General features: G+C 29.4%; 36 protein-coding genes and 1 pseudogene. 8 read left to right on the top strand and 29 right to left on the bottom strand.

Annotation, left to right across the window (positions count from 1 at the left end):
• Nucleotides 1-419: 419 nt before the first annotated feature.
• The 3 genes from ACLR9T_RS08180 to ACLR9T_RS08170 all read left to right on the top strand — a co-directional run bounded on the left by ACLR9T_RS08180 (nucleotide 420) and on the right by ACLR9T_RS08170 (nucleotide 2285).
• The gene (locus tag ACLR9T_RS08180) at nucleotides 420-791 is read left to right on the top strand and encodes a hypothetical protein (RefSeq protein ID WP_413109050.1); all 372 of its coding nucleotides are present in this window, start codon (nucleotides 420-422) and stop codon (nucleotides 789-791) included.
• A 340-nt stretch (nucleotides 792-1131) separates the two neighbouring features.
• Nucleotides 1132-1683 (top strand): DNA-3-methyladenine glycosylase I, encoded by a 552-nt coding sequence (locus ACLR9T_RS08175; RefSeq protein ID WP_413109049.1) that lies wholly within the window; start codon nucleotides 1132-1134, stop codon nucleotides 1681-1683.
• Nucleotides 1684-1712: 29 nt separating this feature from the next.
• Nucleotides 1713-2285: an SOS response-associated peptidase gene (locus tag ACLR9T_RS08170; RefSeq protein ID WP_413109048.1), complete on the top strand. Its 573-nt coding sequence runs from the start codon at nucleotides 1713-1715 to the stop codon at nucleotides 2283-2285.
• 534 nt (nucleotides 2286-2819) lie between these two features.
• On the opposite strand, the gene ACLR9T_RS08165 is transcribed toward ACLR9T_RS08170, so the two are convergent.
• Both ACLR9T_RS08165 and ACLR9T_RS08160 read right to left on the bottom strand, forming a co-directional pair.
• Nucleotides 2820-2942: a transposase gene (locus ACLR9T_RS08165; protein ID WP_413109052.1), complete on the bottom strand. Its 123-nt coding sequence runs from the start codon at nucleotides 2940-2942 to the stop codon at nucleotides 2820-2822.
• Nucleotides 2943-3066: 124 nt separating this feature from the next.
• Nucleotides 3067-3648 (bottom strand): IS110 family transposase, encoded by a 582-nt coding sequence (locus ACLR9T_RS08160; RefSeq protein ID WP_413109051.1) that lies wholly within the window; start codon nucleotides 3646-3648, stop codon nucleotides 3067-3069.
• 226 nt (nucleotides 3649-3874) lie between these two features.
• Between ACLR9T_RS08160 and ACLR9T_RS08155 the strand changes: the two genes are divergently transcribed.
• Nucleotides 3875-4843: a P1 family peptidase gene (locus ACLR9T_RS08155; RefSeq protein WP_413109047.1), complete on the top strand. Its 969-nt coding sequence runs from the start codon at nucleotides 3875-3877 to the stop codon at nucleotides 4841-4843.
• 168 nt (nucleotides 4844-5011) lie between these two features.
• Nucleotides 5012-5626, top strand: a complete 615-nt coding sequence (locus tag ACLR9T_RS08150; RefSeq protein WP_413109046.1) for an ECF transporter S component — start codon at nucleotides 5012-5014, stop codon at nucleotides 5624-5626.
• Between the two features lie 62 nt (nucleotides 5627-5688).
• Here the strand turns inward: ACLR9T_RS08150 and ACLR9T_RS08145 are convergent, their stop codons facing one another.
• From ACLR9T_RS08145 to ACLR9T_RS08065, 17 genes are all read right to left on the bottom strand, one after another.
• Nucleotides 5689-6069, bottom strand: coding sequence for a DUF956 family protein (locus ACLR9T_RS08145; protein ID WP_413109045.1), 381 nt, complete (start codon nucleotides 6067-6069; stop codon nucleotides 5689-5691).
• Nucleotides 6070-6105: 36 nt separating this feature from the next.
• Nucleotides 6106-7023: a PTS system mannose/fructose/sorbose family transporter subunit IID gene (locus ACLR9T_RS08140; protein WP_413109044.1), complete on the bottom strand. Its 918-nt coding sequence runs from the start codon at nucleotides 7021-7023 to the stop codon at nucleotides 6106-6108.
• 23 nt (nucleotides 7024-7046) lie between these two features.
• On the bottom strand, nucleotides 7047-7862 hold the full coding sequence (locus ACLR9T_RS08135) for a PTS mannose/fructose/sorbose transporter subunit IIC (RefSeq protein ID WP_413109043.1): 816 nt from the start codon (nucleotides 7860-7862) through the stop codon (nucleotides 7047-7049).
• A gap of 17 nt (nucleotides 7863-7879) precedes the next feature.
• Nucleotides 7880-8869: a mannose/fructose/sorbose PTS transporter subunit IIA gene (locus ACLR9T_RS08130; protein WP_413109042.1), complete on the bottom strand. Its 990-nt coding sequence runs from the start codon at nucleotides 8867-8869 to the stop codon at nucleotides 7880-7882.
• A gap of 228 nt (nucleotides 8870-9097) precedes the next feature.
• Nucleotides 9098-9925 carry a PRD domain-containing protein gene (locus ACLR9T_RS08125; protein ID WP_413109041.1) on the bottom strand — a complete coding sequence of 276 codons (828 nt, stop codon included), beginning with the start codon at nucleotides 9923-9925 and terminating at the stop codon, nucleotides 9098-9100.
• Between the two features lie 20 nt (nucleotides 9926-9945).
• A complete protein-coding gene (locus ACLR9T_RS08120) occupies nucleotides 9946-12033 on the bottom strand; it encodes a glucose PTS transporter subunit IIA (RefSeq protein WP_413109040.1) in 2088 nt (695 codons plus the stop codon).
• 186 nt (nucleotides 12034-12219) lie between these two features.
• A complete protein-coding gene (gene lgt / locus ACLR9T_RS08115; protein WP_413109039.1) occupies nucleotides 12220-13020 on the bottom strand; it encodes a prolipoprotein diacylglyceryl transferase in 801 nt (266 codons plus the stop codon).
• Between the two features lie 3 nt (nucleotides 13021-13023).
• The gene (gene hprK / locus ACLR9T_RS08110) at nucleotides 13024-13959 is read right to left on the bottom strand and encodes an HPr(Ser) kinase/phosphatase (protein ID WP_413109038.1); all 936 of its coding nucleotides are present in this window, start codon (nucleotides 13957-13959) and stop codon (nucleotides 13024-13026) included.
• 13 nt (nucleotides 13960-13972) lie between these two features.
• Entirely contained in the window at nucleotides 13973-16795 is a 2823-nt protein-coding gene (gene uvrA, locus ACLR9T_RS08105) for an excinuclease ABC subunit UvrA (RefSeq protein WP_413109037.1), read from the bottom strand.
• A gap of 3 nt (nucleotides 16796-16798) precedes the next feature.
• Nucleotides 16799-18154, bottom strand: a complete 1356-nt coding sequence (locus ACLR9T_RS08100; RefSeq protein WP_413109036.1) for a CCA tRNA nucleotidyltransferase — start codon at nucleotides 18152-18154, stop codon at nucleotides 16799-16801.
• On the bottom strand, nucleotides 18144-20117 hold the full coding sequence (gene uvrB / locus ACLR9T_RS08095; protein WP_413109035.1) for an excinuclease ABC subunit UvrB: 1974 nt from the start codon (nucleotides 20115-20117) through the stop codon (nucleotides 18144-18146). The genes ACLR9T_RS08100 and uvrB overlap by 11 nt, the downstream gene beginning before the upstream one ends.
• Nucleotides 20118-20223: 106 nt before the next feature.
• On the bottom strand, nucleotides 20224-21672 hold the full coding sequence (locus ACLR9T_RS08090) for a S41 family peptidase (protein WP_413109034.1): 1449 nt from the start codon (nucleotides 21670-21672) through the stop codon (nucleotides 20224-20226).
• 118 nt (nucleotides 21673-21790) lie between these two features.
• Nucleotides 21791-22105, bottom strand: coding sequence for a hypothetical protein (locus tag ACLR9T_RS08085; protein WP_413109033.1), 315 nt, complete (start codon nucleotides 22103-22105; stop codon nucleotides 21791-21793).
• Nucleotides 22106-22118: 13 nt separating this feature from the next.
• The gene (locus ACLR9T_RS08080) at nucleotides 22119-22547 is read right to left on the bottom strand and encodes a hypothetical protein (RefSeq protein ID WP_413109032.1); all 429 of its coding nucleotides are present in this window, start codon (nucleotides 22545-22547) and stop codon (nucleotides 22119-22121) included.
• A gap of 1 nt (nucleotide 22548) precedes the next feature.
• Nucleotides 22549-22980 (bottom strand): LytTR family DNA-binding domain-containing protein, encoded by a 432-nt coding sequence (locus ACLR9T_RS08075; protein WP_413109031.1) that lies wholly within the window; start codon nucleotides 22978-22980, stop codon nucleotides 22549-22551.
• A 149-nt stretch (nucleotides 22981-23129) separates the two neighbouring features.
• Entirely contained in the window at nucleotides 23130-23567 is a 438-nt protein-coding gene (locus ACLR9T_RS08070) for a MarR family winged helix-turn-helix transcriptional regulator (RefSeq protein ID WP_413109030.1), read from the bottom strand.
• A gap of 226 nt (nucleotides 23568-23793) precedes the next feature.
• The gene (locus ACLR9T_RS08065) at nucleotides 23794-23997 is read right to left on the bottom strand and encodes a hypothetical protein (protein WP_413109029.1); all 204 of its coding nucleotides are present in this window, start codon (nucleotides 23995-23997) and stop codon (nucleotides 23794-23796) included.
• Nucleotides 23998-24106: 109 nt separating this feature from the next.
• Between ACLR9T_RS08065 and ACLR9T_RS08060 the strand changes: the two genes are divergently transcribed.
• Nucleotides 24107-24703, top strand: a complete 597-nt coding sequence (locus tag ACLR9T_RS08060; RefSeq protein WP_413109028.1) for an FUSC family protein — start codon at nucleotides 24107-24109, stop codon at nucleotides 24701-24703.
• 35 nt (nucleotides 24704-24738) lie between these two features.
• On the opposite strand, the gene ACLR9T_RS08055 is transcribed toward ACLR9T_RS08060, so the two are convergent.
• The 5 genes from ACLR9T_RS08055 to ACLR9T_RS08035 all read right to left on the bottom strand — a co-directional run bounded on the left by ACLR9T_RS08055 (nucleotide 24739) and on the right by ACLR9T_RS08035 (nucleotide 34733).
• Nucleotides 24739-25560 (bottom strand): N-acetylmuramoyl-L-alanine amidase family protein, encoded by an 822-nt coding sequence (locus ACLR9T_RS08055; protein WP_413109027.1) that lies wholly within the window; start codon nucleotides 25558-25560, stop codon nucleotides 24739-24741.
• Nucleotides 25561-25591: 31 nt separating this feature from the next.
• On the bottom strand, nucleotides 25592-26557 hold the full coding sequence (locus tag ACLR9T_RS08050) for an L-lactate dehydrogenase (RefSeq protein WP_413109026.1): 966 nt from the start codon (nucleotides 26555-26557) through the stop codon (nucleotides 25592-25594).
• A gap of 122 nt (nucleotides 26558-26679) precedes the next feature.
• Nucleotides 26680-27504 (bottom strand): putative manganese transporter, encoded by an 825-nt coding sequence (locus ACLR9T_RS08045; protein WP_413109025.1) that lies wholly within the window; start codon nucleotides 27502-27504, stop codon nucleotides 26680-26682.
• A 148-nt stretch (nucleotides 27505-27652) separates the two neighbouring features.
• The gene (locus ACLR9T_RS08040) at nucleotides 27653-27889 is read right to left on the bottom strand and encodes a hypothetical protein (protein ID WP_413109024.1); all 237 of its coding nucleotides are present in this window, start codon (nucleotides 27887-27889) and stop codon (nucleotides 27653-27655) included.
• Nucleotides 27890-28007: 118 nt separating this feature from the next.
• Complete coding sequence (locus ACLR9T_RS08035; protein WP_413109023.1) at nucleotides 28008-34733, bottom strand: discoidin domain-containing protein; 6726 nt, start codon at nucleotides 34731-34733, stop codon at nucleotides 28008-28010.
• Between the two features lie 457 nt (nucleotides 34734-35190).
• Between ACLR9T_RS08035 and ACLR9T_RS08030 the strand changes: the two genes are divergently transcribed.
• Nucleotides 35191-36075: a hypothetical protein gene (locus ACLR9T_RS08030; RefSeq protein ID WP_413109022.1), complete on the top strand. Its 885-nt coding sequence runs from the start codon at nucleotides 35191-35193 to the stop codon at nucleotides 36073-36075.
• Between the two features lie 86 nt (nucleotides 36076-36161).
• On the opposite strand, the gene ACLR9T_RS08025 is transcribed toward ACLR9T_RS08030, so the two are convergent.
• The gene (locus tag ACLR9T_RS08025; RefSeq protein ID WP_413109021.1) at nucleotides 36162-36653 is read right to left on the bottom strand and encodes a hypothetical protein; all 492 of its coding nucleotides are present in this window, start codon (nucleotides 36651-36653) and stop codon (nucleotides 36162-36164) included.
• A gap of 303 nt (nucleotides 36654-36956) precedes the next feature.
• Between ACLR9T_RS08025 and ACLR9T_RS08020 the strand changes: the two genes are divergently transcribed.
• A complete protein-coding gene (locus ACLR9T_RS08020; RefSeq protein WP_413109020.1) occupies nucleotides 36957-37847 on the top strand; it encodes a hypothetical protein in 891 nt (296 codons plus the stop codon).
• A gap of 74 nt (nucleotides 37848-37921) precedes the next feature.
• On the opposite strand, the pseudogene ACLR9T_RS08015 reads toward ACLR9T_RS08020, so the two are convergent.
• The 4 genes and pseudogenes from ACLR9T_RS08015 to ACLR9T_RS08000 form a co-directional block, all read right to left on the bottom strand.
• A pseudogene (locus ACLR9T_RS08015) lies at nucleotides 37922-38047 on the bottom strand (IS3 family transposase); the annotation flags it as partial.
• Between the two features lie 813 nt (nucleotides 38048-38860).
• Complete coding sequence (locus ACLR9T_RS08010; RefSeq protein ID WP_413109019.1) at nucleotides 38861-40159, bottom strand: sensor histidine kinase; 1299 nt, start codon at nucleotides 40157-40159, stop codon at nucleotides 38861-38863.
• An 8-nt stretch (nucleotides 40160-40167) separates the two neighbouring features.
• On the bottom strand, nucleotides 40168-40890 hold the full coding sequence (locus tag ACLR9T_RS08005; RefSeq protein WP_413109018.1) for a LytR/AlgR family response regulator transcription factor: 723 nt from the start codon (nucleotides 40888-40890) through the stop codon (nucleotides 40168-40170).
• A 63-nt stretch (nucleotides 40891-40953) separates the two neighbouring features.
• On the bottom strand, nucleotides 40954-43410 hold the full coding sequence (locus ACLR9T_RS08000; protein WP_413109017.1) for an InlB B-repeat-containing protein: 2457 nt from the start codon (nucleotides 43408-43410) through the stop codon (nucleotides 40954-40956).
• Nucleotides 43411-43587: the final 177 nt, after the last annotated feature.

Below are 43587 nucleotides of genomic sequence, written 5' to 3'. Positions count from 1 at the left end.
ATATAACTATAAGTTTTAATATTTCTTTTTTTTAATATTGAGGCTGGATGGATACCATATATAAATATGTTGTTGTCAGGATTATTATTCTATTTAGGAATTAGACTTATTAAAAATATAAATAATATATTTAAATATACTTATTATTCTGCTTTTTTGTTTTTAATTATTAATATGATTGATTTAGCGTTTTATGCGCCACTTTTTATAATAACCATATTTGTTGGAATTATAAGAATATTTTTAATGGTTTATGGGTTTAAAAGACTTTTAAATGATAATTATCATGTTAATAGATTTCTTTTAATTTATTAGTATATTTAATTTTCTTTATTGCTTATACAGAAGGATTACAAACATAATTATTTTTAATTATAACTTCAGTAATATTTTTTATTTTTAAAATTAAACAATTGCTTATGATAAAAAAAGATGTTCTTAAAATTAAGAATTTAGGGTTTACAGATATTAAGATTAATGCATTGAGCTTTAGAATACTACATTTTTTAGTTAATGTTTCTTTATGTGTAGTAATAGCAACTGTATGTGCTACTATGTATTGCCAATATGATTTAGATAAAAAAGATATAATATTTAATAAAGAAAATCCATTAGATTATAAAAGTTTTATCAGTTATAATGATGATAAAGAGAAGTTAGCAAAAGTACAAATATATCTATTTAAAGAACAAAATCGATATTATAATTATATTGTTATCAGTGAGAGAGAAGATGATATTTATTATCAGGAATTGTATATCAGCAATATGATTTATAATATACAATTTTAGCGATTTTACATATGATATAGCTTATCTGAATCCTTTAAATAATAGAATATATAAATCTGAACAATTATTAAAAGCAAATGATGAATATTTTAATGGTGATGGAACTTATTTTGGAAACAATAATTCTAAAAAGTGTATTATTTCAACTCAATATAAAGTAGAATCTGAGGTTGAAAAAGGACGGGGTTATAGTATTTTTATTAGAATGGATAGTGGTATAGTATCTTCTTTTCCATTTAATAATAAAAAATTTGAAAATAGAAATTCTTTTTCAATTATGATAGTTGATGAAAAATTAGGAGTATCATTATAATGTGTAATAAAAAAGGAGAGTAGGCTAATGGTAAAAAGATGTAGCTGGGTAGATGAAAAGTCAGATATTTATAAAGATTATCATGATCATGAATGGGGAATACCAGTTTATGATGATGAAAAGTTATATGAAATGTTTTTATTAGAAACATTTCAGGCAGGACTATCCTGGATAACTATTTTAAAAAAACGTGAGGCTTTTAAAGAAGCATTTGATAATTTTGATGTTATTATGATTGCTGATTATGATCAAAGAAAGATAGAAGAATTATTAAATAATAAGAAAATAATAAGAAATAAGCTTAAAATTGGTGCAGCAATAAATAACGCTAAGATTTTTATGAAAATTCAAGATGAGTTTGGTAGTTTCTCAAAGTATTTATGGGGATTTAATAATCATCAAATTATAAGAAATACTGATAATATTTTAAAAACAACTTCTAAATTATCAGATGAAATTTCTAATGATTTGAAAAAAAGAGGAATGAGTTTTGTGGGATCAGTAACAATATATTCTTATCTACAAGCAGTTGGAATAGTTAATGATCATGAGAAAGATTGTTTTTGTTATAATAAATAATATGTAATTAATAAAAGTGGGGAATATTTATGTGTGGACGGTATTTTTTAGAATTAAAAGCACTAATAGAATTAGAAAAACGTATTGATTATGAATTCGAGCGTGAGTTATTAACTGCTAAAGACTATTATCCTGGCAATGAGGTACCTATTATAGTAAGTCAAGATAGTGGATTAAATTTAAAAAGAATAAAATGGGGTTTTAAAACATTTGATAATAAATTGGTTATTAATGCTCGAAGTGAAACGTTATTAAAAAAAGCCATGTTTAAAAATGAAGTTCTTATTAATCGTTGTATTATTCCTGCTAGTGGTTTTTATGAATGGGATCAGCATAAACATAAAATTACGTTTATTAATGAAGAAAATCAAATTATGTTATTGGCTGGAATTTACCGAATTATTGAAGGTCAGATGGAAATGGCAATTATAACTACATCAGCCAATGAAAGTATGAGATTAATACATCGGCGAATGCCACTGGTTTTAACTGATGAGCAGATGAAATCGTGGTTAAGTAAAGATAGTTTTAAAGGTGTTTTAAAAGTTAAGCCATCACAGTTGAAGATATCTGCAGGTATTTTACAAACTAGGCTATTTTAAATTTTACAAGTATTTATGCATTTTATTTGTGATTAGTTTCTATAAACGATATACTTTATTTGTAAATATTAGATGACAATATTGTAGGATATAATTTTAATTAATTTTAGGGCTATAACTATGAAGTTGTAAGACAAATAGTTATAGCCTTTTAATATAAGTTAATTAAAATTAATGGAAGAGGTGATTAACTATTGTAAATCAAGCGATTTATAAAAAATTTATATATAGATATCAAATAACGCCAAAAAGGAGTTTTTCAACTCCAAAAAAATTATTAGCGACAACTGTTGATTATTATTTTAATAATTTGAAATCAAAATCCATATCGTTTTTTTCTAGATGAAAAATGATACGGATAAGTTTTCTGGCAACATGAGTCTGTGCAACTCGCCAGTGTTTTCCTTCTTTGATTGATAGTCATATATAACAGGATTGTTTAATGCAAAAGTATCTACAACATTCGTGATAATTTGACGAAGATGAGAAGGGCTATGTTTTACTATGTGACCTTTGAAATTATCTTGTCCAAACTCATTTCTGGATGATTCCTGCATACGCAAGTATCTGGTTATGATTCATATAATTATGAACTTCACCAAATTCAGCATATATTCCCGCAGCGGATACTTCAGAAATTCCTTTGATTGTATGTATATGACGATATTCTTTGATGATTCTAGCTTCAATATCTTTTATTTTAGCATTAATATTTTTGTAAATTTAAAGCAAGGTGCTAAGTTCAAAAAGATAAATCTCATCAGTAGTACCAACAGTATTTTTAGCTAAATCCTTTAAAGACATAAAGCGTGGATAAGAGTCTTAATTTTCTTTTCATTTTATCATATGAATCTGTATTTATTCTTGAAATTTTCTCAGGAGAACCATAGTTTTCAAGTATATAAATACAGGTACTGGAAGAAAGCTTATTATTAAAGAAAGATTTATATTCAGGGAAAATAATATCCAGGACAACAGTTAGTTTGACAAGGGAATCACGCAATCTGGATAATGATTTCAAAGTCTGAATGTAATATGACAGGTTCGAAATAGGCTTGTAATCAACGGTCGTAAGATAACGAGAAATCAAAACAGAATCGATCTTATCAGTTTTAGTTTTCCTAAGAGTTGAGGCTTTGGAAAATTGTTTGATTAAAAAAGGATTAATCTTCATAAAGACAAAATTGCAGGATTTGAGGAATTGTTCAAGGTTGTTTCCGTAATGACCAGTGGCTTCACCATTATGATCATGAATGAAACAGACGTGCTTGTATTTGGCAATATGATACCAATAAAATAAGTCATAAAAAAGCCTCCAGAAAATAATTTGCACTGTCAATAAGGCCGCAAGGTTCTTCTTCATGTATTCAAGTTGGTCATAAAGCATCGAGTGCTAATTAACTTAATCAACAATTTGAAAAAGAACTGTGGCAGGTATCACCTCTAAACAGTCAAGCTGTAGAAAAATAGGAACAAATCCACAGTGCTAATAAAATTATATCATCATTGGCCCTGGATGATATAAATGTGTATAAGGCCAGAAAGGAGAATACTCAACTTAGTGACCTAAATTGAGTATACGTGATAAAATGAAAGAGATTAAAATAACTGATATTAAAGGTATTCAAATTGGTCAAGCAGAAAACCAGGAAGCTGGTACTGGATGTACTGTAATCATTTGCAAAAAAGGAGCAACTGCAGGAGTTGATGTTCGTGGGGGTGGTCCGGCTACTCGTGAAACTGATTTACTAAATCCAATCAACATGGTTCAACAAGTCAATGCTGTTATGCTTAGTGGCGGTAGTGCTTTTGGACTAGATGCTGCTAGCGGTGCTATGCAATATTTAGAAGAACATAATTGTGGTTTTGATATGGAAGTTGCTCATGTTCCTATTGTTTGTGGTGCTTCTTTATTTGATTTAACCGTTGGTGATCCTAAAATTCGGCCTAATAAAGAAATGGGTTACTTAGCATGTTTAAACAGTGAAAAAAAAGAACCAATTAAAGAAGGAAATTATGGAGCGGGATGTGGAGCTAGTGTTGGTAAGATCATGGGACCCCAATATGCAATGAAAGGAGGTATTGGTACCAGTGCAATACAAATCAACGATATCCAGGTAGGCGCTATTGTTGCGGTAAATGCCTGTGGAAATGTCATTGATTATAAAACTAATGAACAACTTGCAGGTATTTATGATCACCAACGCAAATGTATTGTTCCTGCTGATGAAGTGATTTATAAACAAATAGAAGCAATCCGGGAATTACCAAGTGGCAATACTACTATTGGTTGTGTTATTACTAATGTTAAATTAGATAAAGCTCAGTGTACAAAGATTGCTGGTATTGCTCATAATGGCTACGCTCGAGCAATTTTACCAGTTCATACAATGAGTGATGGTGATACTATTTTTGTTTTAAGCACCAATGAAGTTGAGATTATGCCTGATGCAGTTGGTATTTTAGCAACCGAAATGATTGCTAAAGCAATTAATAATGCAATCAAAGCTGCAGATAGTAGCTTTGGTCTAAAATCATATAAAGAATTGCATAAATAATAATTATTATAATTGGCATAAATTATATTTTGTACTATAATCATATCGTCAAACCATATAGACAAGATATTTTCAAGAGATCAAAAATGACTCTTAGAAAATGGGAAAATATGGCTAGACACTCAAAATAAACATCACATCTATATAGAGTGATAGTAGGAGGAAAATATGAGATCTAAAAAAACACAGCACATGGCTTTCATGGCAATGTTCCTTGCTATTGAAGTCATACTTGTTGTAACACCATTAGGATATATTCCTATTGGACCCCTTAGTGCCACAACAATGCACATACCTGTAATTATTGCAGGAATTACATTAGGTAAAAGGGCAGGAGCTCAATTAGGATTTGTATTTGGGCTCACTAGTTTAATTCGAGCAACGATTCAACCAGGAATTACATCATTTTGCTTTTCTCCATTTGTAACAGTAGGTAATATCAGTGGCAATTGGTCAAGTGTTTTAATTGCTCTTGTACCTAGAATTATACTTGGATATTTAGCTGGGGTGACATTTGTATTTTTAAAAAGTAAATTTAATAATGAAAATGTTGCTATTATTTCTAGCGCTTTAGTTGGATCAATCACTAATACTATTCTTGTTTTAGGAGGCATTTATTTTTTCTTTGGTAAAGCTTATGCTGATGCTATTAATATTGCATACAATTCACTAATAGTAATGTTGTTGGGGGTTGTTACAACTAACGGAATAATAGAAGCCATAATTGGAGCTATAGTAACGTTACTAGCATATAAAGCAATTAAACCTATGGCAACTAAATAATAATTTAATCCTGTGTTGAATACAGGATTTTTTATATAATAAAAGACTCTTTAGCAGAGTCTTTATACGATTTTTTTAGAAAAGAGTGATTTAATCCCTCTTTTTATGATATCCAAAAAACTAAGAGAACGAACAAGGTTTTCGGATGCCACATATTTATTAACTGCCCGTAGTAAAGCTTTATTGTCACGTGAAGAGAATATAAACTTACCATTTTTCTTTGTGACAACTGCAAAGCGAGGAATCCATTTACCTTTAAACATAACAGATGCCATAACATAGTCAACTTCTTCCCAAGGAATTTGAATATAATCTCTAATATTTTTATCATTATAAAATTCAAAAGCATTATCACCTACCATGACATTACCATAATTTGCTAAGCCTAGATAAGAAGTTGCCTTAATTGTTAAATCCACCTTTGTATTTAAAGATTGCACCATATGAATTCTCCTTTACATTTTAAAATTATAATTATACTACATTATCCCACCAAGACGTGCAAGAATACCTACAGCAAATAGTGCTACGATAATGACGATTGGTGAAACTTTCTTTTTTAATAACCAACAACATAATAATGTTAATAATAATGCAGATAATCCTGGAATAAGCTGATCTAAGTTTTGTTGTAGAGTTGTAACTTTTTCAGCATTTAATCCACTTGCCCCTAAAGAACTATACTGTTCTAGAGCTGATTTAATACCTTCTACCCCAGAAGGTATTTTACTCCAATCAATAAATGCACCATCAGCTTGAGTAACAGTAGAAACGATTGGTGTAAATGTAATACTTACCCAACGCTGAACTAAAGATCCAATAATAAACATCCCAAGAATTGATGCCCCTTGTGTGATTTTTCCTAGTAAACCACCTGATAAGTCTTGAGCAATAGAGGTACCAACTTTATAACCAAATTCTTGTGTATACCATAGAAATGCCATACGAATAATATTCCATGCAAAGAAAAACAATAATGGTCCAACAATATTTCCACTCAAGGCTAAAGAGGCTCCAAGAGCTCCTAATATTGGTCTAAGAGTAAACCAGAATACTGGATCACCTACACCAGCTAAAGGACCCATCATTCCGACCTTAACACCTTGAATTGCGGTATCATTAATATCGGCACCATTAGCTCTTTCTTCTTCTAATGCTAATGTAACTCCCATAACAGGGGCTGATACATAAGGATGAGTATTATAGAACTCTAAATGTCTTTTTAAAGCTGATACTCGATCCTCTTTATTTGAATATAACTTTTTAATAGCTGGAATAATCGAATAACACCAACCACCATTTTGCATACGTTCATAGTTCCAAGAACCTTGAAGGAACTGATGACGCCAAGCAACTGCAATACGATCTTTTTTTGATAATTTAATTTTTTCTGCCATTGTTTCTTTCCTCCTCCAAGATTTTAATAATCATTTAATATGTCTCCTAATGGATCACCAGTACCTGAGCCGTTTCCTCCATTAGAACCACCATTTTCTTTTAATCCTAAGTATATTAACGCTAAAGCAACACCAATTGCACCTAATGCAATTAAAGTTAATTCGCCAATTGCTGCTAAAACAAACCCTAGAGCAAAGAATGGCCAAGTTTCTCTTGTAGACATCATATTAATAACCATTGCATAACCTACTGCAGCTACCATTCCACCACCTACAGTCATACCACCAGATAACCAAGCTGGCATTTGGTTTAATGCGTTAGTAACTACTGAGGCTGGTACAACACAAAGTGCGGCTGCAGGAATAGCACTACGTACACCTTGTAATAAGATTGCTAAAATTTGCCACATTTCAATAGCACGAATATTACCCTTTTCAGCAGCACTATCCATGAAATGAACCATTGGGATCGTAATAGTACGACAAATCATTGTTAAGAATAAACCAGCAACAGATAAAGGTACTGCAACTGCAATTGCTGTTGAAATCGCTGTTTGTACATCAGTTGTTCCACCTTCTAAACCAAGAACCATAATAATGGCTGATGCTACTGATGCTAACGCTGCATCTGGTGCAACTGCTGCACCAACATTTGCCCAACCAAGAGCAATCATTTGAAGTGAACCACCTAGAATAATTCCTTCTGATAAGTGACCACTTACTAAACCAATTAAAGTACATGCCACTAGCGGCTGATGAAATTGAAATTCATCCAATATTCCTTCCATCCCAGCTAGCAAGGCAATTATAACAATTAAAATTATTGTAATTATAGACATTATAATTCCTCCCTTTTCTAACCCTTATTTAATTCGGCTTTTGCCTTTTTAAGAAGATTATCAATATTTTCATTAGAATCACTTGGTACCTTACGTACATTAAACACAATTCCTTTAGTCTTAAGTTTTTCAATTGTTTCTACATCATCTTTATCCATAGCAATTGCTTTATTAACAACTACTTTACCAATTGAATGAGCCATAGAACCGATATTTAATTCTTTAATATCAACTCCACCCTCAACTGCCCGAAGTGCATCTTGCGGTGTTTCAAATAACAACATTGCTTTTGTATTACCAAAGCGTGGGTCTTTAGCAACCTGAATCATTTTATCAATTGGGACAACGTTAGCCTTTACACCCGGTGGAGCAGCTTGTTCAATCATCTTCTTACGTAAATTATCACGTGATACTGAATCAGATACAACAATAATTCGATTAGGTTGTGTTGTTTTTGTCCAAGTTGTTGCTACTTGTCCATGTAATAGTCGTGTATCTACACGTGCCAAAACATACTTGATATGTCCATCACCAATTACAGTACCTTCTGGAATAGCACCTTGTGATTGACTTTTTTGCTCTGTAACAACTTCATTTTTCTTTGGTTCTAATGATTCTGGACGAGTCTTAACGCCCTCTCTAGAAACCTCTGTGATATGTGTTGCAATTTCATGAGCAGATTCCATAGATAAACGTGAAGCATATGCCTCAATTAACATAGGTAAATTTAAACCGGTTACGATTGCCCATTTATCTTCATGACCATCAATTAAGCCATTAGCTTGATTAAATGGTGTTCCACCCCATAAATCAACCATAAACAATACTTCATCTTGGTTTTCAAAGCTAGCAATAGCTTTTTCCATCTTTGCTCTAAGATCATCTGGTCCTTCACTTGGCTGTAATGTAACTGCTACTACATTTGCTTGGTCACCAAAAATCATTGATCCGGATTGCAAAATTCCATTTGCGAATTCACCATGACTAGCAAGAATAATTCCTACCATTATAATTTCCTCCCTTTCTTTTAAATACTTAATAATGCAAAAAAGCAGACATAACTATTTCTAAATATAAGATATTTAATCTAAAAAACATTAAAATCTTTTATTAAAATAGTTATTGCCTGCCTAACAGTTACACACTATAAAGTATTCAATTTGCACAATCATAATATCATTTATAATAAGCATCTGTCAAGAACTGATTAAAAAATTTATTGTTTCAAAATATAATTACTGAATATTAGATAATATTCTTTCTAAATGTAACGCTAGATAACCAACTTCACACTCTGGCAACTCTTTTTTCAAAACCTTAGATAATGCTTTACACATATTACATGCTTGTTCATATGCAAAAGGAAACTTATCTTTAGTAAATTCACTAATATCCATTTGTAACTTCTCATTAGAATTTACTCTCAATATTAAAAACTTGATATGATTCATTAATCTAACATAAGAAATTGATTGAACATCAATTACTATATTTAAATCCTTTTGTAATTTAATGATCCCCTCATGAATTACTCGTGTTGCTTCCATTGATTCAGCTACTTGATTAGATGAAATTGCAGAATGGATATGCAGTGTTATAAATCCCACTTCATCTTCATTAATTGTTTTAGATACAAATTTTTTTATTACATCACGCCCCATTAAAGCAACTTCATATTCATCTGGAAATAATAATCTTATATCATTAATAAATGGATTTGAAGGCATAATATTTTCTTCCATCCGTTTAATTGCAAAATATATATGATCAGCTAATGGTAATAAAATATCATTATCAACTTTTCCAAATTTTTGGATTGCAAGCTTTATTATCTCAGATGCTATCTCTAAATAGATTGGATCTATATAATTAATAATATCATTGGATTTTCTATTATCATTATATCCTTTTTGCATTAAATATTTTTTAGCATTCCTTGGTATTTCAAAACGGTCATTAGCTTTTTTTGCAAAACCAATTCCCTTATACATTATAATAACTTCTTCATTTTCGTTATTAGCTAAAATAGTGTTATTATTTAATACCTTGACAACCGTATACATATTATATTTCCCTCTCTTAATTAACTAAGTATCTTTAAAATTGTAACCCCTCTTTTCATTTCTCCATAATTTTTTTCAATCTTTAAACCATCTTCCATTTTAGTAATTACCAAAACGATTTGATCACTAGTTGCATTTTCTTGAATATACTCTAAATCAGCATTTAATATCAAATCTCCCTTATTAATTCTTTGATTGATTTTAACTAACACATCAAATCCCCTACCATTTAAATTAACTGTATTAGTTCCAAAATGTAATAATAATTCACATCCATTATCTAGCCTTATCCCTACTGCATGTTTTGTTGGATAAATCATTGTTACTACACCATTACAAGGTGACACAATTAATCCATTATATGGCTTAATTATAACCCCATCACCCATAAGTTTATGTGAAAATATCTGATCACATGATGATTCTATTGGCATTACTTCTCCATCTACAACATTTCCCAACTCTATACATGATTGATTATACACTATTTCCTCTTTATATTCATCATATTCCACAGGTACATTTAACAAATATTCATCTAATTTAGTTTTTATAGATGATGCCTTTGGTCCATAAATTATTTGTACACTATTACCTTGTGTGACTATTGCTGCAGCTCCAGATTGTTTCAATAAACCCTCGTTTAGTTTTGTATTATCATTAATTGTAGCCCGTAATCTAGTAATACAACAATCTAAATCATTAAAATTATCTCTTCCTCCTAATCCTCTGATAATAAGTTGTGATTGTTTATCAATGATATTTTTATTATCACCTAAATTAGGTTTTTTAAAAACTAATAATTTATTATTAGAATCTCTACCTGGTGTCTTTAAATCAAATTTTTTAATTAAATATTTAAAACTAAAATAATATAGGAAAAAATATATTATTCCAATTGGAATCACTAATATCCAATTTGTTTTACTATTACCCTGAAGTACTCCAAAAACAATAAAGTCAATTAATCCCCCAGAAAAAGTCAAACCTATTGCTATATTAAATATATGAGCAATCATATAAGCACTTCCCGCCAATAAAACTTGAACCCCAAATAATAAAGGAGCTGCAAATAAAAATGAAAACTCAATAGGCTCAGTAATTCCTGTTAAAATGCTAGTTAAAGCAGCTGAAAGAAAGAGACTGCCTATGGCTTTTTTCATCTCTGGTTTAGCTGTATGATACATTGCTAAAGCCGCACCAGGAAGACCAAATATCATAAAAATAAATTCACCTGTGAAATATTTAGTAGCTTCGCTACTAAAATGTAATATATTGGGATCTGCTAGTTGGGCAAAAAATATATTTTGTCCTCCATATACCATAACATCATTTACAACCATAGATCCTCCAATAGCAGTTTGCCAGAATGGTAAATAAAATACATGATGTAAGCCAAAAGGTACTAATAATCTTTTTATAACTCCATAAACAAAAGTACCAAAATATCCCGATGTAGAAACAAATTTTCCTAATACAAAAATTGCATTTTGGATAAATGGCCATATATAAAACATTAATATTCCTACAAATAAAAAAGCTATTGTAGATATAATTGGAATAAAACGTTCTCCTTCAAAAAAAGATAAAACACTAGGTAACTGAATTTGATAAAATCGATTATGTAAAAAGCTGACTCCCAAACCAACTATTATTCCACCAAATACCCCCATCTCTAACGAGAGTATCCCACAAATAGATGTAATAGTTCCATCTAATACATTTGAGCTAACTACTTGATTATCTATAATTGCACCACTTAACGTTAACATACCGTTAATAGTTGTATGCATTACAAAAAATGCAATAACAGCAGAAATAACCGCTACTTCTTTTGCTTTTTTTGCCATTCCTAAGGCTACTGCAGCAGCAAAGATAATAGGCAGGTTATTAAAAAAAGCACTTCCTACCTTAGTTAAAATAGTTAAAAAATCATTTAAAAATGTCCCCTTCCCTAAAACTGCTTCTAAATGTAATGTAGAAATTGTTGTACTACTAGTTAACGAACTCCCAATACCTAAAAATAAACCTGCAATCGGTAATACCGCGATTGGTAACATAAAGCTACGCCCAATTCTTTGTAAAACACTAAAGATTTTTGCTTTCATGCTGACCTCCATTCAATATATCTATAATTATTGATTTAAAAATACCTCTAGCTTATTACATTTATAATAGTCAGCTAGCACAGTTTATGTCAACAAAAATTATTGGTAATGTAAAAAATAGAGGCAATAAATTTTTGCCTCAATTTCACTAATATTATCTACCTTATATTAAAATCCAACCAGATTTCATATTTTAATTGCTGGCTTACCATACTTTTTACAATAAATATATCCAGCAATCCCAACAACTACAAAAGCAATCGAAACTAACTGTGCAGTTCTTAATCCCATTACATATAAGCTATCTGTTCTTAGACCCTCTATAAAAAATCTAAAAATTCCATACCAAATAAAATAACTAAAGAATTGTTCTCCCTGTTTAGTTTGAATTTTACGAATCACAAAATAAATAATTAAAAACCCCACTATATTAGCTAATGACTCATATAAAAAGGTAGGATGATAATACTGTCCATTTATATGCATTCCCTCAATTATAAAGTTTGGTAAATGTAGTGATTGTAAAAAATCTAAACTTACCGGTCCACCAAAAGCTTCTTGATTAAAAAAGTTTCCCCATCGACCTAGTGCCTGTGCAATCAATACACCTGGCATGATTGCATCAGCAGCAACCATAAAATCTATTTTATGCTTTTTAAAATACCACCAGCTAAATACTAATCCAACAAATATACCACCCTGAATTGCTAATCCACCATGTCTAAACATGATAATTTCAATTGGATTATTTGCATAGAGTTCATTCCACATAAAAATAACATACCAAATTCTAGCTCCAATTACCCCAGTAATCATTAATCCAAAGAAATAATCAGATAAAACCTCTTTATCAAGGCCCATTTTTTTAAAATTATATTGGCCTATTTTATAAGCTATAACAGCTCCAGTAATAATGCAGATTGCATACCATGCAATTGAAAACGAACCAATTTGTATAAATGTCTTACCATCAGGAAAAAAAGTCATATTTTACCCCTTATTTTTATCAATATTTTTTAAAATTCGATCAACAAACTCTTTACTAGAATCAACACCATATTCTCGTAACCGCATATTCATAACCGCAGCTTCAATAATCACTGACATACTTCGTCCGCTTGATACTGGTACAACAATCTTTGGAATCTTAACTCCTAAAATTTCTTCTGTAGAATCATTTTCTTCTACCCCAACTCGAGTATATTCACGTGAGGGTACCCAACGATCTAATTGAATTATTAAATCTACTTTATCTTTATCTAAAATCGAACTAATACCAAACATTTTAGAAACATCAATTACCCCAATACCACGAATTTCTAATAAATTAGTAAGTACTTCAGGAGCTTTTCCCACAATACTTTGACCTAAATGATATAATTCTACAGCATCATCTGCAACAAGTAAGTGTCCTCTTTTTACTAATTCTAGTGCTATTTCAGATTTTCCTATTCCACTATCGCCTTTAATAATAACACCTTTTCCATAAATATTCAAAAATACTCCATGTATTAATGTCTCCGGAGCTAAAGCTTCATCAAGAATATTAGTTAACTCGATTGAAACTCTACCTGTTGCAGATTCAGTTACAAAGATTGGAAAATCTTTTTTTCTAGCTATTTCGATTAAGATAGCTGGACATTCATTTCCTTTAGCAATAATTATGCATGGTACTTCATCATTAATTAAGAAAGGAAAGATTTCACGTTGTCTTTCTTCAGACATTTCATTAATAAACGCTGATTCTTTATCACCAAAAATGATTATTCGACGAAAATCACTATGTTTAAAAAAACCTGCTAATTCAAATCCTGGTCGATTTATTTCAGCTACATAAATTGGTCTTTCTAATGCTTTTTCATCACCAGTAACTTGAACATAATGGTCTTTGTTTAATATTTCACCAATTGTAATTGACTTTGGCATTACTTTATCCTCCCTATAAGATTTTCTTTAAAAAACTTCCAGTATAACTTTCACTGCATTTAGCAACCTTTTCCGGTGTTCCAGCAACAACTATTGTACCACCGCCATCGCCACCTTCAGGACCTAAATCAATAATATAATCAGCCACTTTAATGACATCTAGATTATGCTCAATAATAATTACTGAATCTCCTTGATCAACGATTCGTTGTAATACTTCAATCAATCTAGCAACATCATTACTATGTAAACCTGTTGTAGGTTCATCAAGAATATACACTGTTTTACCAGTTGCTTTTTTCTGTAATTCACTAGCTAGCTTAACACGTTGTGCTTCTCCTCCAGATAATGTAGTTGCACTTTGTCCTAATTTAATATATCCTAAACCAACATCTTGTAAAGTCTGTAACTTATTTTTTATCTTAGGCAGGTTGTTAAAAAATTCAACTGCATCTTCTATTGTCATTTCTAAAACGTCATAAATATTTTTATCCTTATATGTAACTTGTAAAGTTTCTTCATTATATCTTTTACCTCCACATTGTTCACATGGAACATAAACATCAGGTAAAAAATGCATAGAAATACGTTTTAAACCATCTCCTTGACAAGCCTCACAACGTCCACCTTTTACATTAAAGCTAAATCTTCCTTTATCATATCCTCGCATTTTAGCTTCATTTGTTTGTGCAAATAAATCGCGAATATCATCAAATACCCCTGTATATGTAACAGGATTAGAACGTGGTGTTCTACCAATTGGATCTTGACTTACTTCAATAACTTTATCAATATTTTCTAAACCTAAAATAGCTTTATGTTTACCAGGCTTTTCTTTTGAGCGGTAAATCTTCGCCATCATTGCTTTACCCATGATTTCATTAACTAGTGTACTTTTTCCACTACCAGATACCCCTGTTACTACAGACATGCATCCTAATGGAAATTTAACATTAATATTTTTTAAATTATTCTCTTGGGCTCCTTTGATTTGAATAAAATTACCATTTCCTTTTCTTCTTTTGCTTGGTACATCAATTTTTAATCGCCCTGATAAATACTGTCCTGTAATTGATTTCTTACACTCCATTACTTCTTGAGGTGTTCCAGCAACAATTACCTCTCCTCCATGAACTCCTGCGCCAGGACCGATATCAACGATGTAATCACTTGCTCTCATCGTATCTTCATCATGTTCAACTACTAGTACACTATTACCAAGATCTCTTATATTATGTAAAGTTGCAATTAATTTATCATTATCACGCTGATGTAACCCAATTGACGGTTCATCTAAAACGTATAATACGCCTGTTAGTCTTGAACCAATTTGGGTAGCTAAACGAATTCGTTGTGCTTCTCCCCCTGAAAGACCACCCGCCTTTCTTGACAAAGTTAAATATCCTAATCCTACATCATTTAAGAATCCTAAACGATCTTTGATTTCTTTTAAAACTAAATGTGCAATTTTTTCTTCATAATCATTTAACTTTAATTCATTAACAAATTTTAAAGCTTGTCTAATTGACATATCTGTAAACTCACTTAGATTCAACCCACCTACTCGAACACTAAGTACTTGATCATTTAATCTTCTACCATTACATGTTGGGCATGTGTGCTCTGCCATAAATGAAGCATACCATTCTTTAGACCATGATGACGTAGTTTCTTCAAACCTTCTTTTTATTAAAGTTTTAACCCCTTCAATAGGTTTTGTTGTTTTAGAAACATTTCCACTACTCGATACTATTTGATAAGTTATTGGTTTATCAGAACCATCTAAAATAATTCTCAATTCTTTTTTAGTAAAATCTTTTAATGGTTTATCCAAATCAATCTTATATGTTTTACATAATACCAAAAATCTTTGCCATTCGATTCGATCTGTACCAACAGATGTTTTAAAATAACGAATTCCACCCTGATTTATACTTAAACTCCAATCAGGAATCAATAAATCATCATCAACTTCATTTTTTATTCCTAATCCTCGACAATCTGGACAAGCACCAAGTGGATTATTAAATGAAAATAAACGAGGTTCTAATTTAGGAACACTAAATCCACAAATAGGACAAGCTAAATGTTCTGAAAATAACGCTTCACTACCATCACTTAAATTAGAAACAATAACTTCCCCACCTGTCAATTTCAATCCAACTTCTAATGAATCTATTAATCGGCTACGGTATCCCTCTTTTTTTACAATTCTATCAATTACAACATCAATATTATGTTTCTTATTTTTGTCAAGCTCGATACCTTCATCTAATAATTTAACTTCTCCATCAACTTGTATTCTAATATAACCATCTTTTAATAAATCTTCAAATAGGTCTTTAAAAGTTCCCTTTTGATTTTTTACTACACGTGCTAACACTTGTAATTTACTTCCATCAGGATACCTCTCAATTGTATCCGCCATCTGTTTAATTGTTTGTGATTCAATTATCGTATTATGTTCTGGACAATAAGCTTTTCCAATTCTAGCATATAATAATCTCAAATAATCAAATATTTCAGTAACTGTTCCTACTGTAGAACGGGGATTATTTGATGTTGTTTTTTGATCAATCGCTATTGCTGGTGAAAGTCCTTCTATACTATCGACATCAGGCTTTTCCATATTTCCTAAAAACTGCCTTGCATATGCACTTAATGACTCTACATAGCGTCGCTGTCCTTCCGCATAGATAGTATCAAATGCTAAAGAAGTTTTTCCAGAACCTGATAACCCTGTCATAATTACAAGTTTATTTTTAGGTATCTCAAGATTAATATTTTTTAAATTATTTTCTCTAGCGCCTTTAATGATTAGTTTATCATTTTCCATATCTTACCTACCTTTTATCATCTTTAAAATTGATGCTTTATCTTGACCTTTTAATTGTAGATCATAAGCCCAATCTAGTAATTCTTGATACTTTGATGACTGCTCAATTCCTAATAATTTAAGATCATTACCATCAATTAACGGTAATTGCGCAACCGTTCCTAACTGAACCATCTTTTTTTTCATAACAAAATCAAAATGATTTATATTTTCATGTTCATCTTTATATCTTCCTAGTTTATCACATTTTGTAATTAAAATTAAGTCCTGAATACTAACTATTCCATCTATTCCTTTTAAAATTTTAAAATAACTATAATCCTTTGCTCCATTTCTAACCATATTCATTAAATGCATATGATATAAAATAATCGTTTTAATATACTTCTGTAATTTTTTATCTGGTATAAGTGATTTTAGTTGTTGATTAAAAATTTTAACGCCTGCCTCATTATACTTGGGAGCATGACCCTCTTTAGTTGTTACTAATGGTTTTCCTATATCATGTAATAATGCTCCCCACATAAAGCCTAAAGGATTAGCTGTTTTATGTTTGCATAATGCCGCTAAATCGATAACTAATAAAGTATGTCGCCATACATCTCCTTCTGGATGATAATCTAATCTTTGCATGGTTTCAGATAGTACATCTAAACAAGGTAAAATAGCTTTTATTTCTTTTAAAAAGGTTAAGCCAATTGAAGGACGATTACTCAATAATAATTTATTGTATTCATTAAATACCCGCTCATTACTCAAGCTATTTAATAATCCCTTACCAGCCATTTCCTTACATATTTTTTTTGTATTTGGTTCAATACAAAAGTCAAGCCTCGAAGCAAACTGGGCTAGTCTTAGAACCCTCAAAGGATCTTCTGAAAATGTTTTTTCATTTACCATTCGCAAAGTTCGTTTGTTTAAATCTTCAATCCCATGAAAATAATCATAAAGTTTACCTGTTTTAACTTCATACATCAAGGCATTGATTGTTAAATCACGTCTTGAAGCAGCTTTCTTAAAATCAAGATTTTTATCAACTTCAATCTCAAAATCCTGATGATATTTTCCAACCTTAGTCTCAGTTCGAGGAAGTGCAAAATCATAATTTGGTAAAATATCTAATTTTAAAATACCAAATGATTTACCAATACAATTTACATGTCCATAATTGCTTAGTATATTCTCTAACTGTTCAACAGTCAAACCATATACTTCAATATCTACATCATGATAATCAACATTTCCATAAACTAACATATCACGAACTATTCCACCAACAAGAAAAACACTCCCTCCTTTTTCATCAACATCTTTGAAAATATTTTTAACAAGAGGAGGAAATCTATAATTACTTTTCACCTTGAAGCTCCATAATTATATCTCTAAGTTCCATAGCCCTTTCAAAATCTAGTATTTTTGCAGCATCTTTCATTTGTTTCTCTAGTTCATGAATCATTACCTGTTTATCTTTCTTACTAGCCTTGCGTCCTTTTTTAACTAAGCTAGCTGCATCATCAATAACTTCTTGTCCCCTAATTGCATCACGAATTTCTTTATGAATAGTCGTTGGAATAATATTATGCTCTTTATTATACGCATCTTGTATTTTACGACGACGATTTGTTTCCTCAATTGCATAGGCCATTGAGTCAGTAATTTTATCACCATACATAATAACTTCACCATTACTATTACGAGCAGCTCGACCAATAGTTTGAATTAAAGAGCGGTTACTTCTTAAAAACCCTTCTTTATCAGCATCAAGAATGCAAACCAAACTTACCTCTGGCAAATCCAATCCTTCTCTAAGTAAGTTGATTCCTACTAAGACATCATATTTACCTAAACGTAAATCTCTTAATATTTCTGTTCTTTCTAATGTTTTAGTATCACTATGTAAATATGCTACTTTTATCCCTAATTCTTTTAAATATGCACTAAGATCTTCAGCCATTCTTTTAGTTAAAGTAGTTATTAAAACTCTTTCATTACGATCCTGACGAATCTTAATTTCACTAATAATATCATCTATTTGCTCTTTAGTTGGCCGTACTTCTATTTTAGGATCGAGTAATCCTGTTGGTCGAATGATCTGTTGTACAACTTGATTATTTACATTTTCTAATTCATAATCTCCAGGAGTAGCTGATACATAAATTACTTGATTAATTATTTTTTCAAATTCTTCAAATCTTAATGGTCGATTATCTAAAGCACTTGGTAACCTAAATCCATATTCAACAAGTGTTTCTTTACGTGAGCGATCTCCATTATACATACCTCTTACTTGAGGTAACATAACATGACTTTCATCTACAATCATTAAAAAATCTTTTGGAAAATAATCAATTAGAGTATATGGTCTTTGGCCTTCTTTACGTCCATCAATATGACGAGAATAATTTTCTATTCCAGGACACATTCCTACTTCTTTTAACATCTCTACATCATGTCGAGTTCTTTGGTCTAAACGTTCATATTCTAATAATTTAGTTTCATTTTTAAATTCTCTTAATCTTTGTTCTAACTCCGTAGTGATTGTATTACATGCTTTTAATATTTGTTCTTTTTTAGTAACATAGCCATAGGCTGGGTAAATTGTATATGTATTATATGCTCCTAAAACATGTCCAGTTAATGGATCCACTTCTGTAATTCTTTCAACTGTATCACCAAATAACTCAATTCTAATTAACCAGCTTTCAGTATGCCCAGGTACAATTTCAATTACATCACCTCTCACCCTAAAAGTTCCTTTAGTTTGCTCAATATCATTACGTTGATATTGACGATCGACTAAATATGTAAGCAGTTCTTTACGATCAATTTCCTGCTCAACACGTAATGCAAAAATCATTTCTTTATACTGTTCAGGGTTACCAAGCCCATATATTGAAGCTACTGATGCTACAACAATTACATCTTCACGTTCAATTAAAGAATTCATTGCAGCACTTCTAAGCATTTCGATTTCGTAATTTGTTTTAGCATTTTTATCTATATATAAATCTCGGCCAGGAATATAAGCTTCCGGCTGATAAAAATCAAAGTTTGATATAAAGTATTCAACTCTATTTTCAGGAAAAAATTCTTTTAATTCTGAATATAATTGTCCTGCTAAAGTTTTATTATGTGCTAGAACAAGTGTTGGCTTATTAACAGCAGCTATTACATTAGAAACTGTAAATGTCTTTCCTGTACCAGTTCCTCCAAGTAAAACCTGTTCTTTCTTTCCTGCTTTAATACCTTCTACTAACTGTTCAATTGCTTCTACCTGATCTCCCATCGGTTTAAAGGGAGAGACTAGTTTAAATTGATGCATTTTTACACCTCCTATAGGTCTTTTCTATTATATCAAGAAAATAACCAAGTTAAAAGAATTATACCCATGACAATAAAAAACATAACAGTTATTATCTGCTATGTTTTTACTCCATTATTTCAATTAACTTTTTATATTGATAATCGTTACTTGGATCATTAATATAAATAATTACTTTACTTATTAACATATTTTTATCATTATCATTATAAATACCATCAACAGTTAGATTATTTGCACTTTCAAATTGTTTTAAAGCCTCTACAGTATCACTAGAAAAATAACCATCTTCTCTTTTACAATCATAACCTAAAATCTTTAATGATTTTTGCATTGCTAAAACTCTTTCATCTACACAATCATAACTTAAATCTTTATCAACCGTTTTTGTCGATATATCACTAACATCTATATTTTCAACTAAATAATCAGGTGTTAAACCTTCTTCATTAATCCATTTTCCACTTGGTAACAACCATCTTGCATATGTATACTTTAATACTGAGCCATCACTCAACTGTTTTTGTGTTTGTGCTGTACCTTTTCCATATGTTTGAGAACCAACCAATTTAAAATCACATAACTCTTGCAATGTTCCTGCTACTACTTCTGAAGCTGATGCAGTTTGATCATCCACTAAGATGTAGTTATTAGCAAAGCTATACTTTTTCCCGTCACTTGCTTTAGTCTTTTGAACAGCCCCATTTTTTTCTTTTATTTGATAAATAGTTTTCCCCTCATCGACAAAAAGATTTAAAACTTCATTAGCAGCAACAAGATAACCGCCTCCATTACCTCGTAAATCAATAACTACATTACTAACTTGTTCATCTACAAACAATTCTAAAAACTTCTCAACTTCCTCTCCAGTAGTACTACCAAATGTGCTAATTCCAATATAGCCAAATTTTTTACCATTTTCTTCCTTTATTTCACCATTTACCGCTGTTTCTACATTTCCCCGTTCAACATCGACTGTAAATACTTTTTCACCTCTAGTAACAGTAAGTTTTACATTCGTACCAGCATCACCTCTAACAAGATTTTTAACCTCATCTGCATTTTTTCCAGCAATATTAGTATCATCAACATTAGTAACAATATCTCCTACTTGTAAACCGCTTTTACTTGCTGGACTTTTTTGATACACTTTTGTAATAATAATTCCATTATTTAAAGCTGTATATGCTACACCTATTCCATCAAAATTACCATCTACACTTTGATTAAAAGCAACTGATTGCTCAAAAGTAAAATATGACGAATGAATATCTCCTAATGAATTTACTAATGCAGCAATAGAGTTACCCTCAATATCTACTTTATTATCATTAGGATTATACCAATAATTATTTAAAATTTCATAAGCTTCATCTAATACTGTAGTATCTACATTTCCGTTTTTAAAATTAGAATCTGTTTTTTTAATTACATAGCCAGAAACAAAACCAATTCCTAAACAAATAATCATTAATATAATGAATATAGTCTCTTTAAAATGATTTTTCTTAATTGGTTTTTTTATTTTTTGATTTGGTTGAATAAAGTCTTCCATGATTACACCTCACATTACTATATTCTAGCATATTATCTAAACAATTTTTAGTAAAAAATAAAAAAAACATTATTCTTGATAATTAAAAAAGTATGATAATAAATTATCATACCCATTTCTATTCTATATATTCTATTTCTACTCCTAACGGATATTCCTTAGCAAAATTATAATACCAAGAAATAGTAGCAACACTAAATAAAAAATATATTCCCAAAATAATAAACAATATTTTATAAGCTTTTTTAATATATATACTAGCTATAATTAATGCAATAATAGAAAATAATAATCCTAGCCATAAACAATTACCTAGATTTGACCATCCAACAATATTATACTCATCCCTTAAACACCCATAATGATAAAGTAAATATATATGAATTACGCTTAAAATAATTGTTATAATTATAAATATTTTTTTATATTTCATCTTTTTAGCTCCTCTAAAGATATTGATTTAAATTCTCTACATATTTATTAGTTTTACGATATAAAACATAGTAACCTATTATTAAAAGCATTATATATACAGCTAATAATATAATTAAGAAAGTTTTATTTTCAATTATATTTCCAATAATACAAAACACTAATTCTGTGATAAAAGTAAAGCATGTGTGTAATATAATCTGATTAACCATGGGTTTACTTAAATCTTCTAACAGTGTACAAAATGATATACTTAACATCCCGATTATTCCACACAATATATATTGAATAAGTATGTTGGTATTTACATCTATTGTAAAAGCAAAACTATTAAAATATTCTAATTTAGATTGAGTTAATAAACGGTATATAATCAACAATGTATTTGCCATAAATACCCCAAGTGGAAAACCAACAATAAACCTAATTATCTGCTTTTTCATATTATCCCTCAATTCTTTTCTTTACAATTCCAAGATATCTTCTCGAAATATATAATTTTATATTATTTTTTAAAACTATTGCAACTGTTTTAATCCCTTCTCTTTTAAATGATTGAATATATTGCTTATTTACAATTTGGCAATTTGAAATTCGTATGAATGAGTCGTTTAGTATTATTTCCAGCTCATATAAGCGATATTTAAGAAGATATTCTCTATTGTTACAGCTCGCATAAACTTTATTATTACTTGTATAAATATATAATATCTCATTTTGATTTAAAAAGACTATTTCATCACGATAATAACCTTTAATTTGATCATTTAACATATTAAGATATTCTACAAGTTCTTTTCCTTTTATCTCATTATCAGTATATATTAATATTTCACATTCCTGATAAGAATCATCTTTAATAACCTTAATTTTCATAATTACCTCCCTAATGATTGTATAGTAATAATTACTAAAAATCATTATTTTATTATAACTGGTACTATATTTTTAATAGGTGGTTCAATATTCTTGCTAATACATAAAATAGGATTCTAATTAGAATCCTATTTTATGTATTAATTATTCTATTTAAATTTTGATAATAACCTAATCATCGTTTCAGTTGCTTCATATAATTCTTGTTGTTCTGAATAACTTAATTTTGTTTCAATCTGCAAATCAAGAACAGTACCATCGAAATGACTTGTTTTTAAAAAATTTTTAGCATTATCTGTTAAATTTATTAAAATCTTGCGACGATCTGAGTTATCAACTAATCTATCGACAAAATGTTCATTATAAAGTTTATCTATTAATTGTGTTGCCTGTTGTTTTGATAATTTCAAGTTTTTTGCTATTTCTGACATTGTTAATGGCCCAAATTTGCCTAGTGTTACTAAGCAAAAATATGATTCATAACTAATTTTCGGATATTTTTGTGTTTTTTTTAAAGGCTTTTCGATTTTATAATGCCAATATGCTAATAATCGTATTAAATTATTAACAATTTCTTTGTGTTTCATATCTTCCTCCGTATACTTGACATTTTAATTTATTGTTACTAAAATATAGTAAATAATTATTTACTATTATTGTTTATTTTTTTATATAGTACATGAATTATCTTAAGAAATCAAGTTTATAGAAAGGCTTTGATATGATGACATTTAAAAATAAATATCCTAGATGCTATTTGATTTTATTTAACGCTTTCCGTTTTATTATTAATATTAGTTTTGTATATATTTTTCAATTGCTTTTTGGTGTTGAAAATATTTTACCTGGTGTTGCAATTAGTGTAGGATTCACCATGTTACCAACTAATGATTTTGGCTTACGTCCATGGACCATGTTTTTCATAACTGTTTTACTGTATACACTTAGTGGCTTTATCGCACAGTCAGCTTTAATACCAATTTTCCCTGCTTTTATTATTAACTTTTTGTTTGTCATTCTAATTATCCTTTTAATCAATGAGCCACAAATCTTAAAATCAAATATCACTTTTTTACTTTGTTTTGTGTTTGCGCAATCTACTCCTGTTTCTTGGCAACATTTTAATATGCGGTTTATTTCATTATTAGCTGGTTCATTATTTGTAGGTATCTGTATAATAATTAACTGGTACCGTAAAGGTTATGGAAAAAACGGCAGAAATTTAAAAGAACAAATTTTATTGTGTCAAAAAAATAGAAGTTATATGTTTCGAATGGCGTTTGGAATATCAATTGCAATGATGATTGGAATGATATTGGAATTAAAAAAACCATTATGGATTAGCATTGTTGTTATGTCTTTAACCCAATTAGAATTTAATGAAACTATTGAACGAATAAAACACCGTTTTATTGGCACTATGATTGGTGTGACTTTATTTTTTATATTTTTTCAGATAATTATTCCATCTCAATATGCAATAATTGTTGTTATGCTTCTTGGTTACATTGGCTTCTTTTTACCTGATTATAAATACAAACAAATTATTAATGCTATTAGTGCACTCAATGCTTCACTAGTTCTTTTGGATACAAAAACTGCAATTGAAAGTCGAATCATCTGTTTAATTAATGGTATTATAATTGTATTAGCTATTTATTATATGACTAGGATTATTCGTCATATTATTATTTCTTTAAACCAACATAAATTAATAAACTGAAACAGAGGTTATTTAATAGTTTCTGCTTTTATATTTTAATTCATAAATTCATTTATGCCTTTAACAATTCCAATTGCTATTTTATTTTGATAATCATTATTAGATAACAAGTTATCCTCTTCAGAATTAGAAATAAATCCCATTTCAACTATTGTTACTGGTACTTGACACCAGTTAATCCCACTCATTGTATCATTTATCATAACACCTCGATTTTTAGCTTTCGTAATATCGCATATATTGTCTAAAACATATTTGGATAATAACTGTGAAGCATCCGAAATCTGACTGCAGAAACGATTATTATTAGATGGAGCTATTGTTAGAGCACCTCTAGTATTGCTAGAATCATCACTATTGCAATGTAAACGAATAAATGCATCTGCATTATTTTCATTAGCAATTTTAGCTCTTTCACTATTTGATATATCAACATTTTGATTTGTTCGCACCATAATTACTCTATAACCGCTATCTTCTAATTTTTCCTTTAATTTTAATGCAACTTCTAGATTTATTTGCGATTCTAATCTTCCTGTAGCAATTCCTGTTGCCCCACTTGTAACTTTAGCTTTCATTTTCGTTGCCCCTGGACCAATTGGTTCTTGTTCATTATTACCATAACGTTGATGTCCAGCATCAATTACAATTAATTGCCCTTTCCCTGTTAATGGTAATTTATCTGATGGATTAATTGCAGGTATAACGGGTTCAATTTTTTCACCTTGTTTTTTTTCTACACCACTATGTTGTTGTTCTATGACCTTTGTTTTAATAACAACTTTCTCTATCTGCTTTTCTTGGTTACAACCAGTTATGAAAAATAAAATTAGGAAAACACTAAGTAGTTTTTTCACCTTACCACCCGCTTTCCTAATTATTATACCATCAATTATTAATAATTGCCTCTAATTCACTGCTTATAACTTCTTTTAACATTTTACAACTCTTATCAAATTTATGTTGATCAACATTATTCAAATGTAGAGGCATGATTTTTGAGATTCCCTGACGATTAATAATTGCTGGAACTCCAATATACAATCCCTCTTGTTTAAACTCTCCTTGTTGATATGCTGATACTGTTAATACTGCATTTTCATTACCAAAAATAGCACTTATTAAACGATTTAATGATAATCCAATTCCATAATAAGTAGCATTTTTTCTTTTGATTATTTCATATGCAGCCTGTTGAACTTCCTTATAGATCTTATGCATTTCATTCATATCAATATTCATTTCAACAATATATTCCATCATACTTTTACATCCAATATAAGTATTCATCCAAGGTACAAATGATGAATCACCATGTTCTCCTAATATATATGCATGAATGTTAGTTGAAGCAACATTTAAATATTCACTTAGTAAATATCTAAGTCTTGCTGTGTCTAAAATCGTCCCGCTTCCTATGACACGATTAGTTGGTAATTTTGACACTCTCTGTACAACATAACTCATCAAATCAACAGGATTACTAGCAACAATAATGATTCCATTAAAACCTGTAGACATAATTGATTGTGTGATAGACTTCATGATTTTAGCATTAATTGTTGCTAATTCCAATCTAGTCTGCCCTGGTTTCTGTGCAGCCCCTGCAGTTATTACAACTATATCTGCATCTTTACAATCATCATAATTTCCTGCTTTAACTTTTAAACTACTTTTGCTATAAGGCAATCCATGACTCATATCCATTGCTTCACCAATAGCCTTTTCTTGATCTAAATCAACTAAAACTAATTCATCAATTCCACCTGTATTTAACATTGAGTATGCCATTGACATCCCTACAAATCCTGTACCTACTAATACTACTTTCTTTAAATCATCATCTTTGTTCATTGTTAGTTCCTCCTTACATTTTAATAATAGTATTTATTACTAAATATGTCATTTAATATGCATTTAAATTTATTATTTCCAAAGTTAATAAATTAATACATAGAAAAAAGTAGTCACTTCGACTACTTTAACATTATAAACGAAACTACATATCCTATAACTAAAGATACTATATATGAGAGCATAAGAATCTTAATAGTTTCTTTTTTATTTTCATTATATCTCAATAATGCTAAGGTTCCTACACCTGCGCTCGTCGTTAAACCAGTAATTAAGGCCCCAAAAGTCAATCCACCACTAACATATAATTGCGTTAGGATAACAGAGCCGGCACAATTAGGAATAAAGCCAACGATTCCTGCAATAATCGGCTGGAATAACCAGTTTGTTCTTAATAATTTACTTAACTGATCTTCACCAATACCATTAATAACTATTGTAAAAATAATATTTGTTAATAATATAAATAGAAAAATATTTAGTGTATGTTTAAATGCCGCTAATAAAATACCATTTTGACACCCACAATCACATGGTTCAACTTGTAAATATTCATAACTATCATGACTCTGATGATTAAAATAATCTACAATAAAACCAACAACAGTTCCAAGAATAATTTTTATAACTATTAATATTATTAGCATCTTCCATAGATCTGGATAAATGGCTAGAATAGCAAGAGCTTCATCACTTGTAGCAATAAAAATAGCTAGTAAAGTCCCCATTGTTAGATAACGCATTGAATATAGCTTTGCCGCAATAACGGAAAAACCACATTGTGGAATACTTCCAAGAAGAGAACCAATAAAAGGCCCAACTTTTCCAAATTTCATTACTTTATTAATAATATCCCGGCTTGATAAATATTCAACTAATAAATAAGCTAAAAACAAAACGGGTAGAGCCATTAGTGATTCTTTAATTGGTTCAAGTAATATCTCCATACTATTCACTCCCATCTTTCAAGTTAGTTAACTGTAATTTATATATAATATCATAATATATAATATTTTCAATCTTTTTACTATTATACATTTTATAATAAAAAAGATGATTTTTTAAGAACTAACTTAATCTAATCATCATTTTTAGCTATTTATCTATTTTATTTAAAATCAAGCCTATACCACATAACATTGCTGAAAAACCAAAAAAACCACTGCATGTAGTTAACATTGAAAGTAGCACTCCTACCAAATCATCTAAAAGACTAGCCCCATATTCATTGGCAGATTCAACTATTGCCATGAAATTAACTACACCAATAAAAATAGCAATAATTAGGAATATTCCTGAAAAAACATAAAAAACTATGGCAGATTTTTTCATTACTTTAACCCCCTTTTTAATCTAATCCATTTTAACATATTAAATATAAAAGAGGAAGATGGCATAGCCAAATTCCTCTTTAGAGAAAATCATTGTTTCTAAAGAATTATTTTAGATATTAATTGGCTTTTTTTCTTTTTTTATTTCCGTAGATTACTAATGATGCAATTGCAAGTCCAGCAAGTGGATACATCATATTAGTTGTATCTCCTGTTTTTGTTGCATTTACAGTAGTATCTCCTGGTTTTACAGTACTTCCAGGGTTATTAGTATTATTATCTACTGGTGGATTACTTGGATTAGCTACTAATCCTGCCATTGCTTTTGTTAATCCATTTATCGCATTTTCTACTTCTTCTGCTGTTGCATTTGGATCATTTAATATTGCATTTGCTTTTGCTACTTCTTCATCTACTACTTTTATTGATGCTGCTGTATAGCTTGCTCTATTTAATCCATTTGCTTTATTGATTAAATCCTCTAATAAGTCTTTATTTGGTTTTAATCTTAGATTCAAGAATGCTTTTACTAACTCTGTATATACTTCATCTACTTCACCTTGCATTGCATTTACATTACCTAGTACTTCATTTACACCTGGTAATACTGCTTGAAGCGCATTCCATGTTGATTCGATATAATCACTTGCTGTTAAGTTAGCAATCTTATCCATCATTTCTTGTAATGCAATCTTATCACCTTTATAGAACTCTAATTTCCACATTACATCTGCTAAACGATCAAATGCTGCATCAACTTCTTCTTGAGTTGCTTTTGCATTATCGAATACATTTTGAGCATTTTCTAATGCTGCTTTGAATTCATCAGCTACTGCTGGTACTAATTTATCTAACTGTTCTTGAGTTACTGCACTAGCCATTTCAATTGCAATTGATAATGCTGTTTTGTTTGTTTCAACAACAACTTCAACTAATGCATCCTTAGTATTTTGTAATGTAGTTTTAGCATTATTTACTTCTTCTTGAGTTGCATCTGCTCTGTCTAATACTGCTTTAGCATCAGCCATTGCATTTGCGAATGGTACCCAAGATTCAACTGTATAATCTGCTTCATTTAGAGTTAAGAATTCATTATATAATCCTTGTAATTCAGTCTTATCAACTGATGTTACTGGTGTTCCATAGAATCTAATTTCAGACATACTAGCATATCTGTCTTTGTTATCTCCACCACTGCTTAATACTTTGAATTCAACATATCTTGCTGTAGCAGTATCAAATGTAAGCTGTTTATATTCGTTACGATCTTTTAATGTTACACCATTATTATCAAATTCAAATACACCTAATGAAACATAGTTTTCATCATCTGTACTTACTAAGATTTCTGCTTTAAAGATATCACCATTTGTACCATTTTGACGTGGCAAGAAAGTTACATCAGTTAAATTATAAACATCTTTTAAATCAAATACTAAACTTTGTGGCATTCCCACTGAATTAATATAATCAGTATGCCAGTAACTAGATTCGTTATAATCTAATACATTTTCTTTTTCACCGTCTTCAATTGTTTCTGGATGACATTCACTTGTTGCTCTAATTGCTTCAACTACTGTATCAGCGGCTTTATTGATTAAACTTTCTAAATTAACTGGACGATATACTAAGTTATCAATTGCTTTTTCAATAGCATCAGTTGCAGCAAATACTTGAGCTTTAGTATAATCACCTTTTAATAACTCTTGTGCAGCTGTAACTGCATCACTTAATTTAGCGTAAGAATCTGAAGTATAGATAGATGAAGAATAATTATTTGCTTTTTCAATTGCAGCTAATAACTCAGTAGTATCTACTCCATCTGTTACTGTAACTGTGTAAGTTGCACTCTTAGTAGGATCACCTACAGATGTAACTGTAATATCAGCAGTTCCAGCACCATTACCTCTTACATAATATTTGATATTATTTCCATCAGCAATTTTAATAATACTTGCTACATCTGGATTAGAGCTTTCAACTGTATAATATGGATTAATAATATCATTTGGTTTTACCGCAGCTTCAACAGCAGCAATATCCCCAACATAAATATCAGTTTTATTATTTCCTAATTCTACAGCAGTTACTTCTTGAGTTTCAACACTTAAGAAATCAATTTCACCTAAAGTTAACATTCTGTTATCAACAGGGTCATTTACAACTTCCTGGTCTTTTGTTTTTGCTTCTCCTGTAGATTTTATTGGAGTAATATCTACATTTTTAACTTTCTTATCTGAATCAATTACTAATTTAAATACATCCATACCTTCAGTAAAGTTAAATTCTTTAGTAGAATCATCTTCAAAAGTAACAATAGCATTTAATTCTGTTACATATCCATTACTTGTACTTGGTCCAGGATTATATATATTAACTTCAGTTAATGGTTTAGCTGTTTTAAATGCAAAGTGCATTGTTGTAGGAAGTTTTACTTCATCAGGAAGTACGTTATTTTGAGAAGGAATATAATATTTAAATTCAAATTCCCTACCATTAGTTCCATTAAATAATGAATTGTAAGAACCAGATTGAACAATCTTTTCTACATTTGTTCCATCATCTTCTGGTAATACATTATTTGTCATTGTGATATTAAAATCACTTTGTTTATATTCTTTAGTTGTTACTAAAGGAATATCAGGAATATCTGGTAAATTACCTGTATCAGTTTCAATAAAATCAAATGTTGGTCCAATAATAATAGCTTCTGTTGGTGCTAAAGCTTTAGTATCAACTTTTGCTTGTAGTGTAATTGTGGCAACTATACCAGTACCAGTAAATAGTTCTTTATCACCTTTATTAGCAAAGGCAACATTAATCATTCCACTACCATCATTATAACCCCTATTTACTGAATAGTTTTCCATTGATGCAATCAGTGGACTCTTTTCAATACCTTTAAACTCAAATGTACTTGTATCATAATTAATTAAAGCACCTAAGGCATTTACGTTTCTAACATCACTTGCATATACATCAATTGTAAATGTCTCACCAGCAGTTACATTTTCTTTATTTGGTAATAATAATACATTACCAGCAACTTTACCTGTCTTGCTTGTTCCACCATCTAATTTAAATGCAGTAAACGCATAATCATATACATCATATACATCATTATTATTGATATCAGCATAGTGACCTTTAATTTGAGATAAGAAAGTTGTAGCATCAGGTTCTTTATTAGCCACACCTAAGTAGTTTTTCATATTTGTTTCATCACCAGCTGTTACATTTGGTAACATTAAACTACTTCCTACTTCAAAACCATTTGTACCATCAAGTTTATGTAATGCTAATTCTCCTGCTGAGAAGAAATCTCCAGCAGACTCATTAACTACCAATTTTAAATAACGTGCTGCATTCCCCTTTAAATCAACAACCTTTTTATTTTCCTCTATAGAAAGATTTTGGTTATAAGTCCATTTTTGTTGTGTGCTTCCATCTTGAACTACAGTCCAATGAACACCATCTAAACTTGTAGAAATAGTCATTCGTTTAACTGTACCATTACCATAGTTATCACTGCGAGGATAATACTCGAATTTATCTAATTGATAAGCTTTTTTGTAATCAATAATCATTTCTTCGCCAATAGCACTACCTGTAGAGTGGAACATATTTCCAGTACTATGATCAAAAGCATTTTCTAATGCTCCCCAGCTATCTCCACCATTCCATTTAATAACTTCACCTTCTGGAACATTACGCCATGGATCTAATAAAGAAGTAGCAGTTTGAACTGGTGACCACTCAGAATAACCATCAGCGTTTCTAGCACGAACCTGATAAGTATGTGTAGAATTATATGCTAATTCTGCATGTTTATAAGATAAATGATTTCCAATATTAAATACTGTACCATCAACAAGCAATTCATAAGATTCAGCTCCATCAACAGCCGTCCAATTTAAAGAGATACTTGTTGGTGTACTTTCTTCTTCTGGAATTGTTAATTCAGGAGTAGCTAAGTTTGTATTTAATTTATCTTCCCCTAAATCTTGTTCATTTGCAAAACCATTAATAACTAATGTTTGTGCATTTTCTTTAGTATCAGTTTCAGCAAATTTTACATATAATTTTGGTGAAACTTCTACATCGGCAACCATAGCAGCAATTTCAGTTTCTGCTTCTGGTGCATATGTTTCTATACTTGGGTTAGCATCATAGAAGTATACAGCTTTACCAGCCTCAGCTTTTGTAGCATCAAAAGCCTCTTTACTATCAACTGTAACGATTTCTAATTCAGTATTACCATTTTTAGCAACAACATTTTCTGGTTGTTTTGAAACATTAACAACAAATGTTGTATTTTTAGTCTTATCATATCCTTTATAAGTTCCTGTAGATTTTTCAGCAGTTAAAGTAGCTGTATTTCCATCTACATTAGAAGTGAACTTAGTTGAGACATGATCACCATAAGATACATTGTCAATTACACCATATTCATCTTCTGTAGTTGTATTATTTTCAATAGATCTACCATCATCTTCATATGTTGTATATTCAGTTGTACCAGCTGGCCAGAATTCTACTTTTCTGTTAGCTTTATCTAAACCTTTTTCATTCGCTTCAGTAACTGCACTTGGATTGTTATGTTCTTCATACATTGGTACGATTGAACCATTTTTAACAAATAATGGTAATTTCCATAATGGTGCATCAAAATTATTTAATGATTGACCACCACGATATTGTTTACCTGTAAAGTAATCAATCCAAATTTCTTCTGCATCAGGTAAATAAATATTATTTCTAACATCATTTCCTATAGCGTCAGCATTTGTATTTTGATATAGCGGTGCAACTAAGAAACTATCTCCATACATATATTGATATTGCATTGATTTAGAAGCTGCATAATCATCATTAGGGAATTCTAAGAACATTGCTCTAATTAGTGGTAAAGCAGTGTCATCATTTCCTGTATCAATGTTAGCAGATGAAGCAGCACCTGTATATGTATATGGCATTAATTGTGCTTTAAGTTTCAAATACATACGTGAAATTCCAGTATATGGATCCCCATGAGTTTGTGGAGATTTTACATGACTTCCCCATCCATCCATATCTAACATTTGGTGTGTAAAGGCTTTCCATTGATAATCACGAGTAGAAATTAAAGGACTACCAGCAAAAATACCATCCATATCACTAGCAACATTTGGATTACCTGCTAAAGATTGTCCAATATATGTTGGAATATGGAAACGGATATATTCCCAATCACCACCATTTTGGTCACCTGTCCAAATACTTGCAAAACGTTGAGTACCAGCCCATCCATCTAATGAAATAATCGTTGGACGTACACCAACACCAGTAGAGATAATGTCATATGCACTTTTAATTCCATTTAATGCAAACGAATACCCTGAACCTACCCAAGCAACGTCAGTTTTTAAAGTTGTTACCCCACCAACATTTACTTCTTTTTCAAAATCTCTTAATCTATGCCAATAAGTACTTGAATTTGAATCTGGTTTTAGATTACTTTCTGTCCAAAGACCAGTTTGAACCCCTTTAGAATTAGCATAATTTGTAAATTCTTTTAAATTATTTACATTTGCTTCAACAGCAGCAAGTCTTTCTTGTGAACTACTACCATCAGCATTTACACCACCTTCTACAGTATACCCATTTTGACCATAACCACAACCATAACCATCATTAGGTAAAAAGAAACCAAGTGGCATATCGTTTTCTTGATAACCATTCATCACAGCTTGTGCAGAAAACTCATATGGTGTCTTTACATCAGGATATTTATCAGTTGCAACAGTTGGTTTATTACCATTTAATGTCTCCGCATTTTGTCCATCTGATAAAATGAATTTTTTATCCATTCCTGTTTCCCATTTACTAACTCCAGCACTTGATGAACTTGCACTACCTTTTACAGTCCATTTTTTCTGACCAGAATCATTTGACCAAGCATCACGATTATAGCAATTTAAATGTCCTAAATAGAATCCTGATTCAGCCAATAATGCTGGATTTCCAGTAACATGGAAATATTGTTGTAAAACTTTTTGAGCAACATCTGCTCTATTAGAAGCACCATTTGATACAAAATAATATGCATCAAATTCACTTTCATTATGAGTAGTAGTTACGGTATTGGCAATTGTTTTCCCAAAATCATATTGTCCTACCGCAAAAGTATTTCTTAACACTCCATATCCATTAGATGAGTAATAGAATGGGTTAGGTGATGTGACACTTCCATCAACCCATGTGTTATCTATAGCAATTTTGATAGCTTCTCCAGTATGGATAAAACGTCCATTTTGAGTACCACCACCATAAAAGTCCTCACCATTGTTAGCTACTAATGTTTGAACTGTTGAGTTATCAGTAATTAACAAAGAACTTTTTTCTTCTAATACTGTCTTATTTCCATCTAAAACTTTCATAGTTGCTGTATCTTTGTCTAATACGATTGTAGTAGAACCATTAGCAATACTATAAGTTTCTTCATCCTGTGTAACTGTAGCATTAGGATGTGCGTAATTGTTTGATTCATCTGGGTATTGTTGAATTTTTGCTACATGGCTTCTCGCATTTGGTGTAGCATATTTAGCAAACTTACCAGAAGGATCAACATTGTATCTAAAGATACCATCCTCTAAAAAAGTTACTTTCGCAGTTACATCATCATTATAATTTACATAAACAATATTATGATCATCTTGATCTAGAACTACAGATTGGACATATTGTAAGCTTCCTCGAAATTCATCAGCAGCTTTAACTCTTGATGATGGGTAATACGATAATACTGTTCCAAACACTGTAATTGCTGATAATGCAACCATACTAGCGCGTTTAAGTATTTTCATTCCTTTCTCTCCTCCTTTATAGAATTAAAAAAACAAAAATGTAATGATTTGTACTCATCTTTACAAACTATTACATTTACATTATAACGGCTTTTAAACCGTTTTCATTTACAAAATTTAATTTTATATTTGCACATTTTATTTTTACATCCTATAATATATTTTTATATGTGAAAAATGTAAAATAACAGATTATGCATACTTTTATATTCATTTAATAATTAAATTAATTTGTTAAAATCAATAAAATTTAAGTTTAATTATGGTATAATAAAATCATCTTAGAGAGCGCTTACATAACAATGGGATGAAGTTATGTTTTTCAAAAGGGGAGGGATATAAAAATTATACATTTTGATTAATTATTTTTGTTATTAATATTTTTTCGTCTTTATTTTATAGTTATGTGGTGTTTTCATAGAACGTTAAACTATAACAAAAGGAGAAAATTTATATTATGAAAAAGATTTTAGCTTTCATGTTATCTACTTTAATATTTTTAGGTTCGTGCATTAATATTAGTGCTGCTCAAACATCAGAACTAGAAAAAACAAATATAAAAGAAAACAACAAATTATCTACTATAGTAGACCAAACAAATTTTAAATCTATTCATCCAGGTGAGATTGGAGGTACTGGTTTTTCTGTATCTCTTATTGATTACAGTCTCTCTGCACATCGGGAAACAAATGGAAGTGTAACTGTTTTAATAAATGAAACATTTCATACTGTTAGAGGCTACTATGAACATCTTGCTACTGATTCAAGTGGGGATAATTTTATACCAAGTAAAAATACAGCTTATTACACTACTTCTAAAGGATTATATTCAATTAATCTACCCGCAAATACAGTTTCATCAGATGGATATGTATATTTAAAGGTTGCAATTGCACCAATTGATAGCGATCTACTATATACACCTATTGAATACAAGATACCTGTTGACTATGATAATTATAATACAGCAAAAAATAGCCCTAATACATTAGAAGCAGGTGTTGAATACACTGCAACTTTCAGTGCCCAAATTGCTATATTTGAGGCCAAGGCTACAAAACAAGCTGATAATAGTGTTGAGATCTTCATTAATCTAAAAATGAATAACACAAACTTATGGTTTAAACATAGTGCTACAAGTAAAGATGGTGACATATATATTCCTCAAAAAGATACGTGGTATTTTTTAACATCTGATAGGGAAGATGATACGGCATATCGATTTATATTACCAGAAAGCAGTATTTCAACAGATGGATATATTTATCTAAGCGCACAGTTTGACTTACCTTTTGGAATGTATAATGCTGGATCTTTTAAACTACCACTCTTAAATACTTAAACAAAGAAAAGGCTTATTTAATAGGAAGCTTTATATTCCTTATTAAATAAGTCTTTCTTTTATCTAACTTTATTTAAAATGATTAATTATTTGATTTTCTTTTCTTTACATGTAAATCCTTGTTTATCATAATAATCCTTAATTTTTTCAACTGAATATCGGTTATCTTCAATAAATGATTTTTGTCTAGAATCCATCTGTACTACTGAATCAAGATCAACTTCTAAGTAATCCCACTTTTCTATCAATGAAAAACCACTTTCTGTAGTATCTAAAGTAACCTCAACCCCACTATTTATTCCACTTAATTTAGCTTGTCTATTCCTTATATTTTGTAATTCTGCACTACTTCTGTCTAATCCCTCTAAATTTTTATATTCTGTCTTAAAAATCCCTTTTATAACTTGATTATTCTTTTTGTTATATTTTATTTCAACGTAATAAGAATACTCTTGATTCTCACTTGCAATCAATAAATCACATACTAATTTAGTATCCGCTTTTATACTATCATCAGATCCCCCACAAGCAGTAAACAGAAACATCATACATATTATAACTATAATCTTCTTTTTCATAGCCTACTCGATATCATAAACAAAATGATACTTTTCCTTTCAAAATTAATTTTATATTAACATAATTTTAATTAAAAAGACAATATATATTAAGTCTGATTCTCATGATATATACATATTATATTATTTCAATTTACTTTATTTCTAGGCAATGTTATAATTTTAATCGTAAGGTAAGCGCTTTCAATACAAGCGATAATATTAATAAATGTATGTATTCAAAAGGTGGGATAATTTTATGAGTACTATTAATTATAATTTAACATATTGAAAATGCTACCTATAAATTGGAGGGATAAAGAAATGAAAAAATTATTAGCTTTAGTTTTATCTATTGGGATAATATTTGGCTCTTATGCTAATGTTGCAGCAGCCGAATTACCTCAAATTGAAAAAACATCAGTAATATCAAGTACGAGAGCATCAACACAAATTGATCAAACAAAATTTACTACTGCACGACCTGGTGTAGTAATGCAAAATGGATTTTCAGCTTCAGTTATTTTTAACAGCTTTTCTGCTCAACGCCAAAGTGATGGCAGTGTAAAAGTAATAATTAATGAAAGTTTTCATTCAGTTAGAGGATATTATGAACATTTAGCAACAGATTCAAGTGGAGAAAATTTTATACCTAATAAAAATACTGCATACCACACAAATAGCGAAGGGATTTATTCTATAACATTACCTTCTAATAGTGTATCTTCTGATGGCTATGTATATATTAGATTTGGTTTTGATCCTGTTGGGGCTCCACCAGGACAGGAACATATCATTGACATGCAGCAATTTAAAATTCCTGTTGATTATGATACTTACAAGGTTGTAAATAGCAATTATAAAACATTATCTCCTGGTGAACAATATACCGGTGTATTTAGTGCTCAATTAGCAGTATTTGATGCTAAAGCAACTAGATTAAGTGATAATACTGTTGAAGTGCTTATTAATATTGATAATTGTAATACTTCGTTATGGTTTAATCATCTAGCAACAAGTAAAGATGGTGATATTTTTATACCACAAAAAGACACTTGGTATTTCTTAGGTGATGATATCCAAAACAATAAGTCATATCGTTTTGTCTTACCAGAAAAGAATGTATCTTCAGATGGTTATGTATATTTAAATGTATCATTTAATTTACCATTTGGAATGTATAATGTTGGTAAAATAAAACTCAATATTTCTTAAAATAAAATTTACTAGAAGGGAGATTTCACATTGAAGTGAATCCAGTTTATTGGACACTAATTTAAAATTGTTTTTTAAGCATTTAATAAGGATTGATTCCTGTACTTAACAGGAGTTAGTCCTTTTAATTTTACTGTGATTCTTTAAGTACTATAATATTCAATATATTCTTTTATCGCAATTTTTAAATCATTCAATGTTTTAAAAGTATATTAAATATTTCATTTTCATCTTTCAAAAGAAGTTATCCATTGGTGAATTATTTAGGCAGTTTCCTTTACTTGATATTAATTGTTGAATTCCCTTTTCCTCAAGTCTTTTATGATATGTCTGCATTTGGTACTGCCAAACTTAATCTCAATGAAGTTTCATTCCTTCTAAATCATCATACTTTTTAATGCTTTATTGAGCATATCTTTTGTTTGTTCAAAATTTGGACTTGTTGATATATAAAATAATACTATCTCTCGATTATGCAGAGCTAGAATCTGTGATAGATAAATTTTACTAGCTGTTATATGAAATCCTGATACATCTGTAAACCATATTTCATTTCAATTTGTTGTATTAAAGTTTCTCTCATAATATGTCCTATGATTTTCTTGATCAACAACTTTATCAAGTAGTAGATTTTCTACTGTACCATTCATATCACTTTTATATGATTTATATTTAGTTTTTAGTGCTTAGACAAATAATCCCAACATTCATTAATCGTTTGATTGACTATCAATAAGTACTTTATTAATTATCTCTAATTTTAATTCTGGTGAATAATACTTATTTTTTATTATCTCTTAAAATATCGAAGCCATGCTTATCTATTAAACTAATTTAATAGTTAATATTTTTCTACTTTTTTTGTATTTTATAGATAACGGTTTATCCATGCTTTCATTTTTTCATATAATTCTATTTTTTGTTCTCTTATAAGCTTTGCCATAATAAAACCCCTTTGATTGTTGTCCAATCTTTGGGGTTCAATTCAGATTATCTACTTTAAAAATCAGTTTTTAAGTATCGTTATATAAAATTACAGAACTACGATAAGTATTATTATCTATTTCAAATTTTGCTGTCCCCCGATATTTTTTAGCTACAGCAAGTATTGAATATTGCCCAGTTCCTGATTTTTTTACTTGTGCTGGATTACAGGAATTATCAATTGTTAAGACTAATTTATCACTATAAACAGAACAGTGCAGACTAATAAAATTATGCTCTTTACCTTGTTTATTTATCCCATTAACAACATTTTCTAGTAAGTTACCAAAGATTATACATAAATCCGAATCTGCAATAAATATATTTTGTGGTAAAGATACAATTATATCTAAATCTATATTATTATCTTTTAATTGTGAAAGATAATATTTTATTAATACATCAACTGTATAATTTTGACAATATGGAATATCATTATCAATTGGTAGAATATTAATATATGAATTAAAATACTTTTTTAATCCCTCATAATCATCTGACTCTAAATAGCCATTCATAACTGCAAGATGATGTCTTAAATCATGCCGAGCTGCTCTTGTTTCAACAATATTATTAGTTAGACGCATATACCCTTGGGCTTGTAAAGTTAATTGTCTTTCTATATTTTGCATATCACTTTCTAACCGAGCACCCTTTGCAGCACTAATTGCTGTTTTTATAGTAACAAAATATATAATAAAACCACTTACTAATAAAGAAATATAAATAATGAATATTTGCATATCGTTATAAGCATAACGTATATAGACCGAAATATACAAAACATTAATGATAAAGAAAAGAATCGGTGCTATACAAAGTAACCAATATTGTTTATCTGGTAATGCTTCTAAAGACTCTAATAATTTTTGTTTGAAAAATCCAAATAGTATAGGATATGTAATAACTAATAACAGTAAATATATAATTCCATATCCCCATGCAGCAAAAACATTAACTTCACTTGGAAATATACTAACATTTATGTATTTTGCTGAAATATTTAATATATTCGAATATGCTTGAACAACTAAAAATATATATAATAATTTAGGAAACGAAATATTAAAAGCTTTTAAATATTGTAACATATAGATTAAATAGAAAATTATTACAGCAAGTGTATCCATCCATTGTTGACCAGGAAAATAAATCTCACGTAATACATAGTATATTGATACAAATATAGTAGTAATAGTAATCATAGTAATTAATATACTTTTTTTTATTTTCAATCGTGGAAAAAAAGGAGCACAGCATAAAATATAAAATGGTGCATTTAAAGTAAATCCAAAAAATAATATTCTAAATATATCAATGTTACTCATTTTATCTGTTATCTCCCTTTTCTTCTTATTTTCTTAAATAAATAATCTTCATAATATGTTTTAAAAACTTTTTTATGATCACGTTTTAAAGGGATGAGTGTCCCATCATTTAAAACAAAATCGCTATTATTTATATCTGATATATAATCTAAATTAATTATATAACTTCGATGACATCTTAAAAAATTATCTTGTATTAACATCTTTTCTAATTGTTCTAATCGCAAATATACTTTATATTTATTATCTTCTGTATAGATAAAACAATAACGATTTTGTGACTCAATATATTTAATCTTATATAATAAAATTTTTTTCTTTTTACGGTTAGTTAATAATTCTATATAACTATCAAAATGTCGAATTATTCTTAAACAGCGATTTAAAGCCTCATTCAATGAATCTTTATCAAAAGGTTTAACAAGATAATGTAAAGCCCCGACACTGTAACTATCAGCCATATGATCTTTACTATTAGTTGTATAAATAATTACACTATTTATATCTTTTTTTACTATTTTATATCCAAGTTCTATACCATCAATTTTATCTAGATAAATATCTAAAAAATAAATATCATAATTATTTTTCTTTATATTCTCTAATAGTTTTTCTCCACTGTCAAAAAGAGTAATAATTATATTAATTCTCTTCTCTTTAAATATTTCTTCAATCATATTAGATAATTTTATCGCATCATCTATAAAATCATCACAAATTGCAATTCTCATTTATAAATCATCCTTTATTTTCTATAACTATATTGTGGCGATAAATTATCCAAGATGCAAGCATTAACTTTTAATATTGTCAGTTTTTAGATAAAAAATTATTCCTAACAATGAGATAAATATTATTACATACCAGCTATTAGTATTTATGTCACCAGTTTTTTTTGAAGACTCTTCAGTAATAGGAGGTGTAGGCACCTCATTTTTAATTTCTTTATAAACCGCCTCAACTATAACATCACTATCACCCATTATAAAAATTGTTTTTATACTTTTTAAATTTTTTATCTGACCTTCACCAGAAATTATTTTCCAATAATCAAACTCTTTATCACGCAGTTGATTAGCACTAATCTCAACTTCAGCATTAGTTTTATATTCCCCAGTACCATTACCAGAAACAATAGTCAAATTATATGTACTTTCATTAATTTTAAATTTAACTTCTTTTTGATCTCTACATTCTTTTAAATCAGACCATTGATACACTCCATAATCATTCTGTTTATAAATTTGACCCTGATACTCAACCACTAGAGTATACTTATTAATTGGTAGATCCTTTATATTTAATATATATGGCGAAACATCCCATGAACCATTTATTTCAGGTTTTTCTTTTAAATACCATTTATCTGGAACATATCTTATATCCCCATCAATAATGACTCCATCTGAATTTTCTACAATCATCACTTCAGCATTAAGATCTTCTTTTTGTTGATAATTACCTTCGTTTACAATTCCTTCAATTTTACCTTCATTATCAACATCAGGTTGCAATTGTTCAATTTGAAAAGTTATAAAATAATTAATTCTCTTCCCACTTGCTGAAATAACACTTAATGTTCCACTTCCTTTACCTGATTCTAAATTAATTACACTATTATTTCCTTCAATTATCGCTTCATCACTTGTTGCTTGTCCAGTTATTGTTATTAAATCATTTGGTTTAACTGTTCTTGGTAGCGAAATTATATGCTTTTGACTATTTAAATCTGTAATATCAATTGGCTGGCTATCACCTATTTGATATGATAAACTTTTTAATGATGCATCATCATTTACCATGAGTGCTTCAACATTTGATGTTCCACTAGGTAAGATAAAAGTAATCGTTTCACTATTTATATCACCATTTAATATTTCTATATTTGATGATAATTTCCACTCTTTGAATTTATGTGTATTATCACCAACTGCTTTAATTGTAATTTCTCCAGTAGAATACTTATACCCCAAAACTTCTATTTTTCCATTATTAACTTTAGACTGATATTCCTTATCACTTATTTTAAAATTATCTAAAGGATTATTATTAATCCCTCGAATCCCATCACGAGTATTAAAAAAGTCAATTACTGTAATATTATATTTTGATAAATCTATTGATGTAAGTTGATTATATTCTAAATTAATAGAATTTAATGTCTTTGTATCTGGGAGTTTTAATTCAGTTATTTTATTATTTGAACAATCAATGGTTTTTAAATTTACTTGTTCTTCTAAATTAAGAGAAGTTAGCTTATTATTATAACATAAAACAGATTCTAATTTATCTAACCCCTTTAAATTTAAGTCTTCTAATTTATTACTATAACATTGTAAACCAATTAATTCAGCTAATGTTGAAACATCTAAACTTGTTAATCCATTTTTCCCTACATTTAATTGTTTTAATTTAGTTAACCCCAGATAATTTAATTTTTTTAGACCTGTAGATAAACAACTAAATATTTCTAATTCTTTAAGCATACTGATATTTACTGATTCAAAATAATTTTGACCAACCTGTAAATCATTACCAATTGATAGTGTCTTTAGTTTTAAATTATTAGTAAAATTTAATTCAGTTAAATTATTATTTGAACAATTTAAATTTTCTAAATTTTTAAGCATCGTAATATTCAAGTTACTTAATTGATTATCACTACAATATACTGAAACTAAACTAGTCGTTTTAGATAAATCTAAGTCTTTTAGAGGATTATTAGAACAGCTTAATACTGTACTAGGCATAGCATTGCTTAAATCAGTTAATTGATTATTCCAACATTCCAATTTTTGATAATTTGGAGTATTAGATATTTTTAATTCTTCAAGTTCATTACCATAACAACTTACTGTCTCTAATAAAGGTAAATTACTTATTTCTAATTTGTTCAATTGATTTAAGGCACAATTCAATGTAGTTAATTGATCTAGACCACTATTTGTATCAATTATTATTGTCCCTTTCATTTTTTTATCTGTTAATCTTAGACCTTGGATACGTCGCAATTGACTACCATCAGATTGATTAATTATTTTCCAATCAACAAAACTTCCCCAGGAAGATATATTTTCACGATCTGCTTTAGAATCAATGAGTTTATTGTTATCAAACAATGACCTAACAAATGCAACTTCTCTTTCATTATAAACTATATCAATTGCGTTGATTCTTCCCAACGGTAAAACTACAAAAATTATTGCAAATATAATAATAATTGATTTCTTAGTTAACTTTTCAAACATCATAAATTTTCTCCTTTTCCTTTATAAATGAATTATATAAAATAAGATTTCTAAATCTATAATAATGGAGTAAATTGTATTTGAAATGTATTAAATTGTTATTATGCTATTCATTAATCAATAATGTTTTGTATAAATACATATCATAAAAGGCAACATTATAGTTGCCTTTTATGATAA

The organism is Thomasclavelia sp. (assembly GCF_047249845.1).
Taxonomy (GTDB): Bacteria; Bacillota_I; Bacilli_A; order Erysipelotrichales; family Coprobacillaceae; genus Thomasclavelia.
This window is presented reverse-complemented; position numbering and strand designations above follow the sequence as displayed.

Bases quoted from the DNA above. Each gene is read 5' to 3' on its own strand.
- ACLR9T_RS08065 (WP_413109029.1), bottom strand. From the start codon at position 23,997: ATGACAAACAAAAAGTTAATAATAAAAGCAGGGAAAATTGGTATTAAA.
- ACLR9T_RS08140 (WP_413109044.1), bottom strand. From the start codon at position 7,023: ATGGCAGAAAAAATTAAATTATCAAAAAAAGATCGTATTGCAGTTGCT.
- ACLR9T_RS08000 (WP_413109017.1), bottom strand. From the start codon at position 43,410: ATGATGTTTGAAAAGTTAACTAAGAAATCAATTATTATTATATTTGCA.
- ACLR9T_RS08150 (WP_413109046.1), top strand. From the start codon at position 5,012: ATGAGATCTAAAAAAACACAGCACATGGCTTTCATGGCAATGTTCCTT.
- ACLR9T_RS08125 (WP_413109041.1), bottom strand. From the start codon at position 9,925: ATGTATACGGTTGTCAAGGTATTAAATAATAACACTATTTTAGCTAAT.
- ACLR9T_RS08005 (WP_413109018.1), bottom strand. From the start codon at position 40,890: ATGAGAATTGCAATTTGTGATGATTTTATAGATGATGCGATAAAATTA.
- ACLR9T_RS08030 (WP_413109022.1), top strand. From the start codon at position 35,191: ATGAAAAAGATTTTAGCTTTCATGTTATCTACTTTAATATTTTTAGGT.
- ACLR9T_RS08145 (WP_413109045.1), bottom strand. From the start codon at position 6,069: ATGGTGCAATCTTTAAATACAAAGGTGGATTTAACAATTAAGGCAACT.
- ACLR9T_RS08130 (WP_413109042.1), bottom strand. From the start codon at position 8,869: ATGGTAGGAATTATTCTTGCTAGTCATGGTGAATTCGCAAATGGAATT.
- ACLR9T_RS08045 (WP_413109025.1), bottom strand. From the start codon at position 27,504: ATGGAGATATTACTTGAACCAATTAAAGAATCACTAATGGCTCTACCC.
- ACLR9T_RS08120 (WP_413109040.1), bottom strand. From the start codon at position 12,033: ATGAAAGCAAAAATCTTTAGTGTTTTACAAAGAATTGGGCGTAGCTTT.
- ACLR9T_RS08050 (WP_413109026.1), bottom strand. From the start codon at position 26,557: ATGAACAAAGATGATGATTTAAAGAAAGTAGTATTAGTAGGTACAGGA.
- ACLR9T_RS08035 (WP_413109023.1), bottom strand. From the start codon at position 34,733: ATGAAAATACTTAAACGCGCTAGTATGGTTGCATTATCAGCAATTACA.
- ACLR9T_RS08175 (WP_413109049.1), top strand. From the start codon at position 1,132: ATGGTAAAAAGATGTAGCTGGGTAGATGAAAAGTCAGATATTTATAAA.
- ACLR9T_RS08085 (WP_413109033.1), bottom strand. From the start codon at position 22,105: ATGAAATATAAAAAAATATTTATAATTATAACAATTATTTTAAGCGTA.
- ACLR9T_RS08020 (WP_413109020.1), top strand. From the start codon at position 36,957: ATGAAAAAATTATTAGCTTTAGTTTTATCTATTGGGATAATATTTGGC.
- ACLR9T_RS08010 (WP_413109019.1), bottom strand. From the start codon at position 40,159: ATGAGTAACATTGATATATTTAGAATATTATTTTTTGGATTTACTTTA.
- ACLR9T_RS08160 (WP_413109051.1), bottom strand. From the start codon at position 3,648: ATGAAGAAGAACCTTGCGGCCTTATTGACAGTGCAAATTATTTTCTGG.
- ACLR9T_RS08155 (WP_413109047.1), top strand. From the start codon at position 3,875: ATGAAAGAGATTAAAATAACTGATATTAAAGGTATTCAAATTGGTCAA.
- ACLR9T_RS08040 (WP_413109024.1), bottom strand. From the start codon at position 27,889: ATGAAAAAATCTGCCATAGTTTTTTATGTTTTTTCAGGAATATTCCTA.
- hprK (WP_413109038.1), bottom strand. From the start codon at position 13,959: ATGCCAAAGTCAATTACAATTGGTGAAATATTAAACAAAGACCATTAT.
- ACLR9T_RS08090 (WP_413109034.1), bottom strand. From the start codon at position 21,672: ATGGAAGACTTTATTCAACCAAATCAAAAAATAAAAAAACCAATTAAG.
- ACLR9T_RS08180 (WP_413109050.1), top strand. From the start codon at position 420: ATGATAAAAAAAGATGTTCTTAAAATTAAGAATTTAGGGTTTACAGAT.
- ACLR9T_RS08080 (WP_413109032.1), bottom strand. From the start codon at position 22,547: ATGAAAAAGCAGATAATTAGGTTTATTGTTGGTTTTCCACTTGGGGTA.
- uvrB (WP_413109035.1), bottom strand. From the start codon at position 20,117: ATGCATCAATTTAAACTAGTCTCTCCCTTTAAACCGATGGGAGATCAG.
- ACLR9T_RS08060 (WP_413109028.1), top strand. From the start codon at position 24,107: ATGCGGTTTATTTCATTATTAGCTGGTTCATTATTTGTAGGTATCTGT.
- ACLR9T_RS08075 (WP_413109031.1), bottom strand. From the start codon at position 22,980: ATGAAAATTAAGGTTATTAAAGATGATTCTTATCAGGAATGTGAAATA.
- ACLR9T_RS08135 (WP_413109043.1), bottom strand. From the start codon at position 7,862: ATGTCTATAATTACAATAATTTTAATTGTTATAATTGCCTTGCTAGCT.
- ACLR9T_RS08070 (WP_413109030.1), bottom strand. From the start codon at position 23,567: ATGAAACACAAAGAAATTGTTAATAATTTAATACGATTATTAGCATAT.
- ACLR9T_RS08170 (WP_413109048.1), top strand. From the start codon at position 1,713: ATGTGTGGACGGTATTTTTTAGAATTAAAAGCACTAATAGAATTAGAA.
- ACLR9T_RS08025 (WP_413109021.1), bottom strand. From the start codon at position 36,653: ATGAAAAAGAAGATTATAGTTATAATATGTATGATGTTTCTGTTTACT.
- lgt (WP_413109039.1), bottom strand. From the start codon at position 13,020: ATGACTTTTTTTCCTGATGGTAAGACATTTATACAAATTGGTTCGTTT.
- uvrA (WP_413109037.1), bottom strand. From the start codon at position 16,795: ATGGAAAATGATAAACTAATCATTAAAGGCGCTAGAGAAAATAATTTA.